The following is a 55,683-nucleotide window of genomic DNA, read 5'->3' on the forward strand; positions in this document are numbered from 1 at the left end:
CCACTCCGCGTTCGTCAGATCCCCGCGACCCATACAGTCAGCCTGACCCCAACACCCCACCCGCGTCAGGAGATCCGAGAAACAGCGCCTAGGTCTGTGGCCAGGCGGTCACCAGATCGCGGCACGGACCGGCAAGCCGACCGGGATTAGCGAGACTTGCAGGTCGATAACGCAGGTTGCTCGCCGCGCTGGCCCGCACGACGACGGACCCACGCCGGAGTGAACCACCGCCCACCGTTATTCGCCACCTCAGGCGGCCTGATCCCGGCGTTCCTGACCGGCAGTGTCGCGGGGCCCGGCTGCGTCTGGGGACCGCGGGTGGAGTGTTTCGTACTGGCACTGAGGGGCAGACGGGAGTTCGTGCTTCGGACTGGAGGCACAGCCCGCGGGTTCCTGGGTTGCCGACTTCCTCCAGTTGCCGGACGCTCTGACCGCTGTGGCTTCCTTGACCAACGTCTCGCCTCGGCTGGACACCACGCACCGGCTGGGCCTGAAGAATCAGCTCAGGAGCGATTCCCCATGCTGACCAGCACGTCGACAAGCCACCACACGCCTGACACTCCCAGTGCCCCGCAGGCGCAGCACAGGCACGACGACAGCCCCGACACCACCCACCTGTTCGCGCGACTGTCTCAGCTGGAAGATGGCCCCGAGCGCAATGCCGTCCGCGAAGAGTTGGTCGCGGCCTGGCTGCCGATGGCGCACAGGATCGCCAGCCGCTTCCGGGATCGCGGAGAGTCCATCGAAGACCTGCGCCAAGTGGCCGCAGTGGGCCTGGTCAAGGCCGTCGACCGGTTCGACCCCGCCGTCGGAGCCTTCGAGAGCTACGCGGTACCGACCATCACGGGCGAAGTGAAGCGGCATTTCCGCGACCTGACGTGGGCCGTCCGCGTGCCACGCCGGGTACAGGAACTGCGCAACCAGGTCCGGCAGGCCCGCCGCGAACTCATGCAGCACCCCGGCAGCCCCGAACCCACTCTCGCCGCTCTAGCCTCCCACACCGGCTTCACGGAGAGGGAGGTCAAAGCAGGCATGGAGGCGCTGGAGAGCTTCAGTGCCATTTCCCTGGACGCCGAACTCACCGCGGACGGCGGCGGAGCCAGCCTCGGGAACTTACTCAGTGTCACGGACACTTCCTACGACACGGTGGTGGACCGCGAGGCGGTGAAAAGGGGACTGCGCCGGCTGCCGGAACGGGAGAGGGCCATCCTCTACATGCGCTTCTTCCAGGACATGACACAGAGCAGCATCGCCGACCGGCTCGGCCTCTCCCAGATGCACGTCTCCCGGCTCATCAGCACCAGCTGCGCCAGTGTCCGCAATGACGCCCTGGCCGACTCCGGTCCTCTCGCATGATCCCTGCTGCCGCCCGGCCTGAGGAGACCGTCCGATGCTGATGCCCCTTCCCGCGACACTGCGCCGCCTCGTCAAGGACTATGAAGCCCTCGCGGCCGACGAGAGCGTCGCCGCGGCCCACCAATCGAGTGCCCGACTGCGCGACCTCGCGTACACCCTGTGTGTCTCCACCGGGACCCGCGAAATCTCCGAGGCATTGCAGTTCGCCCACACCTGTCTCGACAGCACTGCGGTCTGGCCATCCAGCTCCGAGCCGCAACCCCTTTCCCGGGGACGCCGATCAGTAGTAGCCCGTGACACAGCCGCCGCGCACCGAACCGCACCAGCGGATCTCGAGCCCTCCACGAAGCGGACTATGGCCAGCCACTAGGGATCCCCGCGCCCGCCACGAACCCAGCGCGGCCAGGCATAGGCACCAGGCGCCTGCACACATGGACGAGAGGCCTGCGATGAGTGAGCACCCCACCGACAAGCACCCCCAGCCCGACTTTCCGCAGCAGGACCAGGAGCATCCCGGCTGGACCGGCCCGATGGACCCTCCTCCCGATCACGGCGAAGAGACATACAAAGGCAGCGGTCTGCTCGACGGGCGCACCGCCATCGTCACGGGCGGCGACTCGGGCATCGGCCGCGCTGTATGCCTGGCTTTCGCCCGCGAAGGCGCCGACGTCCTGTTCACCCACCTGCCACAGGAAAACGAGGACGCACACGAGACCACGCGGCTCGTCGAAGAGGCAGGCAGCAAGGCGATCGCGGTGCCGTGCGACATCCGTGAGGAAGCGCAGTGCGACCAGCTGATCGAGCATGCCGTCGCAGAGTTCGGACGTATTGACGTCCTCGTGAACAACGCCGCCTACCAGATGTCACAGCCTGATGGCATCCAGGCGATCACCACGGAACAGTTCGACCGGGTCATCCGCACCAACCTCTACGGCATGTTCTGGCTGTGCAAGAAGGCCCTGCCCCACATCCCAGCAGGTGGATCGATCATCAACACCACCTCCGTGCAGGCGTACAAGCCCAGTCCTCATCTCCTCGACTACGCCACCACCAAGGGTGCGATTGTCACCTTCACCCAGGGGCTGGCCCAGATGGTGGCGTCCGACGGCATCCGGGTCAACGCCGTGGCTCCCGGCCCTGTGTGGACCCCGTTGATCCCTGCAACGATGCCGGACACCAAGGAGTTCGGTAAGCAAGCACCTTTGGGACGGCCGGCGCAGCCCGCGGAGATGGCACCTGCCTACGTGTTCCTCGCGTCCGACCGCGCGAGCTTCATCACGGCGGAGATCTTGAACGCTACCGGCGGAACGCCGCTGCCCTAACCGCTCCCGTTCGCCGCCACCGGCTGCGAAACCCCGAGCAGCCGGGCGGGATGACCGGTGATCTTGCCACCCTGTCTCGAGCGAGATACTGCCGGAATGTCGAGGTGGCTGCCTTTCGGACCGGGAATTGTTAGGTCGTGAGAGTGCTGTCGGATCTTCGTGAGGGTGATCACCGGTTGACGCGGTGGGCAGCGTCATGGCGGTCGGGCTGCGTACGGCGCGTCCGGCCGGCCGTGGAGGAGACAGCCGAGCACACCAAGTTGTGGTGGGGCGCCGCCGTGGCGCTGTCCGCTACCGGGTGGCTGGGGCGCAGGGCCGCGGCCTCCGGTCTGGCGAGCATGGCCCTCCTCCAGCTTGGCTTCGATGATCTTTTCCATGGCCTCGGTGTAGGTGTCCTTGAGGTCGTCGCCTTCGAGGTCGTCGCGGGACATGGACTCCATCAGGGCGAGCGCGCCCTTGATCTCCTCCTCGGACACGTCCACGGGCTCCGGGAGGAGCTCGGTGGGGTCGCGGATTTCGTCGGGCCAGTGCATGGCGTGCAGGACGATGGCGTCGCCGCGGGCCCGGAGCATGCCGAGCCGGTCCCGCCCGGACCATGCGTATTTGGCGATGGCCACCTTCGACGAGCGGGCCAGCGCCTCGCGGAGCAGCTTGTAGGGCTTGGCCGCGACCTGGCCGTCGGGGGAGAGGTAGTAGCCCTCGCCGATCCGGATCGGGTCGATGTCGTCGGCCGCGACGAATGCGTCGATCTCGATCGCCTTCGCGGTCGGCAGCGGCAGGTCGCGCAGTTCCTCGTCGCTGACGGCGACGACCTGGTCCTTGGCGTACTCGTAGCCCTTGCCGATCTCGGTGTTCGACACCTCGCGGTCCTCGAGCTCGCAGACCCTGCGGGTGCGGATCCGGCCCATGTCCTGAAGGTGGTACTGGTGGAACTGGATCGAGTGGTTCTCGGTGGCGGACTGGACGTGGATGGGGACGGTGACCAGGCCGAAGCTGACGACCTCGCGGCCGACCGCACGCGAGCCATCAACCGACTGCGGGCCCACCTGCTGGAGTACTTCCCCGCTCTGGAGCGGGCGTTCGACTACGCCGCATCCAAGGGCGCTCTCGTGCTGCTGACTGGCTATCAGACACCGGCTGCCCTGCGCCGGATCGGTGCGAGCCGACTGGCGAGCTGGTTGAAGAACCGTAAAGTGCGAGGCACCCAGGCCCTGGCCGACACCGCCGTCGCCGCGGCGCAGGCCCAGCACACCGCTGTCGCCGGGGAGAGCACGGCCGCAGCTGTGGTCCAACCCTGGCCAAAGCCGTACTGGTGCTGGACGAGGAGATCGCCGACATCGACCTGAAGATCGCTGCCCGCTTCCGTGAGCATCGCGACGCGGAAGTGATCGTCAGCATGCCGGGAATGGGCCCGTTGCTGGGGGCGGAGTTCATCGCCTGCACCGGAGGGGACATGGGCGCCTTCGGCAGTACGGGGTGCCTCGCCGGGGTCGCCGGTCTCGCACCAGTCCCACGGGACTCAGGCCGGATCAGCGGCAACATGCGCCGACCACACCGCTACCACCGCCGGCTCCTGCGCGTCTTCTATCTCTCCGCTCAAATCGCCGCTCGCTTCTGTCCCACCTCGAAGACCTTCTACGACCGCAAAACGGTCCGAGAGCAAGAGCCACAGGCAGGCGATCCTCGCCCTCGCCCGTCGACGCCTCGACGTCCTGTGGGCCCTCATCCGCGACCAGCGAACCTTCGACGTCCTACCACCTCAGCGCGGTCTCGCGGTGGGCTGATCCCTGTTGCCTGGGACGGCGCGTGCTTGCTGCCGCGGTGTGTCTCAGTTCCTGATGAGAGGCTCGTAGGGGTGGCCCTCCGGCGTGAAGATGAGGACGAAGTTTTCTCCCATCCGAACAGCTACCTCCCGCAAGCGGGCCAAGACGTCTGCCTGTGCCGGCAGGTCGAGGCCCAGGGCCGCCGCAGCACGGTCTCTCCGAGCCACGAGATCCGGCATGTCCTCCAGGTACTCGGCCGAGAGCTCTCGACTCTCCTCGTCCGTGAACGCTTGGCAGTCGCGCCACCAAGGGGCGACCAGCAGCAGCCGCAGAAGCTCGGGCAGGCCGATCGCAACCAGAGCCGCACCTCCTTCGGAGTCGGCATAGAGGATGGGACGTTCCTCGCCACCATCACCGCAGAAGAAGTACGTGCCCCCAGCGCCGTCGCCGGCGAAACCCTCGAGCGCAGCCCTCGATGCTAGGTGGACCTCCTCGACATGGTCGCCTCGGTCCAGGTCGAAGTCGCCCGGCCAGGCGAGAAACCGGGCAGCCTCGCCCTGTTCACGGACGGCAGTGATCAACGAATCCATGAGCCGCAGCCTACGGCTCACTGGTTGACAAGCATTATTGTGAATCAGTCATAGGACTGCATGTCTTCACCGGCGCCGCCGACTCCCGGGCCGCGGCCCTGCGCCGCGCGCACGAGGTGTACGACGCCGCGCTCGCCGCGCAGAGTGAGCTTGCCGTCGTAGAGGGCGGCATCGGCCGCGCGCTGCAACGCGGACAGGTCGCAGGTGCCGACGATGTCTCAGGGCGCGGCGCCGACCGAGGCGGCGACGTCCACCAGCTGGCCGTCGTCCAGAGTGACCGGCGTACGCAGCATCCGCACCAGCTGCACGAGGCGGACCTCGCGGCGGGCGGCGGGCGGCTCCAACACGATCGCGAACTCATCACCACCAAGGCGGCCTATGGCAGCGCGCGGGCCTGCCCAGGCGGTGAGCCGGTCGGCGGTCGCCCGCAGCACCATGTCCCCGGCCGCATGGCTCAGGGTGTCGTTGACGTCCTTGAAGTGGTCCTGGTCTACGAGGACCACGGCCGTGTCGTCGCGGTGGCGGCGCAGGACCTGCCGGGCCCGGGCGGTGTAGGCGTCGCGCCGCAGGAGGCCGGGGAGCGGGTCCTTCTTGGCGGCGGCGAGCCGCCGGTGCAGCGCGAGGGCGTGAACAGTCCAGCCGGTCAACGGCACGGCGGCGGTGGTCAGTAAGAGTGCGCGCTGCCCTAACTGGGCTTGTACGCGCAGGACGGAACCCATAATGAGGATCTCCCTCTCGTCTCGTACGGGTTGGGTGGGCCCGGGACAGCCGACGAAGCCGCCAAGCAAGTGCGGCTGTCCCGGGGCGGAGCTACAGCGCGAAGTCGCTGCGGGTGGTCCAGCTGATGGGGTTGTGCCAGAGGCCGGCCTTCGCGGCGGGCCACTCCATCTGCCAGCCGGGCCGAAGCCCGCGCGCTCCCCAGCTGTCCGGCTGCTTGCCGGGGATCTCGAGTCCGGCCGTGTGTCAACGCTTACATAGCCGAGTTGACTGATGAGCGCGACGACTACGGGCACCGCCTGGTGGTCCGCAATGGCTATCACCAGCCCCGGCAGGTCACCACCGCGGCCGGCGTGGTCGAGGTGAAGGCGCCGCGGGTGAATGACAAGCGCGTCGACGAGGGCCCGGCCGAGCACTGGATCCATCTGCGAACCACGAATCCGATCGAGTCGACCTTCGCCACCGTCCGACTGCGGACCAAGGTCACCCGCGGCGCCGGCTCCCGCACCGCCGCCCTGGCCATGGTCTTCAAACTTGTCGAGTCCGCCCAGCAACGGTGGCGAGCAGTGAATGCTCCCCACCTCGTCGGCCTCGTCCGAGCAGGCGCCCGCTTCGAGCGCGGTCAACTCGTCGAACCCCCTGAGACAGTTGCGGCATGATCAAGACCAGCCGATTGCCTGGGAGCCGACGTGGCATGGTCTGAACACGTTGTGGTGCGAGACCGCGTGCGACTTGCCTGCCGGGGCTGGGGCGAGCCGGGACAGCAGCCCATCGTGTTGCTGCACGGCCTGGCCGGTCACGCGGGTGAATGGGACGTGCTGGCACGGAGGTTGAGCTGCAGATATCGGGTCGTCGCGGTCGACCAGCGCGGGCACGGCGCCAGCGAGCGCCACCCGCGTGACGTCTCCCGCGCCGCCTACGGCGCAGACGTCATCGCCGTTGTCGATCAGCTGGCGCTGCAGCGGCCCGTCCTGGTCGGCCAGTCGCTGGGCGGACACACAGCCATGCTCACCGCCGCCGCGCATCCCGGACTCGTCCGTGCGCTCGTGCTCGTCGAGGCCGGTTCCGGCGGTCCATATCCGAACGGCCCCGTGGACATCGGCGGATGGCTCGACTCGTGGCCGACACCGTTGCCCTCACGCTGGAACGGCAGCCGCATTCCTCGGCGGCGGACCGGTCGGTGCAGGCTGGGCGGCCGGGCTGGAAGAACGCGACGGCAGATGGTGGCCTCGCTTCGACCGGGACGTGATGGTCCGCTCGCTGGCGGAGAACGCCCAGCGTTCCTTCTGGCACGAATGGATACAGGTCGCATGCCCCACCTGGTCGTCCTGGCCCAATCCAGCTTCATCCCTGCCCAGGAAGCCGACGAAATGCTTCGGCAGCGACCCGCCACCATAGCCATGAGTATCCCCGGCACCGGCCACGACCTGCACCTGGAACAGCCTGGGATCCTGCACACCGCGCTCTCGGGCTTCCTCGAAGGCCTCGCCTGAAAGCCCTACGCGGTCACAACGACACCCAGGGCACACCCCGCACATGGCCATCGATCCACAGATCTGGACCTACTCCGCCTTTTCCATGCCATGGCATTTCTCTGATGCTCGCTGAACGGCCGGAAACAGCCGAGCACCACGACGCCGTCCCTGCACGGCGGAAGTTATCCTGCCCGGGTTGAATGCGCCGCTCCGCGGTCACGGCAGGTGCCAGAGGGCGCATACTGCGCATGCTGTGCGCACTAGGGGGCGGGGATGAACGGTCTGGAAGTCGGCGCTGTCGGACTCGGTCACGAATCGGCGGCGCTTCGGCTGGAGGCGCACCGGACCGAGTTGATCGGCTACTGCTACCGAATGCTGGGTTCGGTCTTCGACGCGGAAGATGCCGTGCAGGAGACTATGGTCAGGGCGTGGCGCGGCCTCGACCGGTTCGAGGAACGGTCGTCACTACGGTCGTGGATCTACCGCATCGCCACCAACGTCTGCCTCGACACACTCGCCGCTGGAAATCGCCGGGCTCGCCCGATGGACCTCTCGGCCCCGAACAGCGGTGCCACCTCACCAGGCCCTCCACTGGACGTCAGCCTGTGGATCGAACCGTGCCCGGCCGCTCTGACCCACACGCCGGCCAATCCCGCAGAGGCAGCCGAAGCAGGCGAATCCGTGCGCCTGGCATTCATCGCCGCACTGCAGCACCTGCCGTCCAAGCAGCGCGCGACCCTCCTCCTACGGGAAGTCCTGGGGTTCTCGGCACGCGAAGTCGCAGACCTGCACGGCTGCACCGTCGCCTCGGTCAACAGCGCGCTCCAGCGCGCCCGCGCCACACTGACCGCCCGCCGCGAAGCGACCGGAGATATGGCGGCAAAGTCGCCCGACGCCGTTCAGCGGGCACTGGCGAAGCGGTATGCCGCGGCCTTCTCCAGCTTCGACATGGAGGAGCTGAGCATGCTGCTGCACGTGGACGCCACCATGTCCCTGCCGCCATACGCCCTGTGGATGCGAGGCGTCACCGACATTCAGGCATGGCTGACCGGACCCGCCGTCGGCTGTCGGGGATCGCGGCTGGTCCCCACCCTGGCGAACGGCTCGCCAGCCTTTGGCCAGTACCGGCCCAGCGTCACCGGAGCGGGATTTGAGCCCTGGGCCCTTCAGGTCATCGACATCTCCGGGGACCGGATCACCGACATCCATGTCTTCCGGGACACCGAGCGGCTGTTCCCGCTTTTCCACCTGCCCCCGCACATCGGCGAGCAAGAGGTGTGACGCAGCGCACCTTAATCGCACGATGAATCCGTCCGTGACCCTCGGTCATACCAGCGACAACACCGAAGCAACACAACGGACAGACAGGGTGACTGCCATGACCGCCACCGTGAAGGGCCCTGCCAGCTACTTCCCTTCCATCGAGAAGAAGTACGGTCGGCCGATTGCGGAGTGGAAGGAACTGATCCGCTCCTCCCCTCTGACCAAGCACATGGAACTCGTGAACTGGCTCAAGGCCGAGCACGGGCTGGGTCACGGTCACGCCAATGCCCTCGTCGCGCACACCCTCGCCGAGCAGTCCGGCAACTGAGCAGCCACGCATGGGAGCACATTGCATGGGGTGCTCCAATGCGCACGTCGTCAACGACGGGGTGCGCTCTCGTGCCGTGACCGGAGTGGGTCGGGGCCGCCCTCGTCCAGCGAGTGCCTCCTCGGCCCGTTCCAACGGGAAGCGGTGGGTGATCAGCGGGGTCACGTCCAGTCCGTCCCGGAGCGCGCAGGGCGTCGTCGATCTCCTCGACGAAGCGGTACCAGCCGATCCAGGTGATCTCACGGGTCACCAGGTCGCCGAGGGCCGCGGGTACGTCCGTACCGGGCAGGCTGCCGACCTGGACGAGGGTGCCGCCCCGGGCCGTGGCCCGCAGCACCGGTCCCAGCGCGGCCGGCACACGTGCGGACAAGGCCGCCGCGCAGAGTCCGAATGCGGCCATGCAGCGTGAAACGCTCCAGGCCGCAAGCGGTGGAACGAGGCCAGTGAGGCCCGCCTCGCGGTCTTTCGCCGGGCAACCCGCTACAACACCCGCCAATGGCACTCCCGTCTCGGCCAGGTCAGCCCGATCGCCTCCGAACAGCTGTCAACTACGCTGGCCACCGCCGCATGACAACTGGCGCCCACAGTTATGAGGAAGGCCCCCATACCACGGGGCCCCCGCTGGGATTGGCGTCGGCGGAAAGCGCGGCGCCCTGTCAGCGGTGCCACACTTCCTGCGGGGCGATGGCCCGGAAGGGGCCCACAACGTCGCAGGGCGCAGGTCTGCGCGGTCACTGGCGCGCTGGGCGCTCAGCTTGATCGTGGGTCGCGCTCAACAGGGCTCGCCAGCGCGGTAGCTCGGTGAACGGCACGACCAGGCACAGGACAGTCACCGTTGCGGCGATCCACGTCCCCCACAGCGCCCACGCAGACGCTGCCGCCGCCACCAGGTGGAGCACGACCAGCGAGATGGTGACGATGCCCGGCACCGCGATGGGCGCATCTGCGCCGGGCCGGTCGCCCGGGGTGCTGAAGACGGCGGGCAGCCCGATCAGCAGCACGACGGCGCCGATCGCCAGCGCGATGGAGTACGACCACAGGGCCCAGGGGGTGCCCACCCAAGCGGTCACTTCGGCGGCGACGCGCACGCCGCCTCGGAGGTAGTCGTGCCCCGGCGGCCGTTGCGCCTTGATCCTCACGGTGCTTAATGCCTGAGGAGTGGACGGGGAGGGATCGGTGGCGGCCATGTCATCCTTCAAAGGCGCGGTCAGGAAGGTCGGCCTGGAAGCCGGCGATCAGGGTGTCGATGAGGAAGTGGAAACTCCGCGTGACGTCACGGGGCATCTGGAAACCGTCGGTGCCCTCAAGGGTGACGAACCCGTGAAGCGCTGATCGCATGGCCCGCGCGGAGTCGACCACACGCGCCTCGGGCAGGCCGAAACCGGCCAGGACGTCGAGCAGAACCTGCAACGCCTCTTCGCTGACGCGGCGGTCCTCCTCGTCACCGTCCACCGGAGCGGGAACGGTGGCGGCGTAGCGGCCGGGATGCTCCAGGGCCCAGCGGCGATAGCTGTCGGCGAACGCCCGGACCGCGTCCGGACCGGAACGGCCGACGGACTCCCGGGCCAGCTGATGGGCGAACTCGCGCTTGGCCTGGACGGAGATGCCGTGCCGTAGTTCGTGCAGGGAGGCGACGTGCTTGTACAGGGACGGCGGCCGTACACCGAGCCTGTCGGCCAGCACGCCCATGGTCAGGCCCGCCAGACCGACCTCGTCGGCGAGCGCCGCTCCCGCCGCCACGACGGCTTTTGTATCAAGACCTGCCCTAGGCACGGGCATGTGCTTCCAGGAAAGCCAGCACCAGGGACACCGTCTCCTCGGGGTACTGGTCGTGCGGGTAGTGGCCGGCACCCTCGATTACCGCGAGCTCTCCGACGCCGGCCGGCATCGCGGCCACGATCGCCTCGCCCTCGGCGCGCGGATCGACCCAGTCGGGATCCAGCGAACCCATCACAATCAAGGCAGGGCACCCTACGTTGCCCAACTGGGCGCCGGCATCGGTCGGCGCCGACTGCCCCATCTTCTTCAACGCCCCCATCCGGCCCGGCTCGCCCAGCATCGCCCGGATGCCGGCCAGCCGGTCGGCCCAGTCGGCCGGCTTGCGGCCCGGGTAGGCATGGTCGAGATAGCGGGACCACAGTCCCACGCTGCCGAACAGGGCGGCGCCGAGCAGCCGGAAGGCACCCTTGCGGTAGCTCTTCGAGCGGAAGTCGCCGAGCTTGATCGACTGCGCACGCGTGAAAGGGCCCAGCTCGATGATGCCCCTGACCAGGGCGGAATCCTGGGCCGCCGCGATGGTGGCGGCGCCGCCGGAGATCGAGTGGCCGACCAGGACGGCCGGGCCGCTGTCGATGTGGCGGATCACCGCGAGCAGATCGCCCGCGATGTCGGTGCGCGAGTAGGAAGGCCATTGCGCGCTCGACTCGCCACAGCCCCGCAGGTCGACCGCCACCACTTGATACCCCGCCGCCACCAGACGCGGCAGGACGAACCTGTATGCCGCACGGCTGTCCCCTATGCCGTGGGCCAAGACGACCAGCGGGCCCTCTCCAGCGGCCTCGTAGGCGATGGTGCCACCCGGGACGGAGACGAACTCAGCCATGACATCTCCCTGCTTGTTAAGTGCAATAGCTATAAGTTAATACGACTAGCCAGAAGCTAACCTTGATAGCCATGATTGTCAACCACGGCCGGATGCCAGGTGAGGGAGAGAGGGAAGGTCCAGCTCAATCCGGGGTGGAGCAGTCGGGGACGAGCCGCCGCGCAACCCGGCCGAGTCCGCGCCGTCGTCATTGCGGTCATGCCGTGCGGGGACGCAGCTCACCCATCCCCAGAAGGTCTCAGCGTGCCCGGGACAGGCATGCCCGCTCAGCGGCCAGCGCTGAAGCCGGCCAGTACCTGCCCAGTCCTCTCGCCCCGGAGGCGACCCGGAAACGGACGCGATCAGGCCGAACTGGCGAAGACAGTCAGGCCGTCACCCCTGAGCAGCCCGCCGTTTCGGCCGGGACATCACGCCAGGCGACTCCGGTCCGCAATACGTACATACCCTCGGCGAGTGCCGTCCGGCCGGGAATACACAGCCGCGCCGGGGCAGCGACGGCGCCGCTCAGGAGCACGTGACAGCAGCGGAGCCGCCTCTCTGTAGTTCTCCGGCGGGGTATCGGAAGTCTGTCGGCGCTAACCGTGATCTGTCAGCGCTATGTCGGTGAAGGTTGCGGCATTGGTCGGGCTGGTGCTCTTCATGAGCACCAGCCCAGAAACGCAAGGAGCCTGTCATCGTGTCTTCCGCATCCCAGAGCCGAGCGTGGGATGTTCAACCGGCTGCCCTCTGCCGAGGGCAGGATCTTCCTCTCGATCAGGGCCCACTGCTCGTCGGTGAGATCGCCTCGCGCCATGACTGACGATCTATCAAGACCAAGCCTCGGTGCGCAGACGATCCACCGAATCTTGATCCGAACTCCAGACAGGAGCTAGGTGCTGGACCCACGGTGTGTGCGGCTGGCGCGGCTCGTGTTGGGTCCGTCCGATCAGGCTGTGCTCGTGCGCCGTGGCTGTGTAAGCGTCAGCGGGAGGCATTTATTGCTGACTTCGGATGGCGGTTGGTGGACTACGGACCAGTGAATGTCAGTGAGACTTGAAGTCGCTCATCCGTTCGGGGGTGTGGTACGTGATCGTCGCGTGGCTTCGTGATGGAAGCGATGGAGTGGTCGATCTGCGTCGAGGCGCAGTGATGGTGGAGCTCGAAATCGGCTGGTCGGATCCGTCTTGCGGGCCTCGGATCCGTCCGGGTTTGTAGCGGTCACACCGGTGGGTGGAGAATTCCGTCGCCTTTGATCAAGGGGTCTGGAACACTGACCGTTATGGACGTGAACCACGTTGACCAGGCGCGACGTGTTGCCCATGGCCGTTTCCCCGATGCGCTGAGCGTGATTCTTGCCGGGTCGACGGCCGCCGGGCGAGCCACTGCCAGTAGCGACCTGGACCTTGCGATACTCGTCGGAGACGGCGGCGATACTCGCCGGGAGACGATCCGGTTCGAGGGCCGCGTGGTGGAGTTCTTCGTCCATACCCGTGCCGGTCTCGTGGACCTCTTCGCTGCGGACGTTGCTGGGCGTCGTGCGGTCCTGCAGAGCATGTATGCCACCGGTCTCGTCCTCGTCGATACAAATGGTGAGGCCGGGCGTGCCCGGGCCCTGGCCGAAGCAGACCTCCGCGAAGGTCCGCCGGCGCTGGAACCGCAGACAGTCGAAACGAAGAGGTATGGGCTGACGAACGCGCTGGACGATCTCGCCGACACGAGTGACCGATTCGAGCGTCTTGCGGTGGCCGGGTTCGTTCTCAATGCTGCGGCCGATCTGCTCTGCGACTACCACCACGCCTGGATCGGCGGCGGGAAGTGGCTGCCACGGCGTCTTCTGGAGGCGGACGATCAGCGTGGGACCGCCCTGCTTGAAGGGCACCTGCACCTGTGCGAGTCGGGAGACCCGACGCCGATGATGGACGCAGTATCGGAGATCCTCGACCTTGTCGGCGGGCCGCTTCGTGAGGGCTATCACCGGACCTGGCGTGGCGTCATTGAATCGGGTCCTGCTACTACCGGGCGTTGACGGAAGCTGAGGTCAGGACGGGGAGGGTGCCCACTGATCAGCTCGCGTCGGCACGTTCGGCCTGGGCTTTGGTCTGTGCGAGGCCCTGCCCGAGGCCACCCGCCACGCCCGGAAGTTCTTGAGCAGGGGCAAGGCGCGGAGCGAGGGGCGCGCAACCGGCCAGCCGCCCACACCGGTTGCCGACGCCGCCGCCGGCCCGCACGCCGGACAGCTCATTCTCGACCCCGGACAGGACCAGTCGCCGTCCGGCTGAAGCCGTCCGACTCTCGGTATCTGCGGACCGACTTCACAGACTTCGTCGAACGCTTCCGTCCCAGTTGGCCTGTCGACGTCGGCCAGCCCGTTCGTGACCCAGGGCCCGTCACTCCCGACGAATTGCGGGCCCTGCTTCGCTCCGATGGAGCGTCGGCCAGCTCCCCCTGAGACTGTAGAAGTGGCCGACGCTCCCAGTAGCTGACGGCGTAGCAGAAGGCCCCGACCGGATCCCGGTCGGGGCCTTCGTCGCTCAGATCCAGGGCTTCCAGCAGGAGGGGCAGCGGGTGAGTAGGCCGTCGTCCAGCTTCTTGGCCTGCGACTCGCGCATTCTGGCGAAGCCTTGCTGTCTGCCTCCGTTGAATTTGGTGCGCCCGCAGGGGTCGTCGGCGTCGTGGTAGACGCGCCGACGGACTCCGTTGCTGCTGCGGACGAGGGTAGATCCTTGCCCACGGGCCGAATCCGCGCTGCGTGAGCGACTTCGGGGTCGCGTCGGTTCTCGTTCTCAATAGCCTCGGCTTCTTGAATGCGCTGGTCGATGGCGGCAAGTCGAGCGTCGAACTCGTCGCGTTGTCGCTTCTGCTCGGCGAGGAAGTCCTCGATCGTCTGCTTGCGCCCCTCCGGGTTCCGAGCGGCAGGTTGCTCTGTACACGAGAACGGGGCTAAGTGATCATCAGGTCGCTGGCCTGCACCGGCACTGGGCATTCCTTGCCGGATGTCCCCCCGTTGCACGCTTCCTCCGCGGCCTGATCCGGTGGTTCCGCACCGATGGTGTGGCCACCCTGGTGGGTGTTGCCGGGCCAGCGAGCGGCGCTACAGCGCGTTTAATCAAACCATGCGTCGCGTTTGTTTTGGACCCCGGATCTAGATCGGCGGTTACCTGGCGGCCACCATTACCGGCACGTACCGGTCGCATCATGTGCCCCGCGACCGTCTGCGCGATTTCCCGAGCAGTCCCTCTTGAGGAGCCCTGTGACCGCCGCCCCCGATCCTTCGTCTCCCGTCGCTACTGATCCGGTCACCTAAGCAAGCGAACGCTTCTTCTGGCTGTGCGGCCGGCGGTGGGTGCCCGCTGCGTTCGCACGGATCAGTGCCGGGCCGCAGCCACGTCGCGATCTGCTGCGGCAGCACGGAGCGACCTCGGAGGTCCAGCTGCCGGGTGGTCTGATCGCTCGGGTCGGAGTGCGGGCCTGGCGCTGTGTCTGTCGGGGCACCTGCGCGGCGGCCCGGCCGTTTCCCACTCAGCTGATCGGCTACGCCTGCGAGGCCCAGCGGGAGTGCGTGAAGAGCTGGCGCCCGCGCTCGACGGAGAGATCCAGTTGCATCATCGTTTCCGGCGTGGCGATCGCCCGGACCATCAGCATGTTCAGCTGGGCGACCGCCTCCGGCAGGTCGTCGTACCGGTGTCGGTACCGAGCGTCGCGGCCGGTGTACCCGTCGACCCAACCGGTGGCCACCTGGTGCGGGGTCACCCCCGGCATGAGCTCGCCCCGGTCGCGGGCCTCCGTCAGCCACCCCTCCACCAGCGGAATGTATGTGTCCCACAGAAAACCGTAGAGCGGATGGCCCTGCTCCAGGGCGATCCGCATGGCCGCCCGGACCACGGTCACCCGCGGTGAGGCCACCGCGAGCATGATCGAGGCATCGACCACGTTTTGCAGACGAGGCCCGTCGGCCGACGGGAGGTCGTCCATGACGAACGACTCGGTGGCCACCGCGTGGGCCACGTCCTCCTTGCCGCCCTTGAAGTAGTGGTAAACGGCGCCCCGGCTCACCTCCCCAGCCTTCACGATGTCCATGACATCGGTGAGTCCGTAGCCGTTCTCTGCAAAGAGGCGCGCTGCGACGTCGAGGATTTTGTCCCTTGTGTCCTTGCCGCGCTGCTGGACCGGTTGTCGCAGCACCACCCTTATGCCTCCTGTTCTCCGCCGGGCATGCTGCCCGGTCTGCGCTCCTGAGGGTGCGGTCCATGCCGGCCCAGGCGATGCCGACGCCGACGCCGAAGCCACCGCCGACGCAGAACGCTTCAGACGTTACCCACACTGCTGGTGTGGCCTTCCCCGCTGCTCGTTATTGAGTCGCGGCCAAGAAACATGCACCGTGTCAAGTTTAGTGACGCCGCCATGTAGATTCCAGCAGGGAAGCGTACGCAAGATCACCCCAAAAGCTTTTCCAAACACAGTGTCTGTTACTGATACGATCAGGCTGCGACGTCGCCCGCAGCGGCCAGTGCAGACGATCGAAGAGGACCACCGCAGCATCCGCGCCCTGGAGGACGCGATCCCGTACCGAACCGCTTGGCCGTCGACCGCTCGACCAAGAGACTGTCATGCCCACCTCATATCCGAGCCTGGGTCGCCGCCCGGCTCGACTGCGCGCGCCGGCCATCAGCAGTGCCCGGCGGCGCATCGCGCTCGCGGTGTACCTGCCTGTCGGCTCATCCTCCTGGCCGGAGTGAGGCCTCCCTCGCCTGATGCACCCGCCCGTGCCCCGCAGGCCGTCCGCGACCGCGCACGTGGCGCGCGCCCCGCCCCCCGGTTGACCTTCACAGACCACCTTTCACCAGCACGAACGTACAGATCGGAATCAACGTGAGTATGAGCAAGACTCTGGCAGCCTCCGCCGTGGCGGTGACCGTCCTCGGCGCGACCGTCGCGATGGCCACGCCCGCCTCTGCGCTGTCCTGGAGCTGCAAGACGAGCAGCAAGTCGATCGACGACGCCGGCTACAGCGGACCCTGGGCCGACAACTGGGACTTCAAGATCAAGGTCTGCGCCGCGCGCTCCGGCGGCTACGGCTACGGCAAGGCGACCATCAGCTGGGACGCCCCGCCCTACTACTCCGGAGTCACCACCACGTTCGACGCCGCGCAGCTCCGCCTCGTCCTCGTCCGGCCCGACAGCGGCGCCACGGTGAAGACCGCGACGTCCGACATCGAGTACAAGCTGGAGCACTCCAACTCCTCCGGGAACGGCTCCTGGACGACGCCGACGATCAAGTTCAAGACCAGCAAGCGCGTCTACGCCGACACCACGCTCCGGCTCGACTGGGACAACGACGGCAAGGACTACCGGAACTACGGGTTCACCGGCTCTCCCAGCGTCTGACCCACCTGTTCTTCCTCATCCGCCCAGGCGGTGCCCCGGACTGGCCGGCGAAACGACCGGCTGGATAAGGACAGACCTGGCGAGCCGGGCCTGAGCACGCGGTCGCCGGCTTCTTCCGCCCCTCTCGGGCCACCCACGGTCGCCGTGTGATCGCTCCGGGGACCTGACCCCCGCGCGATCACCCAAGGGGCCGCCCGATCGCGGGCGGCCCCGCACCCGTCTGCCGGCCCGCCGGCTTCCGCTCGCGGCGTGGTTCGGGCCGTGCCGACCCGGTCGTCGGCGACGCCAGGGCTTCGGCGTAACCGGGCTGACCGCGTCGGCGGAGGGCAGAACTGGCGCGTTCCGGCTCGCTTTCTGGGGGACCGGCCCGGCGTCTCCGCCTCGGACGCGGCCAGGGCGGCAAACGCCGCCGGTACCGTCGCGGCAGCAGGGGCTGCACCGGGAGCCGGATACTTCGCGCAGCCCACCCGTTCAGCAGCCGCTGGTAGTCAGTGCGGTGGCGAGGCGGGCCTGGGTGATGCCGGCGGCCTCACGCAGCCGGGCACGCTCCGCCGGAGGCGGCAGGTGCGGCTCCTCGTTCAGCAGAGCGTCGACGGACGCGAACAGCTCTTCCTCAGATGCCATGACTGCATCCTCCCTCAGGAAAAGAAATTCAACTTAACCACAAACTTAGCCTTTCCTTTAGCCCTTACATACCCATTCCAACCCATGCCAGTTGCCCATGTGGCCCCGTAGGCCTGCGCGGGTGAAGCCGTAGAGGCACCGAGCCGGGCGCTGCCACACGTGGCTGAGCGCGCTACTGGGCCACTCAGGAAGGGCTGCCCTGGCGAACCGCCACAAGCGGGGACGGGCGATGCTCGAACAGCAGCGAGAAGTGGCGCATCCCCAGAATGCGCCGCCCCTCGCCGCCTGCCCGGCGCTCCCCAGACAGGAGAAACCGGCGTGCGCAGACTATGCGGGCCGCGTAGCGCCTGTCTCTGAACCCCTGTACGCGGGTGCCCGGTAGGTTCGGTAGCGGCGGACGTCCGCGCGTCCCTGCCCGACGACGGCGCCCGCTTCGTGCTCGCGGGGGAGAGCACCCTGATCAAGTGGGTGCCCGACAACGCCCCGGTGACGCAGAAGATGGCGGTGGGCTCGCTGCAACCCCAGGTGAAGATGGAGGCGGGCGCCCGCTATCAGAACACCGCGTCCGACGACGAGCTCGCACAGGCACTCGCCCACGCGTCATAGCCCAAAACACCCGTCCTCCCCGTCGGGGAGGGCCGGCGTGTACCTGGTCGGAATGGTTCTTCGCGGCCTGGAAGCACTCCTCGATCGCCCACCGCATCCCGGCCACCCTCGCCAGATCGGCAACGGTGCAGGTCACGGGGGCGTAGGCGAAGTAGTAGGCGATCTCCTCGGGGCGGGTCAGGCTCCGGCGGGCCAGCACCCAGCGGTGATGGGTGGAAGTGTCGCCGTCGAAGAAACCGATCGCCGACAGCCGGGCGCTGGCCCAGTCGTAGACGCGCGGGCCTTTCGCGCCGTTGCCGCAGGACAGCTGCTGCCAGGCGTCCTGGGGTGCCTGGGCGATCAGTTCGTCGATCCTCCAGAATCCAGCCAGGCTCTTGACCTGCTGCGACTTTGGCACTGCGACCACATAGCCGACATCGAGCTCCTCGAGGAGCCGGCGGAACTTCCACTCCTGGCCGTAGGCCTCGTCTGCCGTCACCCACTGGGCGGGCAGGCCCGCGGCCAGGCAGCGGGTGACGATCGCCTTGGCGAGGTCGCCCTTCGTCGCGAACTCGCGCTCGTCGGGGATCTTCGCTGCCCGGCACCGTTCCCGATCGCCGGTCCAGGCCTTCGGCAGATACAACTCCCGGTCCACCAAGGCCCGTCCACGGCTCGTGGCCTAAGCGGCGAACACGCCGATCTGGCAGTTGTCGATCTTTCCTGAGGTGCCCGTGTACTGCCGGCCCACCCCCGCGGACGTGGTGCCCTTCTTGACGAACCCGGTGTCGTCGATGATCACGACCCCGCCTGCACCGAGCTTCGCAGCGACGTAGTCCCGCATGTCGTCACGGACAGCATCCGCTTCCCAGACACTGTGGTTCAGCAGTCTCTGGAACCCATCCGGAGTCTTGTGGCCTGCGTACTCGGCCAGCTGCCAGCCATTCTTCCGGGCCACCGGCGCCAGCAGACCCCGCAGATAGTCCCGCATCCGCCACCGCAGATCCGCCCGGGCAAACCGGCCCGCCACCCGCGCGAACACCGACTCCAACTCCGCAGCCCACCCCTGAGCGTCAACCATCCCCACCATGCCCGGTCAACGACGCGAACCAGCTCAGGACACGAACCGCTGCTGGAGTATTAAACCCGGCGAACCACAGCGATCGGAGCACCTAGCTGCTCGCCGGTCGACCGTTCGCCGGCGTCTCGGTTCGCCAGCCGAGGAGGATCGTGCGAAGCGCCTGTTCGGCGAGGTAGCGGGCGCGATCGTTGCCTACGCTGCCGAGGTAACTGAGCGACGCGATGCCGTACAGCGTGCCCCAGAGGATCTCGCAGGCCTGGTCGAGTTCGGCCAGGACCACGTCGTGTGCAGCCGACCAGGTGGTGAGCAGCTCCTTGAGGACGTCGATGACCGGTTCCGCGACGCGCCGGCGTTCGTCCGCGTCGACCACCGGGTCGTTCATGACCTGGAAGAGGTGGGGGTGCTCGCCGGCAAACCGGACGTACTGCGACGCAATGCACGTCATGCGCCGGTCCGTATCGGGCTCCTGCGCGGCTTGGCGGAACTCGTTCAGCATCAGGCGGTGACCGTGCGCGACCAGCTCCAGTACGAGCGCGTCCTTGTTGGCGAAGTGCTGGTAGACGACGGGCGCGGAATATTCGACGTCGGTGGCGATGCGCCGGATCGTCAGGGCCGCGATGCCCTCGGTCTCGAGGACGTGCAGCGCGGCCTCGATGATCCGCTCCCGGGTGTTCGCCCGTTCGCGGGCCCGTCTCGTGCTGGTCGGCATGGTCCGTCACTTCGCTTCGATGGTGTCCTCGAACACTAGTCACCGCCTTGACCGCGCCGGCGACGCGCGTCATAGTTAACGCCGTTAGGAAATCTAACAACGTTAGGAACGGGTAGTAAGTCATGATTTACCACATCAACAGAGTCACGATGAAGGCCACTGCGACGCCTGAACAGATCGAAGGGGTGCTGGAGAGCTGGCGCAATCAGGGCCGGTCGAACCCCGCCATCAAGTCCTTCGTCGTCGGCCGCGACCACGGCGGCGACTACACGTACGGCGCGGTGTTCGTCGTCGAACATCTCGACGGGCTCTTCGCCTATTTGACGCACCCGACCACCTACCAGACCGACCACCTCGGGCTGCACCTGGTCGAACGGCTGGAGATCTTCGACGTCAGTGACGACGACGACCCTGACCTGAACGCCAAGATCCAGGAACTGCACCGGCGCCGCAACGAGCTCAACCCGCAGATCGCCGGCATGCTCGCAGACGTGCCCAGCTATACCGGCTCCGGCGTGGACGACTGACCGATACCCCGGAGAAGGAGAAACCGTCATGGCCAAGCACGTCATCATCGGTGCCGGTTCCATCGGTACCAACGTCGCTCGTCTGCTCGCCGAGCGCGGCGAGAGCGTCCGGATCGTCACCCGCAGCGGCTCCGGCCCCGAGCACCCGCTGGTCGACCGGGTTGCCGCAGACGCGTCCGACCCGTTCCGCCTGACCGAACTGTCCCGCGGCGCGGAAGTGATCTACCACTGCGCCAATCCACCCTCATACACGGTGTGGGAGCGCCTGTTGCCGCCCCTGCAGACGGCGGCCATCACCGCCGCCAAGGCGAACGATGCCGTCCTCGCGCTGACCGGCAGCCTTTACGCCTACGGTCCGCAGCCCGGCGGCCGGATGAACGAACACACCCCCATGGCCGCCACCGGGCACAAGGGCCGCCTGCGCAGACGCATGTGGGAACAGGCCCTCGCCGGGGGGATCCGCACCGTCGAGGTCCGCGGCTCCGACTACATCGGCAAGGACGCCAACGGCATCTACTCCCTGCTCATCAAGTCGGCCCTGCAGAAGGGGAAAGCGGCCTGGATCACCGGCCACCTGGACATGCCGCACACCTTCACCTTCAACGGCGACATGGCACAGGCCCTCATCACGCTGGCCTCGGAAGAACGCGCGTGGGGCCGACCCTGGCACGTGCCGTCCGCGCCGGCCGTCACCATTCGCGAGCTGGCGCGGCGCTACGCCGTCGCGGCAGGCCGGCCACCGATCAAACTAATCCAGATACCGCGCTCCGTGACGCGTACGGCCGGGCTGATCGTACCGATCGCCCGCGAGATGGCCGAGATGGACTACCAGTGGTACGCGCCGTTCCACATGGATGCGACGGAGACCACCGAGACCTTCGGCCTGACCGCCACCGACCTCGACACCGCCGTCCGCAACGAGGTCGGCTGAACTCCCGCCGCCAGACCGGCGGGCCGACGGTATGGCCGCCGACACCGTGAACATTCGTGGTCACGGCACTAGTCTTCTGAGTCAGGAGTTCCTTCTATATATGTAGGCTTGCGGTATGGCTCTTACGGGGCGGCCGAAGGCCGAGTTGGTGCTGTCGGTGGATGAGCGGGCGGCGCTTGAGGGGTGGGTCAGGCGTCGCTCCACTCCTCAGTCATGGGCGGTGCGGTGCCGGATTATCCTGGCCTGCGCGGACGGCATGTCGAACAAGGATGTCGGTGCCCTGGTGGGCATGACGGGGCAGTCGGTGGGCCGCTGGCGGGCGCGTTTCAACGAGCATCGCATCGCCGGTCTGAGTGACCTGCCCAGATCCGGCGGCCCCCGCTCGGTGAGCGACGAGCAAGTTGCCGCAGTGGTGAAGCGGACGCTGGAGTTGACACCGAGGAACGCCACGCACTGGTCGACGAGAGCGATGGCGAGAGAGCTGGGCCTCTCCCAGTCGACCGTGTCGCGGATCTGGCGAGCCTTCGGCCTGCAGCCCCACCGCTCGGAAACCTTCAAGCTGTCGACGGACCCGTACTTTGTGGCCAAGGTGCACGACGTCGTGGGCCCGTATATGGACCCGCCCGAGAGGGCGCTGGTGTTCTGTATGGACGAGAAGACGCAGATCCAGGCCCTGGACCGCTGAGGAGGACATCCGCACCTGGATCGCCGCATGGAACACCGATCCCAAGCCCTACACCTGGACCAAGACAGCAGACGAGATCCTCGAACGCCTCGCCGGTTATTTACACAGGATTCCTGACTCAGAAGACTAGCCCCACCGCCCGGTGTGCCAGCGCCTCCACCTGGACAGTGGTCGGAGCCGGCCCGGCTCCCGCCTCGGATACCGTGTTCCTCTACGGGGTGCCATAACGGATGTGACGCCCCCACCGGAGGTAGTCAGCGTATGAGTTCAAAGCGCAGCAAGAATCCAGCCCTGCCCGTACTTGACGACGCATTCCGACTCGCGTCGGTCAAGGACGCCGAAGAGTCCACCCGTGACTTGGCCGCGCGGCTGGCCACCACCGAGCTGCGCCGCGTTTCCCACCCGGGCCGGGTCACCTGGGAGCCCACCGATCAGGCCGAGCCCGTACCGGTCCCGCCGACTGTGGTCGACGGTGACGGGGACCTGTGGCTGCGGGACCGGGGCACTGGCACCTGGACCATGCCCGAGTTCAACCCGAAGGAGTTCCCGGCCCGCTGTGGCGAGGTTCTGACGTGGACCCAGCTTGCCCGCGAGTTCGGCCCGCTTACCGCACTGGCCGACGACCGCCGCATCGGCGGCGGCCGGCGCTGACCGCGCAGCCTTCTGGGATGACCGCGCCCCTGAAGCGCCCGTTACGGGTGGCTGGGAGCTCCAGCTCACCGCCGAGCTCGACGATGGCGGCGAGCAGCTGAGCGTGGTGGTCGGTCACGATGCCTCCATGTTGCAGCCGGATACGTCGTTGCTGTCCGTGGGGTCGGGGTGGAAGAAGCGGGTGTAGCGGAGTCCGGTCTCCGGAGTGATGTTGAACACCGCGCATAGGTGCTGCGGGTCAGCGCCGGTGACGGCGGCCTCTTCGAGGATTCGGTCCTCGCGAAGTTGCTGGGCGGTGACCGGGAGGCCGCGCAGCAGAGGCTGCATCCAGCCGGTTGTGACCGGGGCCCGGGCGTGCGCGGTCTGCGAGCTGATGAACACGCGAGGGTTGTGGGTATGGCCAGCGCTGGTGCCGGAGGTGGATGTAGTCGACGGCGGCCTGCTGGGTGAAGGCGTCGAGGGGGTGATCGATGTTGCCGAGCGTGAGCCGGCCGCGGGTGAAGTCGGAGGCGGTCAGGGGCAGCGCTCGGGCCTGGTGCGGGTAGAGCGCATGGATGCCGACGAGGGCGATCAGCAGCTTCAGGGCGGGGTTGGTCTCGGCGGCTGCGGTCAGACGCTGGATCGTTTCGGGGCTCAGCGGCATGAGCACCGAGCTGGGCCGGGATCCCAGGCTCACGCCTCGTGCGGGGTTGGCGAACAACAGCCGTTCGCTCGTGAGGGTTTTGAACATGTCGCGCGGCGCGACGGCTTCGGTGTGCGGTGCCGCGCATTGGCCGAGCCACTCGGTGACGTCGGCACGGCTGACCTGGCGAAGGGTGCGGTAGCGCTGCGAGCAGGCAAGAAGGAACGGGATCGCGGAGTTGGCCTGGTTTCGGACCGTGGTAGTCGAGCGGAGACGGCGGCGAGGTCCGTCGTGACGGACGATGCGGATCCACACGAGGGCTTCTTCGCGGATCTCCGGGTGCACGCTGGCCAGTCGGCGGTGGATCCACGCGCGTCGAGGGGGTCGATGCGGTCGTCGTCGAGGAGAGCGAGGTGGGCAAGGACTTCGGTGACCCGGATGACGGCACGTCGGTTTTGCTGGCGCGGTAGCGTGGCAACGGTGCTGGCCTTGATTGTCTCGTGCGGACCGTGGACGGCGGTCAGTAGGTACAGGCTGTTCTGCACGCGCTCGCGCAAGGCTGGTGACCAGCCTTGGGTCTCGGCGCTGGCATCGGCCTGTGCGGCGACGTAGGCGGTGAAGGCGGAATCGATCGGCGTGACGTCGGGCACGGTGACGCGCGACATGTCCCGAGCTGCGATGAACAGCGGCTCCTGGCGCCACCGGGGTGTCGCCCAGAAGGCGATGTCGGGCTGCAGGACCTTCGGTCTGCAAGCCGATGTCCTTCGGTTCTGATGCCGCCCACCGCTGGAAGCGGGCGAAGATGTCCGGCGGATCCAGTCCGCTCCGCTCCAGCAGGGACTCCGCGACCAGGACGGCCATCTGCGTGTCGTCAGTGGCCTCGCCGGGGTCCCAGCCACCGCCTCCGCACATCTCGCCACCGGCACCGGGCGCGGGGAACCGCGCGGAGAACGCTCCCGGGGGCCAACTCGAAGGGGGGCCCAGGGCGTCGCCCACCGCTGAGCCGACGACCGCGCCGGCCGCTCGCTGAATCCGCTTCATTCGTGCAGGTTATCCGCGCCGTGCCGACGGCCACACGGCCCTATTGCCTTCCTAGGCTCCCCGAACCATCGGCGGCGAACGCGTCTCGTCTACGGAGGTGTACCGCCTGAGACACCTTGGATCTGAGACACCCGTACAGGTCACATAACGCCGTCCAGGCCGGTGTCGCCTGGCAGCTGTGCGGCCGCTGCCCGGATCTCAGGGAACGACGGCGTCATGTCGGCGCCACGGCGGGTGCGCAGGAGCACGCGGCCGTCGGCGTAGCGGGCGAGCTGTGCGCGGTAGCCGTCCCACTTCGGCTCCGCGGCCCAGCCGGGAGGCAGAGCCGGGTCGGCGGTCGGGGCGGTCAGTATCGGCTGGGGCAGGTGCCACGTCACCGGAGATCTCTTCCACCGGACGGCCGTGGCGTTCGGGTGTACTCCGGGACGGGCCGGTACGCGGCGCCAGCATGGGTTGGACGACGACGAGTTCACCGCGCTGTGCACCCCGGACCGCGACCCGGCACGCGACGATGGCGGGAACACCCCGGACGGCCGCACCAACAGCCAGGTCGCGGTACGCCGAGGCTGGGGATCAGGTTCTGCTAGTCCATGGAGAAGGCTGCCGAGGCCGAAGGGAATCGTGCAGATGAGCCAGGGGTGACGGGCCCCCGTTTGGCCGGTCAGGACCCTTCCATTCACGCCAGACTCCTGGAGAGAGACGCTCCGGTGGGGCGCGCGTATGGGCGATACGGGGTGGGCGTGACCGAGCGCGGCAGGGCCGACCGTGCCGCTGCGGGTGAGACGGGGCTGGGTGTGAAGGAGCAGGGCATCCAGCGCGCAGGCGCAGCGACGGGGAACCGGCCAAGCGGGCGACAGGACAGCGACGAGCAGTGGCGAGTCGACGGGCCGGTGCGTGCGGTGCCGCGGCACGTGGCCTGCGTGATGGACGGCAACGGCCGTTGGGCTCAGCGGCGCTCGCTTCCCCGGACGGCGGGCCATCGCGCAGCGGAGACCACCGTCATCGACATCATCGAGGCCGCCCGGGCGGCCGGCGTCGAGTGGCTCAGCTTGTACGCCTTCTCCACCGAGAACTGGAACCGTCCTGGTTCTGAGGTCGACTACCTGATGCGCCTGGTCCGCCGGGTTGTGCGCAAGCACGCGCCGCTGCTGCTCGCCCGCGGCATCCGCTGCCGCTTCCTCGGGGCCGCGGACCCGCGCATCCCCCGTGAGCTGGCTCAGGACTTCGAGGATCTGGCGACGCTGACCGCCGACAGCCGGGGGATGACGCTGACCGTCGCCTTCGACCACGGCGGGCGCCGGGACATCGTGGACGCCGCCAGGTCGCTGATCCGAAGCGGGACGCCCGCCGAGGAGGTGACCGAGCGGCTCTTCGCAGACCACCTGCCGTTCCCCGACACCCCCGACGTGGACCTCGTCATCCGCACCTCCGGCGAACAGCGCATCTCGAACTTCATGCTCTGGCAGGTCGCCTACGCCGAGTGGGTCTTCCCCGAGGCGCTCTGGCCGGACTTCCGGGCCCCGGATTTCCTCGCCTGCCTGCACACCTACCGGCGCCGTGACCGCCGCTTCGGCGGCGTGCCGCCCCAGACGAACGGAGACCCTTCATGACGACTGGAACCACCACAACGGCCGACGAAGAACCTCTGTTCGGGCCGGAGTCGCAGTTCCGCGCCTTCTTCGACGACCCGCGCTGGGCGCTGGCCATCATCCGCGCCACCGTGCTGGAGGCCGCCCACCCGCAGATCGGTGCCGCCCTCGCCGACAACTCCACCTTCGTCGCCCACCCCTGGCGCCGGCTGCGCAACACCTTCCTCAGCATGCGGCGCATGTTCGACGCCGATCCGGCGGTACGTGAACGGGAGGCCGGCCGCCTCAACAGGCTGCACGCCCGCATGAGCGGCTCCGACGCCCGCGGCCGCACCTACGACGCCATGGACCGCGCGACCCGCGCCTGGGTGGTCGCCGCCCTCTTCGAGAGCGCCGTCACCATGTGCCGACTGAGCGGCCAGCCGCTCGACCAGGACACCATGGAGCGCATGTACGCCGAGTACCGCGCGTTCCTCGCCGCGCTCGACGGTGACGCCGGAGAACTCCCCGACCAACTGAACGATTTCTGGCGGTACTTCGACAGGGTCGTCGAGGAGGAGCTGGAGAACACCGAGGCGGCCCGCGTCATCCTCTACCGGCTCTTCGACCACCTGCCCGCCCCCGCGCTGCTCGCCGGCGCACCGACACTGTGGGCGGCGGGCCGGGCCGTCGTCGGTCCGCTTCTCGGCGCAATTACCGTCGCCTCGCTCCCCGAGCCCTACCGGCGCAGGGCCGGCCTGCCCGAGATGCCTGGCGCCCCGACCCTCATGCAGGGCGCCTACCTGGCCGCCGGGCTCACCCGATTCCTGCCCGAGGGCTGGATCGACGCCGAAACCATCATCGAGACCCTCTCCCTCTCACCCGACAGCGACGACCCCCGCGCCCGGACCGTAACCGCGCTGCGCGCCCGCATGAAGCGGGCCTCGGCCCTGCTCCGCCTCCTCACACCACTGAGCGATGAGACCGGCCCCGACGCGGTCCCGGCCGCCTCGCGGGTCACGGGAGAAGGCCGGCGCTCGGCGGAGGAGTTCTTCCGTCAGGTGCTGGACCAGACCGGCGACGGCCACCTCGACTGGCCCGACCTCGCCGCCATGGCACGCGAAATGGCCACCCGCCTCGACCTGGACGAACCCGAGGAGACCCGCCTCTACGACGCCTTCGCCGCCTGGTGGCGCGAACTCCAGGCCACCCTCGACACGGACGGCGACGGCCGCGTCAGCGCCGACGAGTACGCTGCCGCCGTACCCTCCCTTGCCGGGCCCGCGCTCATCCGCGTTGCCGAGGTGCTCTTCGACGCCACCGACAAAGACGGCAGCGGGACCATCGACGCGGACGAGCACCGGGCGCTCTTCCGCACCGCCTTCCACCGCGACCTCACCACCACCGACGGCACCTACGGCCGCAGCGCCTTCGTGGGCGACTTCCTTTCCTTCATGGCAGGCCGCCGCACGAACACCCCGTATGACCCCCTCCTTACAGACGCCTAACAAACCCGTGGGACGAGCCGCCCTTCGGGTACCGGCACTCCGCCCGCGGAACACGGCGGCCGAACGCGCGCCGGCACTCGGGGTCCGGAGCGGGCCACTCCCTCTACCTGAAGGCCCTGAGGTGTTCGCTGCCAGGTGGGTTGTGGGACCGGCCGGCCGGTCCCGGGGCAGGTGCGGCTCCTCGTTCAACAGAGCATCATCCACGGACGCGAACAGCTCTTCCTCAGATGGCATGCCCGCACCTCGGACTCGAGATCCGACTGAAGGTGGGAGCGTCAGCGGTGAGCGCCTGCGCCATGCTGAAAGTGGAAACGGATCACTGTCCTACCGGCCTGTCCAGGGCCACTGCAGACCTCGGGGCACAGAGGGTCTACAGCTGGGTCCTGCCCAGGGCTTGCCCGCCGTGAGAGCTACGAGCCTTCCACTGCCTGCCAGTCGGGCAGGAGATCACCCCATGGGTGTCCCGGCGGCAAGCCGACGCGCGGATCGTCCACCCACGCTCTCCAGGCTTGCGGCAGCCGAACCGGGCACTGCGACGTCGGCTGCTCCAGCAGGTCCCACGCGTCGCGGTAGCCCTCCCATGTTGACGCGTACACGCGGGCCTGATCGAAGCCGGTGTTCCTCCTGCCGGGCGGGACACCCGGCTCGGCCAGCCATGCCTGGTGCTCCATCCCCGCCGCAGCCCACACATGGTCGCGCGGGACGACGTACGACGCCGGCGCCTGCCCAGGCATCGGGTCCAGAGCGACGAAAACGAACCACTCGCGGTCGCTCAGGGACGGCAGCTGAGTCTTGGTCCCGCAGCGCCAGTTCGGCCGCGGCATAGGGCTTGCCGTCTTGACCTGTACCTCGATCATGCGCCGGGTACCATCAGCGCGGACGGCGAGAATATCGGTGCGCTCCAGCCCGTCGCGAGTGAGCGCGGCACCCCATCCGGCGCTTGCGAGCACCGAGCAGACCCAGTGTTCGCCGGCGCTCTTGGTCATCTTCGTGTCCACGACAGAGTATGCGCGATGGCCACGATGCGGAGCCGAGGCGGGCGACCAGCGCCGCGAGCCGGCCGACCGCAGTGGCCGCGGCCCAGGCCACTTCGTGCGCGGGGGAGCGCGCCGCGAATGAGGAGATCTCCGCGGTGCCCCGGGCGTCCCCGAGGTCCACCAGCGCCCGGGCGGCCCGCAGCCGGTCGAACGGGTCGCGCCGCTCGTTGCGGACCACCGCGAACAATTCCCGAGTGGCCGCCCGCAGTACCCGCCGTGGTGGAGGCCGTCACCGTGCTGTCGGCAGTCGCGGAGGATCTTGCAGTTCTACATCCTGCCGATCACATGCTCCACCCGGGCACGCACCTTGCGGTGGGCGGCGTTGTCGGCTTCCTCGCCTGGCAGTAGGGGCCGGCCTGGGCGTTTGCCGTGCGGCACGACCATCCCGCAGTTGAGGTAGGCGCCGTCGCCCAGGACGGTCACGCCCTGGCAGTGTTCGCTCAGCCCGGAGGCCCGCCAGGCGTGCGCGTCCGCGGTGGTGCCCGGTGCCGGTCGAGCCGCCGCGATCACGAGGCGGGTGTCGGCGTCCACGATGACCTGCACATTCGCGGAGAACCGGTAGTTGCGGCTGGATGCGCCGACCTTGCGGTCATGGACCGGGATCAGCGTGCCGTCCACGATCCACAACCGGTCCGCGACATCGGCCGGGCGGGAGACGGGCTCGAGGGCCAGCAGCGGCCCGAGACGTTGGATCCCCCGGCAGGCGGTTGACGAGGACACTCCGAACAGCGGTCCCAGTTGCCGCATGGTCAGGTTCGTCCGGTAATACACCGCGACCACACCCGCTCGGCCAGCGGCAGGCTCCACGGCCGGCCCTGCATCGTGCCGTTGCCACCCCGCTCACGCACTGCCCTGAGCAAGCGCGAAAACTGCGTCAAGCCCAGCCCCGTGAACTTCTCCACCCAACACCTGTTCAGCACTCAACACCCCAGCCATACAAGGGAAATGCCCAGCTCGCAGCCTTGTGCAACACTCTTTAGGCAACCCTGAATTCACCCTCACCTGGGCCGAATCCGCCTACGGCGGCGGGCTCATCACCGGGCACGCCTTGCAAAAAAATATGTGATTCCTGCTATTTAATAATTTCCCGGAAAACGGCCAGGAGCATACGGGATGAAAACCGCGACGTCAGTTTCGGCTCCAACAGGTTCGATGCAGAGTCGAGCGCTCTTGCTTCTTCCTGGATCCCGGAGTTTACGGCTAAGTGGAATTCTCATTTTCAGTGTTCTGTGAGACTCCCCTGGATGCATTACAAGAGAGGGTTCGTCACTCTCGTAATTCGGAGGATGCTCGTGGAAGGATATCAAGAGCGTACGTTCTGCGGGGAGGTTAAGTCTGATCTCGGCGCTGGAAATCCAAGTGTCCCCCATTTCTCTTTTTGGCTTGAACTGTGTTGCAGAACTCTTGGTTGACTGTTTCCGTCCTGGAATGAAATGAACTGAGAGCGGCCCTACATTAATCGTGTCTCCCAAGGCTGCATCGAAGGCCCACGCAGTGTAAGTTATCTCAGTCGCTCCAGCGGGCTTTGAGGACAGAAAATTGTCCAAACGATTAAAGAGGGAACGCGGACGCGGGGAGCGTGGGATCGTACGTTTCAGCGTGAGGTACTTCTCGCTGGGCTTCCGGCGGGCGGGCAGCCCAAAGGCTTCGGCCAAGAGCGTAGACTCGCTCATCAGGTTCGCTGCGAAGGAATAGACGTCATCTGCGGCGGCTCGGGCATCCTTTCCTCCGTCGGCACGGCCAAGCCTAGAATCAAGCGCAGCATTCAACGAGAGCGTATCCATCTGATTTAGAATTCGTGCCGCTGATTCATTCCATCCGAGCGATATTGCCGTCAATAGAAGAGAACGCTCGGCGGCGGCCCCCTGAACTGGGGTCCGGGCTGCCGCTGATGCCTCAGTGAATGCAGCGCGAGCATGGTGAAGATCTTCAATACGCCTCTGCGTTGAATTTGCATACCCTGAATCGGTAAGGTATCGAGTGCCTGTTCGCATTGCGACCGTATAGCGCTGCTCAATTATTTCCGAAAGTCTCGACTCTATGGATATCAGACGCTGTTCGATCAGATTCTCGGTCTCAGCGAGATTGTCGAATAGCTCGATAGCCAGTGCGCCAGTCCCTGGTGCGACGAGCTGATCTATGATCGCCTTCGATCCGTGCCGGAGCGCAAATTTTCCCAGGACCTTAGCGAAGTCCTGGGATGGACTCGGGCGTGACTGTGCCATATCACCAGCGTCAGAGCGCTCGAAAAAAAGCGCAACTTGAAACTCCGGTGATGAGGCACGCGGGGCGTCAGAGCGGGACGGCTTCGTCGGACTTCTTGCGTCCGTGTCCCGCCCGATGGCGGCGATCTCGTTCTCTCCCGGTAGCGTTCCGCCATGGACGCAGGAGACTGGACCGCCCTCGCCGCAGTAGTCGTATCAGTGGGCGCCGCTGGCGTCAGCATGCACCAGGCCAAGACGGCCAAAGCCTCTGTTATCTCCGCTCGGGTCCAGGCGGACGCTACCAAGGAGGCAAACCGGCTGACTCGGCAGCAAATGTCTCGAGACGACGCACGTGAACAGCGGGCTGCTGCCGAGGCGGATGCCGCTGCGCTGCGTCAAGCGGGTGACTGTTACGAACAACGGTGCCGCCCCAATCACCGAGGTCGAACTGATCGAGGTCTATGCCGGCCAGGACGGTCCCTGGGTCTCCTGGGCAGCGAAGCGGAATGTATCTGGTCCACTGGCACAGACGAAGCGCAGCATCCTGGGCACCACGAGGATATGGAGGTGGCTACCTGGCTGCTGGATACCGACGATCGGCATGTACGTGAGAACCCTCGACAGTGCAAGGCTTTGGTCCGTTTCCGCGACCAGGCCGGGCAGTGGTGGCACCTCACGGCAGGTGTCCAGCAGCCCGTCCAAGTGCCGCCGCTTACTGCCTAACTTGATCTTTAACCTGTGCTGCGTGGTCGTGGGGTGGTCGACTTCTTCGTTCGCTGTTTCGCCGCCGGTGTTTTGCGGGGTGTGTGCACGTCGTGGCGTGGGGTGGGTCGGGTGTTCTTTCGGCCTGGGGGTCGTCCTGGGCCAGGGCGGGTGGGTTTCGGTGCTTGGGCCGGGCAGCTGATCTTGGGGCGGATGTGCCGGAAGTCGCGGCGGACTCGGGCGGGGGTGAGCCTGTCCGGCGGGGTTGGTCTTTCCCAGGGACGACGTTGGTCGGCCGCCAGCGGCCGGGCGAGCCGCAGTTGGGTGTAGGCGGCGAGGATCAGCCAGGTCCATCGGTCGGCTGCCTCGGGGGTGCGGATTTTCGGGGAGGTCCAGCCGAGGGTCTCTTTGAAGAGGCGGAAGGTGTGCTCGATGTCGAAGCGTCGCAGGTATGCCTGCCAGGGCCGGTCGGTGTCTGCCGAAGTGGCGTCGGTGACTGACCGCCACAGCCAGACCGGCTTCGGTGTTGCTCCGCTGGGCAGGTAGTCGATGTCCAGGCGGATCACTGTCCCTTCGACAATGGGGAGGGTGCCGTCGGCGGTTGCCCAGGAGGAGCGGTGGGTCAGTTTGGGGTGCAGGCGGTCCCAGGAGCGGGCTCTGGCAGTGCCGTAGAGGCGGGTGTTGGTGACGGTCTTGGTGTTCGGGGTGCCCCAGGTGTCGGGCTGTCCGAAGACGAACTCGCTCCGTGCCGGGGCGGCCGGCCCTGGGTGTCTGGCAGCCGGGGCGGGACAGCCCTGCGTAGGACGTGGTCGGATCGCATCCTGGCCAGCACCTGGACTGGCAGGTCTTTGAGGAGGAAGCCGAGGCGGGGCGCGTTATATCCGGCGTCTGCGACGATGAGGATGTGGGGATCACCGGTCTGCCACTGTCCCGCTGCGATCAGTCGCTGAAGCAGATCGCGCAGTTGGCGAGAGGTGACGGTGGCGGTGTCGTCGCCGGACGTCAGACGCAGAGCGTCCAGCGGTGCGGTCCATGAGCTGCGGCCCGGTTCCAGTGCGCTGATGGTCGAGTAGGGCCAGCCGGGGACCGGGATGTGCTGGCCCTTGCCCCGGCCGTAGGTGTGGCACAGGATCCGCTGTGGTGAGGTGTGGGCATCGGGCCGCAGCCAGCAGGTGACGTCGATGGCCAGGACCAGCTGACTGTTGGCAGCCCGTGGCAGTGGCACTTCGGCCAGTGCCCGCCGCAGCTGGTCGGCATCGATGCGTCCACGGGCCACCGCGGCGTAGAGCGCTCCATGGCCGCGGCGGTGTTCACCTACCAGCGACAGCTCGGCCAGAGACCTCACCGGCCCGTCGCCGCAGAGAACGGCATCAGCCAGCTTGAACAACGCGTCCGAACGGGTGGTCAGGCAGGAGTAGAACTCACCCCGGAAGCATGACAGTTTTGCCAGTGCGCTAGACCGGGCGTCGTGATGCAGCAGACTCATCCTCACGGCCTTCGTTCTGAATGTGTGTGTTCCTTGGTGGGAGCACATGTTCATACGAAGGCCGCCTCCGCGTACGGCCGTTACCGGCAAGCCGGTTCACCTCATCCACCACGGGTGCGTCGCCCTCACCTCCTTTGCCTCTCGGTCGACCACGCGATCGGCGCTTCGGCGCCCCGCTCCGTGTGCAGGGCCGAAGCTCCTGTGAAACCATGCTGCTGTTGGCGAAAACGCTTGGCGACGTCGCGTGCCACACGGAAAGCCGACCCAATCGGTCCCTTCCCCCAGGTGCCATTTCTTACAGCACTCACTCTCGCCAGGTATGCGCGCACCGGCCGCTCCCATGCGCCGAGCAGCTGCACCGAGTGAGGAGTTCGCAATGGGGTACATCTTCGACACGGCACTCAACGATGAACGTTCCCGCTCGGGCCGTGCCTGGTTCTTCCGAAACGACCGGTACCTGCGCTATGACTGGGCGCAGAACCAGGTGGATGCCGGTCCTTCGCCCCTTACGGAATGGGGCCTGCCAGCCTCTTTCAATTCCGGAGTGGATGCCGCGCTTAACAGCCGAGGATGGGGGATGAGGACCCACTTCTTCCGCGGCAGTCAGTACGCCTTCCACTCCGGACCTGACGACAAGGTCTACGGCCCGTATCCGCTGAGCGACTGGCTGCCATCGAATTTCGCATCTGGAATTGACACGGCACTCAACGGGCAGGGTGACTCCGTGGGCAAGGCCTACTTCTTCAAGGGCGACCAGTACATCACGTACGACTGGTTCAACGTCCAGATCGTCGGCGGCCCATCCCCGATATCGGACTGGAACCTGACCGGGGTGTTCGCGAAAGGCGTGCACGCTGCCTTACAAGGGGACGGCCCGGCTGTGGGCTGGGCCTACTTCTTCCGTGGTCCTCAGTACGTCAAGTACTCGTGGTCCAACGCCCAGGTCGTAGGCCCGCTCCATCTCTCCGACTTCAACCTGACCGGGGGGATCGGCTCCTCAGCCGTTTGATTGGGGAGGCCAAGCGAGAGATCGGACCTGCGCAGCGACGGAATCCTCGAGAGGCGGTGGTGGTCCTGTGACATACGACGGCGGGATCTCCGAAACGTATCCGGACGAGCTGCGCCGCGACGCGGACACGGTCGTCAGACTCGATCCCACCCGCCTGCTTCTCAGCTTCCGTGCGCCGACGGACCGCAGTGCGCTGGTCGGCCGGCTGCGGGAGCTGGACCTGGTCTTCGAACCGGGCGACGCCGACACCGAAGCCGGACATCAGACGGAGGCGGTCAACCACACCGATCGCCACATCTGGGTCCGGACCTCCTTGGGACAGCCCCTGACAGCCGAGGACCTTGCCGCCTTCGAAGCGCACCTCGGCGACCAACTCGAGTGGATCGGCCCGGTCTACCACCACCTCGGCGTTCCGGGGCGCGCCGGCCTGCACTGTCCCCTGCCGGACGTTCTGGTGGTCAAGGAGGAACTCGACGAGAGCTGTCTGCCAGAAGGAGTCGAACTGCGGGAGAACGGCGACAAGTCCCGTTACTTGCCCGGTTACCGCTACTACACGATCGTCGAGCCCCGCAGGCACCCCGCCTACCGGGCGCGAACCCGGCTGACGGAGCGCGCGGACTGCGACGACGACGGCATCTTGTTCGAGAACATGCCGCTGCTCCTCCCGTACTGCTTCGAGCCTGCGGATACCTTCTACGCGCCGCAACCCGGGTACGCGGGGCAGTGGAACATGGTCAAGATTCACGCGGGTGGACATGGCCAATCGGCCTGGGATCTGACGTTCGGCTCGCGTGCCACCACGCTCGCCGTGATCGATACGGGATGCGACCTTGCCCATTCCGACCTGCGCTTCGTCACCGGTGCGGGCGGCCCCAACTTCGACGGGTCCACCAATCCCGACACAGTCAACTTCGTCTCTGGCCACGGAACGATGGTCGCCGGAGTTGCGGCGGCCACCACCCACAACCTCAAGGGAGTCGCCGGCGTGGCGGGCGACTGCCCGGTCATGCCGATTGCCTTGGGAATGGCCACCGACGTGGAGGCCGCAGGTGCTGTCAACTATGCGGTGGCACATGGTGCACGCGTGATCAACATGAGCTTCGTGCTCGGCGGGGTCAGCACGGTGCTCACCGACCAAGCGCTCACGCACGCCCACGACGGCAACGTCATACTGTGTGCCGCAGCTGGGAACAATGCCGGAAGCATCGGCTATCCCGCCCGTCACACCCACGTCATCGCCTGCGGAGCGAGCGACCAGACAGACAACCAGGTGCTCACCGCCACCTGGGCCTCGAACTCCGGGCCCGAACTCTCGGTCATGGCACCCGGCATCGGCATACCGACCACGACAGTGCGGGGGGACGGAGACCTCTCGGACCTCGGCCGGCGCGACTGGGCCTCCGCATTCCAGGGGACGTCCGCGGCCACCCCGCACGTAGCCGGCCTCGCCGCTCTGCTCCTGAGCATGGATCCCACACTGACCAGCGACCAGGTACGGGACATCATCGAGGGCACAGCCGACCGGGTGGGCGCCGTTGCCTACTCCACGAAGCGCGCGAACGGTCCCTGGGTCGCCTTCGACGGACATGGACGCATCAACGCCCTGGACGCCGTGCTGGCAACACTGCCGCCGCGGCTGCGCCGTAAAGGTACGTGAGTCGGGGACGGGGACTGGGAGGACGCTATGCCGATTTCCGCACTGCAGCGCGACCACCTTGAGAACGCCCTTCAAGGCCATGAGGCCGCGCTTCGGCACAATGACGAGCCGTCAAGCCCTCTGCGGGCGAGAGTTCACGCCACCATGATCCAACTGGGCCGCGACGAAAACGTACTCACCCTCTTGAGCGATTTCATGGATTCGCCTGCTCTCGTCGACGAACTACGCACCAACGGCGCTGCGGTGCTGCGCGACCGAGGTATCAGTTTGCCTGAGGACGTGACCATGCAGGTCGTGGACCGGTACGGGGGCGACCCGCCAGCAATCCTGCGGTTCGTGCTCACGATGCGGAGTCTCACCCTCTTCGCCGACTGGGATCCCAGGACAGGAGTCTCTGTCCGGGCCCGCGCCCCGTTTGAGTAGTCGCCACGTCGAGATAGTCCGCCGCGGCTGCTCAGGGCGAGCTTCACCGGCGACGGCGTGAGCGTTCCGCCGTCGAAGACGTAGCGGATCTCTCCGGGGCAGGGCATGCTGGGCTGGATGTCGGGGTGGTGCGGCGAGAGGGAGTGGACGGCGAGCACGCCTGTCAGGGGCAGGTCTGCCAGGCCCAGTTCCTCGGTGATCTCGCGTCGGCAGGTGACGCGGGTGTTCGCCGGGTTCGACGACGCCTCCGGGCAGCAACCACGAGTCGTCCTTGCGGTAGGTGGGGTGCACCAGCAGGACGCGGCCCACCTGGTCGGTGATGATCGCGGCAGCGCCGAGCCACACCGCGTGCCGGGACGCTGCGTACTGCGCTGAGGGCGGGGCGGCGCGCGGTGCGGTGTGACCTGAAGCGGAGACGGGAGAGGTCATGTGGCTTCTGCCTTTCCGGACGGCGTGTGTACGGTGTGAACCGGGCTGTGGTGATCAGGCGGCGTCGCCGCTCATCCGGCGCTGCGGGTCCCACAAGGTCCGGAAGAGCCCCGGTTCCTGTGTGAGCTGGGCGTAGGTGCCCTCCTGGACGATCCGCCCTTCGTCCAGGACCACGATCCGGTCGGCGACGGCCACATTGGTGAGTCGGTGCGTGATCAGCAAAATGGCGCGGTCCTTGGCCAGTTCGCGCAGGCCGGCGAAGATCCGGTGCTCCGCGCGTGCGTCGAGGGCTGCCGTGGGTTCATCCATCACCAGGAGCGCCGCCTGCCGGTGGAAGGCGCGGGTGAGGACGAGGCGCTGCAACTGGCCGCCGGAGAGCTGCTGTCCGCCGAACCACTCGCTGGTGAGCAGGGTGTTCAGGCCGGAGCGGAGGCCCGGCAGCATCTGTGCGGCGCCGGACGCCTCGCATGCGGCGAGCAGGGCCGCGTCGCTGGTGTCGCCCTGCCCGAACGTGATGTTGTCGCGCATCGTCAGCGGCAGGTACGTGAACTTCTGCGGGACCAAAGCGACGTGCTTCCACGCCTCCCACGGGTTCAGGTCCGCCGTGCGGGCGTGGTCCCAGGCCACCTCGCCTTCGGTGGGCAGCAGCAGCCCGCACAAAAGGCGCGAGAGGGTCGTCTTGCCGGAGCCGTTCTCCCCGACCAGCGCCACGATCTCGCCGCGCCGCACGTGGAGGGAGACGCCGATTAGGCTGTCCTTCGGGGCGCCGTCGTAGCGGTACGTCACGTCACGGACCTCGAAGCGTTCCGGGGCGGCGGGCAGGGACGCGGTGCCGCGGGAGTCGGTCATCGCCTGGCCGTGGGCGTTGTCGAGGAAGTTCTGCCAGTCCTGTACGTACCAGCCGGTGCGTACCAGGCGGGCTCCGCCGTTGATGATGCCGCGCACGGAGCCGGTGGCCGTCTGGAGGGCGAAGACGGCACCGCCTCCGGCTGCCAGGCTCATGCGGCCGGAGGCCAGGAGCCACAGCAGCGCTGCCCACACTGCGATTGAGGCGACCCCGCCGGCAACAGCGCCGGCCAGCCCCATCCACGCGCCCGTGTTGGCGGCCTTGCGCTCAGTGGCGCTGACTGATGCGGCCAGTTTTCGGTACCGGCCGATCAGGAAGGGGCCGGCCAGGCAGGCTCGCATCTCCTCGCTGGATTCCATGTATGCCATGTGCCAGCGCAGTTTGCCCAGCATCCTGCGCCGTCCGGAGGTCTCCAGCCCGGCGAGCGCTCAGCATCACTGGCACGGTTGCTACGGGGGCCGAGGTCGCCGTGGACAACGGTCTCGGTGATCGGGGGACGATCCCGAGAGCGAGGATCTCGTTCGCCAGGGCGACGGTCACGCGCGGATCGCGGTCGCCATACGCCGTGACAGCGGCGGCGGACAGGCTGCGCGGGACAGCACCGGCGTCGAGCAGGACGCGCCAGTCCTCCGGTGTGAGTTCGAGGAACTCCAGCCCTGTCAGCCCGGCGATCTCCAACGGGTCGGCGAGCGTCCCGGGGTAGCAGGAGAGGGTACGCAGGCGTGGCAGCCCGATGGCGGGTGCCAGGCTGAACGGTTCGCCGTCCCAGACGCCTAGGCTCAGCGCCTCCAGTTCGGGGTGGGCTGCGGCCTCTATGCTCCTGAGGCTCCCGTGGTTGACCCATGCCACGTAGGGGAGTTCGTTACGGCGGTGGCCGGAGTACCAGTCCCGTACCGGATCCTGAACCAGGCTGGTGAGGGATTCGGCGAACAGGTCGGCCCCGACGCTCTGCTCTTGGTCGAGCACGATGATCTGCCCGGTGTGGCCGCTCGGGCCCGGCGTCAGGTCGACGGCGACCAGATTCCCGCCGCCGGTGTCACCTATGACGATCCATCCGGGGGAGCCGACCAGGTCCTGCACTGCTGCGTCCAGCCTGGTGGCAGCCGCCTTCATCGCCGCGTGTTCCCAACGGAACGGACGGCACGATCTGTCGGCGGTGGAGATGTCGTCCAGGGAGCCCAGCTCGAAGCCCACCGCGTCGAAGACGCGCTGCGCCGCCTCGTGGTCGTCACCCCAGTCCGCCCACCGCGCGCGGGTCACCCGATAGAGCACCTTGATCTCCTCGGGCAGTGCCACTCCCGGCGGGCATCCGTCGCGGCGATCTCCTCCTCGGTGGCGCCGATCCTCGGGTATCCGCTCGCGCAGCGTCCGTTCCAGCAGCGTCAGATCCACGGAGGGAGCCGACCGCGCCGCGGGCATGGCCTCGGGCAGGCGGCGCCACGGCTCGGGCAGCGCCCCCTCGACCAGGAGCAGCGCCCCCGGGTGGGCGTTACCGAGGCCAGGATCCGCAGCGGGGCTGGGATCGAACACATGAAGCGCGGCCTTCCCGCTAGGCGTGATCTCCACGGTGAACGCGACGTGGGCAGCTTCTGCGGCGGCGAGCGTGTTCCGCACTCGCTCGATCGCGTCGAACTCCTCCTGCATGTCCGACACCAGTAGGGCGTGTCCGGCCTGCGGGCGCCGCTGCGGCACAGGCACGCTCCACGAGCGCCGACCGATACTCCCCGCCACGTTGCCGCCCGGCGCTGCGAGGGTCTCCGCGTGGGCTGTCCGCAGGAGCCGCAGCAGGGGCTCCCAGGTGGCGAAATCATGCAGCGAGGACAACAGAGACCCGGGCGGCTCGGTGATCGTGACGGTGGCGATTATGTCTTCCGCCACCGACAGTCTCGTCAGCCGTTCCGGTGTCCTTGTGATTCCTCGCGTTCTCGCCGCCCGCAGTTCGGTATATTTCACGCCTGGGCGGTCGGGCGAACCGACGGGGCCGAGGAACTGCTCCACCACAGCGCGCAAAGCACCGGGAAGCACCCCAGGGTGGCAGCGAAGCGCAGGACCAACTGCCAACGGGGCCGGGTCGGTTCACGTGTCCAGGTCGCGGGGGCCTCGTAAGCGTGCATGACAGGAATTCTGTCGTACGCACGCGGCACGCCGCCCGCCTCTTCGAAGCCCAGGAGCGAGCCCACTGAGCAGCAACGGTGCGACATCCCTGCCGTGGCCCCGGGCGAGGTCTGCTTCCGCGACAACGGCCGCCGCGCCCACGGCCTGGAAGCCGAGTTCACCGACCCGGAAAAGTGACCCGGTCCCCATCGGCGAGACAGCACGGCGGCGCGTCAGGATTCGGACTCCACGGTCCAGGTGCCCAGGGCGATCTCGGCGGTGATGCCGGGCCCGAAGCCGGCCATCAGGCCGCGGTGGCCATCAAGGGCTGATGCTTCGTCGAACATACGGGCCAAGGCGTCGAGTACCACCGCGCTGGCTATGTTTCCGTACTCGGTGAGCGTGGCGCGGCTGAAGCGGAACGCCTCGGGTGGCACGTCGAGGAAGAGACTCAGGTCGTCCAGGATGCGCGGACCGCCCGCGTGGATGATGTAGAAGTCCATCTTGCTGGCGTTCCATTGGTGCTGCTCCGCGACAGCCTGCAGAGCCGGGGCGAGTGGCTCCATGGTCCCGGGCACGCGCTTGTCGAGCTGGAAGTGGAAACCTGTGGACCGGACCGCGTAGGAGATCCAGTCCTCGGTGCTCGGGATGATGTACGAGCCGTTGCGTTCCAGGCGGACTCCAGTGCCACCGTTGCCCCGGACCACGGCCGCGGCGATTCCGTCGCCGAACAGGCCGTTGGACAGCAGTGATCCCACGCCCAGATCGGTGGGCTGATAACACAGCGAGCAGAACTCGCAGGCGACGACGAGCACGTTGGCGTCGGGGTACGCCGTGCAGAAGTCGTGTGCCCGGTTGATGGCCGCGCCGCCTGCTGCACAGCCGAGTTGCGCGATCGGCATCTGCCGTGTCTGCGGCCGGAAGCCCATCTCGCCGATGAGCCATGCGGTCGGCGGGGGCATCATGAAGCCGGTGCAGGAGACATAGATGATCATGTCGATCTGCTGCGGCTCCAGTTCCGCCTGGTCGAGCGCCCGGCGCACCACGTCCGGAACGCGGGCCTTGGTGTGCGCCTCGTAGATGGTGCTGCGGGCGTCGAAGCCCGGGTGCTGCAGCACCTTCTCGATAGGCTGGATCAGATGCCGCTTCTGCACGCCGGTGTGCTCGATCAGGCTGAGGATCAGATCGAGCTGCGGATGGTCGCCGTGCAACCGTTGCGCCAGCTCGAGGGTTTCTTCGTTGGTGATGACGTACTCGGGTACCTGGATCGCAGGCTTGCAGAGAACCGCCATGGAATGCCTCCCGCGGACGTGGTCCACATAGTCGGGCCCTGGCCGGATGCGGGCTATTCGTCTTCCGGCGGCAGCCACCCGGATCCGTCCGCGCGGAAACGGTGCGAACAGACCTGTTGGGTTCCGGCGCCGGTTTCGATACCCCGGGCACGGGCGCGGTTGGGGCAGATGTCGAAGAATTGACTTCTCCCCGTGCGGGCGGAAAGTGACCCGCCACGGCTTGATCAGCCGTCCGACTCACGCTACGACGGGAGGGTGAGCGTCGCACGTCGAGCGAGAAGCACAACGGGACGCTCCGGATCATTGCAGGCCGCCTCCCGACCGGCGCCTCCGTGACATCCTTGTTCTCGGCTGCGGCGAGGCGGTGAGGACGCTCGCGTCATTTCGGGCCGGCGCCACGTTGCCGTTTTGCCCGTGTTTCCCAGGGGTGACTTCACGTAATTCCCCAAGGCTCTGGTTCGGTGGAGGGGCGGCTCGGTCTTCGTCCGGCGGGGGCTGGTGGCCGAGGACCAAACAGACGCGGTCGCGCCGTGACGACGAGCGGCCGCCTGGGGCCGACCTGGGCCGAGGGCCGGCAGCCGCGAGCTCCGCGATGACCAGGTTCCCCGATCCCGGAATGCGCCGTACCCATCCCGAATCGGGAGCCCCGGCGATGTGGTGCTGGGGCTGCGGTAAGGCGGCAGGCATGGGGATCTATGTGACCGTTAAACCACCCTTGATCGTCGGTAGGCGGGCGATTCACACCTGGAGCCGAGCACTGCGCCCCCTCGCGGGGCCCGGCAGTGCGGGGCGCAGTGCCGCGGGCGGCAGCCGGGCGCCGCGGTCACCAGATGACAGGCAACGCGAGCGGATAGCGCCAGATCGACGTTCTGTTCCAGCGCACTTCCTCGGCCGGCTTCGCGAGCTGCAGGTTGGGGAAGCGCTCCAGAAGGGTTCCGAGTGCGACTTGCAGTTCTGTGGTGGCGAGCGGAGCGCCGAGACAGTGGTGCCCACCCCAGCCGAAGGTCATGTGAGACGGACCAGTGCGTTCCAGATCCAGCTCATCAGGACGGTCGAACTTCCGTCCGTCACGGTTGGCCGTCAAATAGGAGACGTGCACGATGTCCCCTGCGTGGATCGTCACCCCACTCAGTTCCACGTCTTCGGTGGCTACGCGGGGGATACCGACGCCTTTGCGGAAGGGGATGAAGCGCAACAGTTCCTCGATGGCCTGCGGGAGCATCCCAGGGTCGGAGCGCAGCATGGCGAGCTCCTTGGGACGGGTGAGCAGGGCGTAGGCGATGTTCCCGATCTGGTAGGTGGTGGTGTCCTGGCCGGTGATGAGCAGGACCATGGCCATGACTGCCAGTTCCTGGTCGTTGAGAATCTCATCTCCGTCACGAGCCGCGGCCAGAGCACTGATCAGGTCCTCGCCGGGGTTCTCACGCCGGTGTGCCGTCAACCTCTCGAAGTAGGCACGCAGGTCGGCTTTGGCCTGTACGGCGTTGTCCCGGTTGTCGACGGCCGTGTCCATCATGGTCCGGGCGTGGGACCGCAGTTGGGCGCGATCGGCCTCGGGGATGTCGAGGACCTCGCAGATGGTGGCCAGGGGAAGGGGGTCCGCCAGGTGCTCGGTGAGGTCTGCGGGAGAACCGTGTTCCTCCATCCGGTCCAGCAGTTCGTCCACGACATGCTGGGTGCGGACCCGCATGCGTTCCATGTGGCGGGGCGCGAAGCCTTTGGAGACCAGGCTGCGCAGGCGGCTGCTGCCCGGTGGGTCCATCACGTTGATCGCCTCGTCCTGAACGATGGGTTCAGGGGTCATGCGCGGAAAATTCCGGCCGATGACGGCGCTTCGGCTGAAACGCCGATCGGTCGTCACCGTGCGCACGTCGTCGTAGCCTGTGACGAGCCAGGCTTCGCCGTCGCCGTGGGGCAGCCGGATGCGGGAGACGGGCTCTTCGGTCATCAAGTGCTTGAGCACGGGGTCGAACTCGAGCGCCTCGGCATAGTCGAACGGACAGTTTCTGGGGACGGCGACTGGTTCCATGCGAGGCTCCGATGGGGGTCTGAGGAGTAGCTCAAAGATGCCCGGGGGCCGGACGGGACATGGGTGCCCGATCACCTCTAGAGCCACTCCCTCCTTCGGCCAATCGGCCTAAAGGTGTGAGAAGCCGTATCTCAACCGAACGTGATCCCTTGAATTCTGCTGGTCAGGCATGGTCCTGCTCCGGGCGAGGGAGGCATGCGGCGTCTTGGGTCCGCTTCATGACCAAGGGGTGCGCGGTGGCGTGACCTGGGGGCGGGGCTCGGAGACGAGGGCCGCCCGAAACTGGGTCTGACCCCCACCCGAGCGGACCTCCGAATCGGCCACCGGAAGGTGCGGGGATCGCGAATTCGACCCACCAGGGCCTCGACGAGCTCCTCCCACGCGATCACCAGCCGCGCGGCTTCCTCCCGCAGACACTCCACCCGCACGCGGGCAGCCGTCTCCCGCTCCTCCAGCATTCCGGAGCTGATGAACGGGCGGTTGGTGAGCCGAACAGGCGGAAGGCGGCCCGGCAGCCGAGACGCCGTCTTCCCGTATCCCTCGCGCAGGCGGCCCGTGCCGGTCGTTGTCTGGGACAGGAGGAAGTCGTCGAGTTCGGACTCTTCCGGGTCCAGTTCGTCGATGTCGGTGTAGTGGTTTTCCTGCTTGTGCAGGTCCCGGATGGCGACCGCGCTGACGGAGGGTAAAAAGAGCACACGGACCGGTGGGTGATGTCGACGCTCTCGCTGGACTTGGCGAGCGTGTCGGCGAGGTGGCCGAAGGGTTCGAGGGTGCCGCCGGGTGTTCCGTCCAGTTCGGGGAAGCCGCGTGTGGTGATCGTGTGCGGGCCGCCGAGGACGCCGTCGAGTACGGCGACCTCGGCCGGGTCGCCCTGCTGCTGGGGGAGGAAGTGCGCGCCGTCGAACAGCGGCCCGGCGCAGCTCAGCGTCTTCGCCCCGGCCCGCACGCCGTTGCCCCGCCTGTCGGGCCACGCGGCGGAAGCCCGCACCGGGATGCCGAACCCGGTGACTGGCAAGCCGACCATCGGTAACAAGATCGCTCAGCTGCGTTCTCCTTGAATGGACCGCCAAGTCACACGGCGCCTCCAACCTGGGAGATCGTCCTGGCCCTTCTTGCGGCAGTGCGGGATGACCAGGGAGGTGCCTCAATAGCGGCATCCGTGGGGGACGTCTGGTGGTCCTGCACTTGCGAGTCCGGCGGTTCTTCTGTCCGGGGCCTTCGTGTGCTCGGCGGACGTTTGTTGAGCAGAAAGAATCGGCCGTGATCAAGCTCGCCGAGCGGGAAGAAACGTCTCCCCAAGAAGTCGCTCCACTCGGAGAACCGGTCACCCTCTGCCCAAGCCAGCCCCGGGTCCAGCTCGAATGGTTCCCGGGCGCGGTTGATTCCCGGGCCGCCGTGGTTCACGGACAGCCCCCCGAACTCCTGGAGAAACTTCTCCGCAGCGTCGTGCATGACGAGGCCGACCGTTTCGAACCGGGACCGCCAGCCGGCCGTATCGACCCGCCTGCCCGCCGTCCATCCAGAAGCCTCCAGGACCTCCAGCACATCCGGTGACCACTCACTCATGACAGGCCCCCCGCTCGAAGCATGAGGCGATCATCCCAGCAGACGACCCGATAGAGAACAGCGTGTAACCGCACCACAAGAAGTGGACCAGAGCCTGAGTTCCAGCAGCGGTTGGTCAGCATCTGGGGTTCTGGCTCAGCTTCTGTGACGCGGCCACGCTGAGTAATCGGTTGGGGGTGACAGTCCCGGCTGGCTAGGCTCCAAGCCATGAGCGGACCGGTGTTGGTGATCGAGTTGGCGGAGGCCGTCCCCCGCGTGGCGATCCAGCGGCTCCGCGAGTTCCTGCTTAGCGTCTCGGCACGGTTTGAGGAGAAGCGGGTAGGCGAGTACGACCTGAACATTCACGCGGAGAGCTTCGAGATCACGGATGCCGGGGACGTCGACGGACGTCGGCCCGTCCTGGTCTCTCTCATGGGGCCTGGAATCGGTGACGAGGCCATCTTCGAGGCCGAGCACGCCGACGAAGTCGACCAGGCACCCCTCATCGGTTTCACCCCCACCCACGCGGTCGACGTCATTGCGTTCTGCAACCGTCCTGTCGACCACCTCGTCACGGCCCTGCTGACCGCCGCTGTCATGGATGTCATCGGTGGTGTCGCCAACGCCGAACTGCGAGAAGATCAGGTTTCAATCGTGGCCGGCCTTCCCGGCATCGTCGCAACGATGACCGATCCGTGGCCCGCGGCGTATGGCTCGGCGGAATTCCTCCGAGCGTGGGCCCAACAGTCCGGTTTCCGGCTCCTGAAGTAGCCGGAACTCAGCCAGCTGGCTCACGCGAGTAGTACCCGCTTGCGTAACAACTTGAAGCCGGCTCGGCCGAACATCTGGCGCTTGAGCATCTTGATCCGGTTGACGTGCCCTTCGACGGCACCCGAGTTCCAGGCCGGGGTCAGTCCGGCGATGACGGCGTCGAGGTCGCGGGCGATGCCGGCGCGAGGGTGTGGAGGCTGGGCAGGTCGTCCTGCCGGACGGCGTTGAGCCAGTCAGGCAGGCGCTCGCCCTGGCGCTCGGTGAGCATGGTCGCGAAGGAGCGGACGTGCCGGGTGAGGGCGTCGATTTCGGGGCAGGCGCGGACAGTCTTGAGCTGGAGCTGTTCGGGCTCGGTGAGGGTTCTGTCGAGGAGCAGTACCTGGACCCCTCTGCTCCTGAGGTAGGCCGCCGCATCTCGGTAGAGGTCGACTTCCCGGCTTGGACCGGTGGGATCGAGGTGCCACCGGTGGGTGATCCCGCGTTCGGCGATGCGCGTGGCGATCCGGCCCGGCTCGGCAGTGAGGATCACGGCCAGGTCTGGCATGGGAACGTGTTGGTTGACGTCGATTAGGAAGTTGATGGGGACGCCGTCGAGTTGTTGCAGGACCAGTGTGGTGGGCAGGTAGCGGGGCGAGCGTCGACCGGATCTGCGGCAGCGGGACTTCGCCGAACTGGATGCCGACGGAGAAGTTGAACTCGTCGCGCTGCCGCATGGACTCGGGGGCACCGTCGCCGGTCAGGTCTACATCGCCGTAGGCGGGAAGAGTGTCCACCTCGTAGCCGACCTTGATCAGGGTGTTCCACACGGGCGTGCCGGGATAGGGCCGGAACTCGAAGACACTGGCGCGGACGTCGCCGGCATGCTGGTCGGAGATGTCCCACAGGGCGCGGATGTGCCGGACGGTGGCGTTCAGGTCCTCTTGGGTCTCGCCGGGGAAGCCGAGAATGAAGTAGCCCTTCACTCCGATGCCGTGGGAGACGAGGCGGCGACGAACCAGAACCGAGCGCACCCGCTCCCGGGCATCACCAACATCCCGAGTAATTACGGCACTTGAGCACCCTCTGGACCGGCCGGCGCCGTGCTTTGCAGCGGGACGGCGGGATCGACAGCCCGCACTGTGTGGCCGTCCGAAGACTCTCCCGCGCAGTGCCATACTGCGGTGTCGTGAAGAAAGTCCACGTGCAGGCCGAAGCCGTGACGATCGCAGACGGGCCAGACGACGCCATAGTGACCCATGACGAATTCCTGCACCCCCTCCGCCATGGCGCTCAGAACCTCCTGACGGTCCGGAGTCGAGACCTCCGCAGATTTAATGCGGACCCTGCCGACCGGACCGAAATCCTGGTCGCGTAGGTAGTCGATGTAGCAGAAATCCTCGCCGGTGATCGCTTTCTCCATCTCACTCTCCACCGACCTGCGGATCACCTCGAAGGCTGCTCTCGCCATGGAAAAAGTGCGCGCGGTCCACAGGTCACAGAACGCTTCCTGGGTGACTTCTCCGGACTCGTTGTACAGCTCGGCCATCCACTCCAGTACCTCGTCGGGGAGATTGTCCCCATGGCGCCAGACCGATCGCAGCATCCTGTCCTGCCAGTCCGAAAAGCTCGACATCCCCGCCACCCGCCAACAGATTTACTTATCCAACATTCCTGTCGCAAAAATATCACATCGCCGGAGGAGGTATGGAGTCGCCCACTTTTCCTCCGGCGACGCACATTTCAGGCGATAGCCCACGTCGACCTTATGTGTACGTCTTCGATGCGCTCTTCAGCTTGAGGCGCCGGATGAAACTGCAATTGGGTTACCCGTACAGTCCCGCCGAATATTGAGCGTGTAGTTCTTTGTCGCCTTCTACTGGAGGCGGACAGGTTCAGTGAACTACCGCCGGCATGTGATCCAGGTCTGTCCTCGAGCCCACCCGTCTACATGGCGGCCACGCTGGTCCACGAGCGCTCGAGCCGGCAACTCGCCCAGCCTGGCCGCAACCGCAACCGCGACCGCGACCTTCGACGACGCACGCCCCGGCATCGTGCAGGCGAAGACGCTTCCTGGAACGGCGCGCACACTACGTGCGCGGCGGGGAAGAAGGGCGGGGATGCGCGCTCTCCGACGAAGTGTCCCCCCGCGTGGGGCGAAGGCGCCGGGAGGCCGCATACTCGGTGATCGTCGCGGGGCCGTGGGGCCCGGCAGGCGGGTGGATCGAAGGGTGCTGGGGGATATGGCCGAAGTGAACGAGCTGGCCGCTGTGGACGTGGTGGAGGAACCTGCCGCACCGCAGCGCCAAGGCGGCGCGCTGGCGCGGTGGTTGCTGCGACACCGGGTGCAGGCGGTCAATCCTGCGGCGGAGACCGGCGCCGGCGAGTCTCATGCCTGGTGGAAGGTAATGTGCCTGACCGGCGTCGACTACTTCTCCAGCCTGGCCTACGTACCGGCCATCGCCGCCCTCGCGGCCGGGGCGGTCTCGCCGCTGGCCACGCTTCTGCTCGTCGTCCTCACCCTGCTGGGAATGCTGCCGATGTACCGGCGGGTGGCCGGGGAAAGTCCGCACGGGGCCGGATCGGTGGCGATGCTGGAGGACCTGCTGCCGTTCTGGCGGGGCAAACTGTTCGTCCTGGTCCTGCTCGGGTTCGTGGTGACCTCGTGGATCATCACGATCACCCTGTCCGCGGCCGACGCCTCCGTGCACATGGTGGAGAGCTCCTACGCCCCGCAGGCCCTGCAAGGCCATGAGGTCGTCATCACCGTGACGCTCCTGCTGCTCCTCGGCGGGGTGTTCCTGCTCGGGTTCAGCGAAGCGGTGAGCGTGGCCATCCCCTTGGTCGCCGTCTTCCTCGTGCTCAACGCGGTGACCATCGGCGTCGGCCTGGTGGACGTGTTCACCAGCCCGGACGCCTTCTCGGCATGGACCGGCGCACTCACCGAAGGCCGGGGCTTCGGTGACCTGGCCGGGCCTGCGCTGCTCGCCTTCCCGCTGCTGGTGCTGGGGCTGTCCGGATTCGAGACCGGGGTGAGCATGATGCCGCTCATCTCCGCCGAGGGCGAGACCCCCGAGCAGCGGCTGAAGTCCCGCATCCGCAACGCCCGCAGACTGCTCACGACGGCCGCGCTCGTCATGAGCGTCTACTTGCTGGCCGCGAGCCTCGTGACCACCGTCCTCATTCCGCACAAGGAGTTCGAGGCGGGCGGCGCGGCCAACGGCCGGGCCCTGGCCTGGCTGGCCCACGAACACGTGGGGGAGGCATTCGGCACCGCCTATGACGTCAGCACCATCCTGATCCTCTGGTTCGCCGGCGCCTCCGCGATGGCCGGACTGGTCAACATCGTCCCGCGCTATCTCCCCGCCTACGGAATGGCCCCCGAATGGGGCCGCGCTGTACGCCCCGTCGTGCTGGTCTACACAGCCCTGTGCGTCATCATCACCATCGCCTTCGACGCCGACATCGACGCCCAGGCCGGCGCCTACGCCACGGGCATCCTCGCCATGATGGTCTCCGGCGCCTTCGCCGTCACCGTCTCCGCGCTGCGTCGCCGCCAGCGCACCCTGGCAGTGGGATTCGCCGCGCTCACTGCGGTACTGCTCTACGCGCTGGTGGCCAACATCATCGACAAGCCGGACGGCATCACCATCTCGGCGATGTTCATCGTCGGCATCATCACCATCTCGCTGATCTCCCGGATCTCACGCACCACCGAACTGCGCGCGGACAAAATCGTGTTCGACGAGACAGCCCGCCGGTTCATCTCCGACACCCTCGCCCACGACAACGCCATCAACATCATCACCAACCGCCGCCAGGCCGGAGACGCCGCCGAGTACGCGGACAAGGAACGCGAGCAGCGTGCCACCAACCCGGTGCCCGGCCTCGCCGACATCCTGTTCCTGGAGATCGACGTCGTCGACCCCTCCGACTTCAGCGAGATCCTCACCGTCCACGGCGTCGAGATCGACGGACATCGGATCCTCCGAGCAGCGGCCCCCGCCGCACCGAACGCCATCGCCGCGATCCTTCTCACCCTGCACGAGACCACAGGCGTCCAGCCGCACTGCTACTTCGCCTGGGCCGAAGGCAGCCCCCTGACACACATGTTCCGCTACTTCCTCCTCGGCCGCGGCGACACCGCCCCCGTCACCCGCGAGATCATCCGCCAGCACCAACCCGACCCTGCCCGCCGCCCGGGCATCCACGTCGCAGGCTGACAGTCCTGGGGGCGGCACCTCGCGGCGCCGCCCCCCACCCGCTTCAGCTCTCGGGATCTCTCACCCGACGTCCACTCCCGTCCGGCGACCCAGGCGGAACAGGACCCGGGCGTATACGAGGGTCGCCGCCGCGATGATCGTCGGGATGACCGCCAGCGCGAGTATGCCCACCAGCACGCGGACGTCCTCGGCACGTGCGAAGAGTCCCCGCTCCTCGTCCAGCAGGAATCGGTAGCCGAACCACGCCCACATTGCCAGCGACAGCAGCATCCATCCCACCGACCACATCTCGATCCGGTGTCCGTCCTGGCGGAACTGCTCTGCCTCTACCGTCATCTCTCCCCCTGCTGCGCTCGTGATCAGTGGCCAGTTCAGCACGGTGTGTTCGCACCGGCGGCGCCTGCCCCACGGCCCTGAGCGTCGAGGATTCCTTCCCGCCGGGGAGCGGGCCCCGCTACCGTGGGGGCATGGCCCGCGAAATCCGCATCATGATCGATGACGAGACCTACGAGGAGTTGCAGCGTCTCGCCGCCGACGACCACGAGGACCCCGACCAGTACGCCAGTCGGCGACTGACCGATGACCTCAACCGCGCCCGGTTCCTCGAAGGAGCACGGGCCTTCGCAGAGGAACACGGGCAGGCCTTCGCCGACCGATTCGGGGCCGGCTCCAGCAGCCACGCAGCCTGATGGCACCCGTCTTGCTCATCGACGAACGATGGCTGCTCGACATCGCCCAGAACCTCGTGCCCGGCGATCCAGATGTCACGGACTTCGGCGCCCTGGCCGCCGCCGTCGCCCGCCACCGGCACGAGGTCATGGGGACCCTGGTCTACCCGGCCGCACACCACCGAGCCGCCGCACTCCTGCATGCCCTCGCCCGCTCCCAGCTCTCGAGCACTCGAACGAACTGTTCGCCGCACAGGTCGCCTACGCCTACCTCCACGCCAGCGGCATCCAGGTCAAGACCGACAGCCAAGAAGCGATCGCGTTGGTCACCGACGTCGTCGAGGGACGCCGCGACGTGCGCCAGGTCGCCGAGGCGCTGAAGACCTGGGGCTGATCAGCCGGTCGCCGCACAGGAGCGCCCGTCCCGCGATGGGGCCTCCTCCAGCAGGTGAAGACAGCCTGGGAGCCGGCTCCTTCATGCTGTTCCTCCTCGGCAAGGGCTTCGCGTTCGGGTAGATCAGCGCAGAGGAGTTCGCGATGCCCGCACCCGTCAAGTACCGGTCGACCGCCGCGGTGTACGACGCCGGAGGGGCTGACAGCGGCACCACTCGGGCGCCCGGCAGCCGAAGCGCGCCCCCGCTTCCAAGTGCGGTCACCGGTTTCGATCGTCCTGCCTGCCCCGCCCTTCCGGCACTGCCGCAGTAAATCCGGCATTCACTGCGGCAAGCCGTGCAGTGCTGCGGAGGCCAGTCGCGCCGCTGGTGGTAGTGGTGCGTGCTGAGGACAGGCTTCGAACGCCTGGATCACCAACCCTGCGAAGCGTCGGGAGGCCATGACCTGGGTGGCGGCCGATGTGGCGTGGATCCCCTTGTTGGCCATGAGTATGAGAATCAGGTCGTCCAGGACGAAGTCGGACCGCAGGTGCCCTGCTTCCTTGGCTCGCTGGGCCAGTTCGGCGACTGCTCGCACCGTGTACTCACGGCCCGCTGCGACATCCGATACTCCCGGGAAGGTCGACAGGAAGGCTTCGGTGAAGCCCCGGTCGCGGGCGTGCAGCTCACAGATCTTCTCGATCACCAGGCGCAGGCCACGCCACGGATCAGGATCTGCGCACCCCTCGTCGACAATGGTGCGGCATGCGCGCAGCTGGTCCGCGAAGGCATGGGCGACCAGCATCTGCTTTGTCGGGAAGTGACGGTACAAGGTGGCAGGTCCCACCCCGGCACGCCGCGCGATCTCCCGCATCGGCACGTCCAGTCCGTCGGCGGAGAACAGCGCTCGGGCCGCGTCGAGGATGCGTTCGCGATTGTCCAGCGCGTCGGAACGCAGGGTATGAGGCAAATGGTCGGTCACCACTCTCACTTTACCTAAACGGACGGGGGCGTCCGTTACCGTCCGGAGCGTAGAAGCTCGCCGAGATCATCGGGGCGCGCAGCACTGGGACCGATCCTCAGCCGCGGTGTGAAGCCCCTTCCCGCCAGGCGGCGATCGGTTGCGGCTATGGAGCAGGATCGTGCTTGAGCGGTCCGAGAACGTGGAGACGACATTGAAGGCAATCGTGATCCAGACGTACGGAGGTCCTGAAGGTCTGGCTGTTGTCGACCTGCCGGTACCCGCACCTGCTGCCGGGCAGGTGCTGATCGCCACCGAGGCGGTGGGCGTCGGTGGCGTCGACACCGTGATCCGAAGCGGGGCTCTGGCCGCCTACGGCTACAAGGAGGGCCACATCCCGGGTGGCGAGGTGGCGGGCACCGTGACCGCGGTCGGTGACGGAGTCGACGAGTCGTGGATCGGCCGGCGGGTGTGGGGCTTCACCGGCACCGGCGGAGGCTACGTCGAACAGGCCGTCGCGCCGGTCGAGGAGATCCTTCCCCTGCCCAGCAGCCTGTCCGCCGTCGACGCGGTGACGCTCGGCAGCTCCGGTGTGGTGGCCCACTTCGGGCTTCGCCACGCCCATTTCGCTCCCGGGGAGACGGTCCTGGTGCGTGGCGCGGCCGGCAGCATCGGGGTCATGACAGTGCAGCTCGCCGCTCGCAGTGGTGCCGCCGCGGTGGCGGTCACGACATCGTCGGCCGAGCGCGGCGAGCGACTGCGCCGTCTCGGCGCGACCCACGTGCTGGAGCGTTCCGGCGTCGGAGGGGAAGGGGCTCCCGCGGGCTATGACGTCATCATCGACGTTGTGGCCGGTGAGGACATGCCGTCGTTCTTCGACAGGCTCAACCCGAACGGCCGCATGGTGGCCGTGGGCGCTGTCGCAGGGCAGCCGCCCGCAGACTTCGGCACGAAGATCATGGCGGCGTTCCAGAAGTCGATGTCCTTCGCCACTTTCAGCGCAGCCACCGTCACCCAAGCCGACCGGCGTGCCGTGCGCAGCGAGCAGTTCGCCGCAGCCAGTCGCGGTGAGATCGAAACGGTGGTGCACGAGCGGCTGCCACTGGACGGAGCCGTGCTGGCGCACCAGAAGATGGACGCAGGTGAGGTCTTCGGCAGGATCGTGCTGACACCGTAGCCTCCGCGCTCCCCATCTGTGTGGGTGTCTTTCTCATGCACCGTGGCCGGCCGGGCCGGTACTGACTTCGGGCACTGCCTCGACGGTACGGCCTGTGCACACAAGGAAGAACGGCTCCGGGCCGGGCGGTCAAGCGGCCTGGCCGAGGCCGGCGGCCATCCGACCCTGCTCGTTGTCGAGGACGGTGTGGTCGGCGCCGGTGATCTCCAGCAAACGTCGCAGCTGGAGGGTGGGGCCCGCCACGCGGATCAAGGTCATCTGATGGGTACGCAGCAACAGGTTCAGGAACGTGGAGTCCACGAAGGAGACACCCGAGACGTCGACCACCACGCGGGAGTGCTTGCGGGCGGAGGTATCGAGTGCTTCCTCGAGCGGGGCCGGCGTGTTGGGGTCTCCTCCTCCGCGCGGCCCGGTCGCCCTGCCGCTCCCGGCCCTCGTCGCGGAAGCCGCCCTGTGCGGCGAGCGCCTGGCAGAAGCGATCGGTCGTGGTGTGGTCGATCTTCACCTCGGCGTTCTCGTCCGCAGACGTCGAGCATCGCGGCAGCCGGTGCCGGCGGCGTCAGCCAGATGTCGTGGCTGGTCGGCGAATCGGCCGGTCGAATGTTGTCGAACGCGGTCCGGACGCAGGCGTGGTGGGCAGAGATGGTCTTCTCCTCGCAGTCCGCTCGTCCAACTCCACCACGACACCAGCCAGATGAGGTAACAACGTCTCGAAACTCCGCGAAGAACACGCGAGCCATGATCACAGCCGTCACTGACACCGACAGCGTGAGCGCAGCCTGGGACCTGCGCGCCGCGCAGGTCCCAACAGGGGGGCCAGCAGCGCGGGTTCGGCCCCATTCGTGCGGCATCATGGCCGGTCAGCGATGGCGTACCGGCTTAGCGGGAAGATCGCTGGGTATAGTGCAGGCTTTCGGGGAACCGGCGACCTGGAGTCGGTCGACCTCACGCGCCACCTCGTGTTCATCGGCATCCGGGGCCCTGGCGGAGCCCCGATGATCACATCGCTAGGGAGGCCGTCCCATGGAACCCGTCACGCTGATCACCGGTGGCTCGACCGGAATCGGCGCCGCCACCGCCCGCGCCCTGCTCAAGCAGGGCCACCGCGTGGCCGTCACCGGACGTGACGCGGACAAGCTGGCCGCTTTCGCTGCTTCGGCCGCAGCGGGCGAGCGGCTGCTGACGATCACCGGCGACACCAGCGACGCGCACGACGTCGCCTCCGCCGTGCGCCGCGTGGTGGAGGCGTGGGGCCGACTGGACAACGTCATCGCCAATGCCGGCTTCTCACTGCCCGGCAACCTGGAGAGCCACGCCCCCGAGGACATGCGCGCCATGGTCCTCACCAACGTCCTGGGCCCGGCCCTGCTGGTGCGGGAGACCCTGCCACACCTGCGGGAGTCCAAGGGCCGGATCGTGATCATCGGTTCGGTCGCCGGGGTGCGCAACACGCCTGGCAACCTGTACTCGGTCACCAAGTGGGCCGCGCACGCACTGGCCGAGAACACCCGGCTGCTGGTCGGCAAGGACGGGGTCGGCGTGACGGTCGTCGCACCCGGGGTGGTGGACACCCCGTTCTGGGACGAGCGCGGCGGCACCCCCGAGGCGCCGGTGATGACCGCCGAGCAGGTCGCGGACACGATCGTCTTCGCCGTCAATCAGCCCGCGGGCGTGGACATCAACCACATCACCATGCGGCCGACCGGACAGGTCGGCTGACGCCGCGCTCCCAACGACCGTACGACAAGGCGCCTTCGGCCCCGCTGCGTACCACGCGGTGCAGGCCGAAGGCGGGTGACCACGCCCTTGAGTACCAGGGGCAGGGAGGTCACTTCGCGCAGCCAGGCGAGATCCTCCCGGGTGATCGAGGCGTCGAACTGCTCCTTGGATTGCCGGGCGATGGCCGGCTCCTCGTCCCGGCTGCCGTGCGAGGCGGCCATCACGTCGTGCGCCACGTTGACAGCCCGGATGCCCGGATGCCCGGATGCCCGGGGCACCGCGAACCCGTTGGTGGCGTCCCGCGGACGGAACGCCACCCTGGCGCGTCGACGGTGAGGACCAGCGCGCGAAAACCGGCGGCCTCGGCCCGGCGGATCAGGTCACGGCGCGTGAGCCAATACAACTGCATCCACAGCGGGCCGGTGGCCGCGGCGGCGAGTCCACCGGCACCTACCGCGTCACGAGATCAGCGTCAGAGCCGTATTCGTTGACCGGCCTCAGAAGCAACCGACCGAAGTCAGTGCGGCCCGAGGATCCCCTCAGGCCGCCGTCAGCGCCGCCAGGGCACGGTCCATTGCGGCGTTGAACTCTTCCGGCGTCAGCGGCAGCCGGGACTTGACGTCTCGACTCCACTGGTCGGCGAGGACCTCGGCGGAGCCCGCCTCTACACCGTCGAGCGCCGCGTCGGCCAGGTCCGACGGCGCGATCTTGTCCACGGGCCAGCCCGCGGCCATGTCGGTGTCGGCCAGGCCGAGGTGCACCGCTGTCACGAGCGTGCCCTGCTCGGCGAGCTCAAGGCGGACGCCGTTGGTCATGGCCCAGGCGGCGGCCTTGGTCAGGTGGTAGGCATTGGCGCCGTTGACCCCGAACCACGACATGGCGGAGAGGACGTTCACGATCGCGCCCCCGCCGTTCCTGGCGAGCGCCGGCGCGAACTCCCGGATCATTCCGAGGTGGCCGAACACGTTGGTCTCCAGCTCGTGCCGTACCGCGTCCAGTGAACCGGTCACCAGGTCGGTCCCCGTCTGGATGCCCGCGTTGTTGATGAGCAGTGAGACGTCCGGGGCGGCCTCGGCTGCGGCCCTCACGGATGCGGGATCGGCGATGTCGAGGGGCAGCACCTCTACCCCGGGCAGGTCCACGGTCTCCGGTCGGCGGGCCGTCGCGTAGATCTTGCGGGCTCCCCGTTCGAGCAGGCGCTGGGCGAAGGCGCGGCCCAGGCCACGGTTGGCTCCGGTGACAAGGGCAACTGAGTTGTTGATATCCATGCCCGGTACGCTAAGACCTGACGCTGACGTCAGAGGCAAGCGCCGGTCATGAGGGCCGGGGTGAGAGGAATCACCATGACCGTCACAGAGGCCGCGGCTGAGCGGCTGATCCGCATCGGCGAGGTGGCACGGGGTGCCGGCGTCTCGGTACGCGCCGTGCGCTACTACGAGCAGCAGGAGTTGCTCATCGCGGAGCGCAGCCCATCCGGCCAGCGCCTCTACCGGCAGGACGCCATCACCCTGGTCCGCTTCTTCCAGCAGATGTATGCCGCCGGCCTGACCAGCCGAAGGATCACGGAACTCCTTCCGTGCTGGGACTCCGGGCACACCGACGCCGAGCAACGCGCCATGCTGCGCGCCGAGCGTGACCGCATCCAGGCCAAGGTCGACGACCTGCAGGCTGCCCTGGACCGCCTCGACGAGGTCATCGCGATCACGGACACGCACCCGTAGGCGCGGTCGGTCGGACGTCGCACCAGCGATCTA

Annotated in this window: 46 protein-coding genes and 14 pseudogenes; 27 read left to right on the top strand and 33 right to left on the bottom strand. The window is 67.5% G+C overall.

Features of this window, described 5'->3' with window-relative positions:
* Positions 1-519: 519 nt before the first annotated feature.
* The 3 genes from ACFVYS_RS33290 (at position 520) to ACFVYS_RS33300 (ending at position 2,678) form a co-directional block, all read left to right on the top strand.
* Positions 520-1,356 (top strand): SigB/SigF/SigG family RNA polymerase sigma factor, encoded by an 837-nt coding sequence (locus tag ACFVYS_RS33290; protein ID WP_389508170.1) that lies wholly within the window; start codon positions 520-522, stop codon positions 1,354-1,356.
* A 40-nt stretch (positions 1,357-1,396) separates the two neighbouring features.
* Complete coding sequence (locus ACFVYS_RS33295; RefSeq protein WP_389508281.1) at positions 1,397-1,726, top strand: DUF5133 domain-containing protein; 330 nt, start codon at positions 1,397-1,399, stop codon at positions 1,724-1,726.
* Between the two features lie 79 nt (positions 1,727-1,805).
* Positions 1,806-2,678, top strand: coding sequence for an SDR family oxidoreductase (locus ACFVYS_RS33300; protein WP_389508172.1), 873 nt, complete (start codon positions 1,806-1,808; stop codon positions 2,676-2,678).
* Positions 2,679-2,962: 284 nt separating this feature from the next.
* Here the strand turns inward: ACFVYS_RS33300 and ACFVYS_RS33305 are convergent.
* A pseudogene (locus ACFVYS_RS33305) lies at positions 2,963-3,724 on the bottom strand (Ku protein); the annotation flags it as partial.
* Between ACFVYS_RS33305 and ACFVYS_RS33310 the strand changes: the two are divergent.
* Positions 3,677-4,462 (top strand): annotated as a pseudogene (locus ACFVYS_RS33310) (transposase); the annotation flags it as partial. The pseudogenes ACFVYS_RS33305 and ACFVYS_RS33310 sit on opposite strands and share 48 nt — an antisense overlap.
* Before the next feature lie 44 nt (positions 4,463-4,506).
* Here the strand turns inward: ACFVYS_RS33310 and ACFVYS_RS33315 are convergent.
* The 3 genes from ACFVYS_RS33315 to ACFVYS_RS33325 are packed head-to-tail and all read right to left on the bottom strand — an operon-like array spanning position 4,507 to position 5,684.
* Positions 4,507-5,031: a hypothetical protein gene (locus tag ACFVYS_RS33315; protein ID WP_389508174.1), complete on the bottom strand. Its 525-nt coding sequence runs from the start codon at positions 5,029-5,031 to the stop codon at positions 4,507-4,509.
* 44 nt (positions 5,032-5,075) lie between these two features.
* On the bottom strand, positions 5,076-5,219 hold the full coding sequence (locus ACFVYS_RS33320) for a hypothetical protein (protein ID WP_389508175.1): 144 nt from the start codon (positions 5,217-5,219) through the stop codon (positions 5,076-5,078).
* A gap of 30 nt (positions 5,220-5,249) precedes the next feature.
* Positions 5,250-5,684 carry a GGDEF domain-containing protein gene (locus ACFVYS_RS33325; RefSeq protein WP_389508177.1) on the bottom strand — a complete coding sequence of 145 codons (435 nt, stop codon included), beginning with the start codon at positions 5,682-5,684 and terminating at the stop codon, positions 5,250-5,252.
* A 468-nt stretch (positions 5,685-6,152) separates the two neighbouring features.
* Here ACFVYS_RS33325 and ACFVYS_RS33330 point away from each other — a divergent pair.
* The 5 genes and pseudogenes from ACFVYS_RS33330 to ACFVYS_RS33350 all read left to right on the top strand — a co-directional run.
* Positions 6,153-6,407: pseudogene (locus ACFVYS_RS33330) on the top strand (IS256 family transposase); the annotation flags it as partial.
* A 30-nt stretch (positions 6,408-6,437) separates the two neighbouring features.
* A complete protein-coding gene (locus ACFVYS_RS33335) occupies positions 6,438-7,241 on the top strand; it encodes an alpha/beta fold hydrolase (RefSeq protein ID WP_389508178.1) in 804 nt (267 codons plus the stop codon).
* A 255-nt stretch (positions 7,242-7,496) separates the two neighbouring features.
* On the top strand, positions 7,497-8,504 hold the full coding sequence (locus ACFVYS_RS33340) for a sigma-70 family RNA polymerase sigma factor (protein WP_389508180.1): 1,008 nt from the start codon (positions 7,497-7,499) through the stop codon (positions 8,502-8,504).
* A 97-nt stretch (positions 8,505-8,601) separates the two neighbouring features.
* Positions 8,602-8,814 carry a DUF4287 domain-containing protein gene (locus tag ACFVYS_RS33345; RefSeq protein WP_389508182.1) on the top strand — a complete coding sequence of 71 codons (213 nt, stop codon included), beginning with the start codon at positions 8,602-8,604 and terminating at the stop codon, positions 8,812-8,814.
* A gap of 323 nt (positions 8,815-9,137) precedes the next feature.
* Positions 9,138-9,385 (top strand): annotated as a pseudogene (locus tag ACFVYS_RS33350) (IS3 family transposase); the annotation flags it as partial.
* Positions 9,386-9,545: 160 nt separating this feature from the next.
* On the opposite strand, the gene ACFVYS_RS33355 reads toward ACFVYS_RS33350, so the two are convergent.
* From ACFVYS_RS33355 to ACFVYS_RS33370, 4 genes and pseudogenes are all read right to left on the bottom strand, one after another.
* On the bottom strand, positions 9,546-10,001 hold the full coding sequence (locus tag ACFVYS_RS33355; RefSeq protein WP_389508184.1) for a hypothetical protein: 456 nt from the start codon (positions 9,999-10,001) through the stop codon (positions 9,546-9,548).
* 1 nt (position 10,002) lies between these two features.
* Positions 10,003-10,554 (bottom strand): WHG domain-containing protein, encoded by a 552-nt coding sequence (locus tag ACFVYS_RS33360; RefSeq protein WP_389508186.1) that lies wholly within the window; start codon positions 10,552-10,554, stop codon positions 10,003-10,005.
* 25 nt (positions 10,555-10,579) lie between these two features.
* Positions 10,580-11,416: an alpha/beta fold hydrolase gene (locus ACFVYS_RS33365; RefSeq protein ID WP_389508188.1), complete on the bottom strand. Its 837-nt coding sequence runs from the start codon at positions 11,414-11,416 to the stop codon at positions 10,580-10,582.
* Positions 11,417-11,783: 367 nt separating this feature from the next.
* Positions 11,784-11,958: pseudogene (locus ACFVYS_RS33370) on the bottom strand (IS5/IS1182 family transposase); the annotation flags it as partial.
* 716 nt (positions 11,959-12,674) lie between these two features.
* Between ACFVYS_RS33370 and ACFVYS_RS33375 the strand changes: the two are divergent.
* Entirely contained in the window at positions 12,675-13,421 is a 747-nt protein-coding gene (locus ACFVYS_RS33375; protein ID WP_389508190.1) for a nucleotidyltransferase domain-containing protein, read from the top strand.
* Positions 13,422-14,926: 1,505 nt separating this feature from the next.
* Here ACFVYS_RS33375 and ACFVYS_RS33380 read toward each other — a convergent pair.
* The gene (locus tag ACFVYS_RS33380) at positions 14,927-15,577 is read right to left on the bottom strand and encodes a TetR family transcriptional regulator (protein WP_389508192.1); all 651 of its coding nucleotides are present in this window, start codon (positions 15,575-15,577) and stop codon (positions 14,927-14,929) included.
* Positions 15,578-16,270: 693 nt separating this feature from the next.
* Between ACFVYS_RS33380 and ACFVYS_RS33385 the strand changes: the two genes are divergently transcribed.
* Complete coding sequence (locus ACFVYS_RS33385) at positions 16,271-16,780, top strand: hypothetical protein (protein ID WP_389508194.1); 510 nt, start codon at positions 16,271-16,273, stop codon at positions 16,778-16,780.
* 471 nt (positions 16,781-17,251) lie between these two features.
* Here ACFVYS_RS33385 and ACFVYS_RS33390 read toward each other — a convergent pair whose 3' ends face one another.
* The 3 genes and pseudogenes from ACFVYS_RS33390 to ACFVYS_RS33400 all read right to left on the bottom strand — a co-directional run bounded on the left by ACFVYS_RS33390 (position 17,252) and on the right by ACFVYS_RS33400 (position 19,776).
* Positions 17,252-17,404 (bottom strand): hypothetical protein, encoded by a 153-nt coding sequence (locus ACFVYS_RS33390; RefSeq protein ID WP_389508196.1) that lies wholly within the window; start codon positions 17,402-17,404, stop codon positions 17,252-17,254.
* 460 nt (positions 17,405-17,864) lie between these two features.
* A pseudogene (locus ACFVYS_RS33395) lies at positions 17,865-19,076 on the bottom strand (IS701 family transposase).
* Positions 19,077-19,158: 82 nt separating this feature from the next.
* Positions 19,159-19,776 carry a TetR/AcrR family transcriptional regulator gene (locus tag ACFVYS_RS33400; RefSeq protein WP_389508198.1) on the bottom strand — a complete coding sequence of 206 codons (618 nt, stop codon included), beginning with the start codon at positions 19,774-19,776 and terminating at the stop codon, positions 19,159-19,161.
* A gap of 122 nt (positions 19,777-19,898) precedes the next feature.
* Between ACFVYS_RS33400 and ACFVYS_RS33405 the strand changes: the two genes are divergently transcribed.
* The 4 genes and pseudogenes from ACFVYS_RS33405 to ACFVYS_RS33420 all read left to right on the top strand — a co-directional run bounded on the left by ACFVYS_RS33405 (position 19,899) and on the right by ACFVYS_RS33420 (position 22,570).
* On the top strand, positions 19,899-20,303 hold the full coding sequence (locus ACFVYS_RS33405) for a Dabb family protein (RefSeq protein WP_389508200.1): 405 nt from the start codon (positions 19,899-19,901) through the stop codon (positions 20,301-20,303).
* A gap of 28 nt (positions 20,304-20,331) precedes the next feature.
* A complete protein-coding gene (locus tag ACFVYS_RS33410) occupies positions 20,332-21,234 on the top strand; it encodes an SDR family oxidoreductase (protein ID WP_389508202.1) in 903 nt (300 codons plus the stop codon).
* Between the two features lie 115 nt (positions 21,235-21,349).
* Positions 21,350-21,916: pseudogene (locus tag ACFVYS_RS33415) on the top strand (IS630 family transposase); the annotation flags it as partial.
* Between the two features lie 264 nt (positions 21,917-22,180).
* Positions 22,181-22,570: a hypothetical protein gene (locus ACFVYS_RS33420; protein ID WP_389508204.1), complete on the top strand. Its 390-nt coding sequence runs from the start codon at positions 22,181-22,183 to the stop codon at positions 22,568-22,570.
* 238 nt (positions 22,571-22,808) lie between these two features.
* Here the strand turns inward: ACFVYS_RS33420 and ACFVYS_RS33425 are convergent, their stop codons facing one another.
* From ACFVYS_RS33425 to ACFVYS_RS33435, 3 genes and pseudogenes are all read right to left on the bottom strand, one after another.
* A complete protein-coding gene (locus ACFVYS_RS33425) occupies positions 22,809-23,537 on the bottom strand; it encodes a hypothetical protein (RefSeq protein ID WP_389508289.1) in 729 nt (242 codons plus the stop codon).
* 392 nt (positions 23,538-23,929) lie between these two features.
* A pseudogene (locus ACFVYS_RS33430) lies at positions 23,930-24,233 on the bottom strand (ADP-ribosylglycohydrolase family protein); the annotation flags it as partial.
* Between the two features lie 140 nt (positions 24,234-24,373).
* On the bottom strand, positions 24,374-24,610 hold the full coding sequence (locus ACFVYS_RS33435) for a hypothetical protein (protein ID WP_389508206.1): 237 nt from the start codon (positions 24,608-24,610) through the stop codon (positions 24,374-24,376).
* A gap of 513 nt (positions 24,611-25,123) precedes the next feature.
* On the opposite strand from ACFVYS_RS33435, the gene uppS reads away from it, so the two are divergent.
* Both uppS and ACFVYS_RS33445 read left to right on the top strand, forming a co-directional pair.
* Positions 25,124-25,843 (top strand): polyprenyl diphosphate synthase, encoded by a 720-nt coding sequence (gene uppS, locus ACFVYS_RS33440; RefSeq protein ID WP_142270741.1) that lies wholly within the window; start codon positions 25,124-25,126, stop codon positions 25,841-25,843.
* Positions 25,840-27,309: an oxygenase MpaB family protein gene (locus ACFVYS_RS33445; RefSeq protein WP_389508208.1), complete on the top strand. Its 1,470-nt coding sequence runs from the start codon at positions 25,840-25,842 to the stop codon at positions 27,307-27,309. The genes uppS and ACFVYS_RS33445 overlap by 4 nt, the downstream gene beginning before the upstream one ends.
* A 410-nt stretch (positions 27,310-27,719) precedes the next feature.
* Here the strand turns inward: ACFVYS_RS33445 and ACFVYS_RS33450 are convergent, their stop codons facing one another.
* The 4 genes and pseudogenes from ACFVYS_RS33450 to ACFVYS_RS33465 all read right to left on the bottom strand — a co-directional run bounded on the left by ACFVYS_RS33450 (position 27,720) and on the right by ACFVYS_RS33465 (position 32,738).
* Complete coding sequence (locus tag ACFVYS_RS33450) at positions 27,720-28,295, bottom strand: hypothetical protein (RefSeq protein WP_389508210.1); 576 nt, start codon at positions 28,293-28,295, stop codon at positions 27,720-27,722.
* A 321-nt stretch (positions 28,296-28,616) separates the two neighbouring features.
* Positions 28,617-29,282 (bottom strand): annotated as a pseudogene (locus tag ACFVYS_RS33455) (transposase family protein); the annotation flags it as partial.
* Positions 29,283-29,422: 140 nt separating this feature from the next.
* A complete protein-coding gene (locus ACFVYS_RS33460) occupies positions 29,423-30,571 on the bottom strand; it encodes a hypothetical protein (RefSeq protein ID WP_389508212.1) in 1,149 nt (382 codons plus the stop codon).
* 710 nt (positions 30,572-31,281) lie between these two features.
* A pseudogene (locus ACFVYS_RS33465) lies at positions 31,282-32,738 on the bottom strand (NF041680 family putative transposase).
* A gap of 376 nt (positions 32,739-33,114) precedes the next feature.
* Here ACFVYS_RS33465 and ACFVYS_RS33470 point away from each other — a divergent pair.
* The 3 genes from ACFVYS_RS33470 to ACFVYS_RS33480 all read left to right on the top strand — a co-directional run bounded on the left by ACFVYS_RS33470 (position 33,115) and on the right by ACFVYS_RS33480 (position 35,827).
* Positions 33,115-33,747, top strand: coding sequence for a hemopexin repeat-containing protein (locus tag ACFVYS_RS33470; protein WP_389508214.1), 633 nt, complete (start codon positions 33,115-33,117; stop codon positions 33,745-33,747).
* A gap of 67 nt (positions 33,748-33,814) precedes the next feature.
* Positions 33,815-35,404 carry a S8 family serine peptidase gene (locus ACFVYS_RS33475; RefSeq protein ID WP_389508216.1) on the top strand — a complete coding sequence of 530 codons (1,590 nt, stop codon included), beginning with the start codon at positions 33,815-33,817 and terminating at the stop codon, positions 35,402-35,404.
* Positions 35,405-35,431: 27 nt separating this feature from the next.
* Positions 35,432-35,827 (top strand): hypothetical protein, encoded by a 396-nt coding sequence (locus ACFVYS_RS33480; RefSeq protein WP_389508291.1) that lies wholly within the window; start codon positions 35,432-35,434, stop codon positions 35,825-35,827.
* A 273-nt stretch (positions 35,828-36,100) separates the two neighbouring features.
* Here the strand turns inward: ACFVYS_RS33480 and ACFVYS_RS33485 are convergent.
* The 3 pseudogenes from ACFVYS_RS33485 to ACFVYS_RS33495 form a co-directional block, all read right to left on the bottom strand.
* Positions 36,101-36,256: pseudogene (locus ACFVYS_RS33485) on the bottom strand (NUDIX hydrolase); the annotation flags it as partial.
* Positions 36,257-36,310: 54 nt separating this feature from the next.
* A pseudogene (locus tag ACFVYS_RS33490) lies at positions 36,311-37,528 on the bottom strand (ATP-binding cassette domain-containing protein); the annotation flags it as partial.
* 29 nt (positions 37,529-37,557) lie between these two features.
* A pseudogene (locus tag ACFVYS_RS33495) lies at positions 37,558-38,927 on the bottom strand (SMI1/KNR4 family protein); the annotation flags it as partial.
* Positions 38,928-39,215: 288 nt separating this feature from the next.
* Between ACFVYS_RS33495 and ACFVYS_RS33500 the strand changes: the two are divergent.
* Positions 39,216-39,395 carry a hypothetical protein gene (locus ACFVYS_RS33500; RefSeq protein WP_389508218.1) on the top strand — a complete coding sequence of 60 codons (180 nt, stop codon included), beginning with the start codon at positions 39,216-39,218 and terminating at the stop codon, positions 39,393-39,395.
* Between the two features lie 35 nt (positions 39,396-39,430).
* Here ACFVYS_RS33500 and ACFVYS_RS33505 read toward each other — a convergent pair whose 3' ends face one another.
* From ACFVYS_RS33505 to ACFVYS_RS33515, 3 genes are all read right to left on the bottom strand, one after another.
* A complete protein-coding gene (locus tag ACFVYS_RS33505; RefSeq protein WP_389508220.1) occupies positions 39,431-40,489 on the bottom strand; it encodes a type III polyketide synthase in 1,059 nt (352 codons plus the stop codon).
* Between the two features lie 823 nt (positions 40,490-41,312).
* Positions 41,313-42,518, bottom strand: a complete 1,206-nt coding sequence (locus ACFVYS_RS33510; protein ID WP_389508222.1) for a cytochrome P450 — start codon at positions 42,516-42,518, stop codon at positions 41,313-41,315.
* A 1,071-nt stretch (positions 42,519-43,589) separates the two neighbouring features.
* On the bottom strand, positions 43,590-44,084 hold the full coding sequence (locus ACFVYS_RS33515) for an SUKH-3 domain-containing protein (protein WP_389508224.1): 495 nt from the start codon (positions 44,082-44,084) through the stop codon (positions 43,590-43,592).
* 207 nt (positions 44,085-44,291) lie between these two features.
* Here ACFVYS_RS33515 and ACFVYS_RS33520 point away from each other — a divergent pair, with 207 nt between their 5' ends.
* Positions 44,292-44,834: a DUF6368 family protein gene (locus ACFVYS_RS33520; protein WP_389508226.1), complete on the top strand. Its 543-nt coding sequence runs from the start codon at positions 44,292-44,294 to the stop codon at positions 44,832-44,834.
* Between the two features lie 139 nt (positions 44,835-44,973).
* Here the strand turns inward: ACFVYS_RS33520 and ACFVYS_RS33525 are convergent, their stop codons facing one another.
* Positions 44,974-45,378 carry a hypothetical protein gene (locus ACFVYS_RS33525; RefSeq protein ID WP_389508228.1) on the bottom strand — a complete coding sequence of 135 codons (405 nt, stop codon included), beginning with the start codon at positions 45,376-45,378 and terminating at the stop codon, positions 44,974-44,976.
* Positions 45,379-45,876: 498 nt separating this feature from the next.
* Positions 45,877-46,446 carry a hypothetical protein gene (locus tag ACFVYS_RS33530; protein WP_389508230.1) on the bottom strand — a complete coding sequence of 190 codons (570 nt, stop codon included), beginning with the start codon at positions 46,444-46,446 and terminating at the stop codon, positions 45,877-45,879.
* A 607-nt stretch (positions 46,447-47,053) separates the two neighbouring features.
* Here ACFVYS_RS33530 and ACFVYS_RS33535 point away from each other — a divergent pair.
* On the top strand, positions 47,054-49,033 hold the full coding sequence (locus tag ACFVYS_RS33535; RefSeq protein ID WP_389508231.1) for an amino acid transporter: 1,980 nt from the start codon (positions 47,054-47,056) through the stop codon (positions 49,031-49,033).
* 60 nt (positions 49,034-49,093) lie between these two features.
* Here the strand turns inward: ACFVYS_RS33535 and ACFVYS_RS33540 are convergent, their stop codons facing one another.
* On the bottom strand, positions 49,094-49,369 hold the full coding sequence (locus ACFVYS_RS33540; RefSeq protein ID WP_389508233.1) for a hypothetical protein: 276 nt from the start codon (positions 49,367-49,369) through the stop codon (positions 49,094-49,096).
* Between the two features lie 131 nt (positions 49,370-49,500).
* Here ACFVYS_RS33540 and ACFVYS_RS33545 point away from each other — a divergent pair, with 131 nt between their 5' ends.
* Positions 49,501-49,722 carry a hypothetical protein gene (locus ACFVYS_RS33545; protein ID WP_389508235.1) on the top strand — a complete coding sequence of 74 codons (222 nt, stop codon included), beginning with the start codon at positions 49,501-49,503 and terminating at the stop codon, positions 49,720-49,722.
* Positions 49,723-50,415: 693 nt separating this feature from the next.
* On the opposite strand, the gene ACFVYS_RS33550 is transcribed toward ACFVYS_RS33545, so the two are convergent.
* Complete coding sequence (locus ACFVYS_RS33550; protein WP_389508237.1) at positions 50,416-51,054, bottom strand: TetR/AcrR family transcriptional regulator; 639 nt, start codon at positions 51,052-51,054, stop codon at positions 50,416-50,418.
* Positions 51,055-51,247: 193 nt separating this feature from the next.
* Here ACFVYS_RS33550 and ACFVYS_RS33555 point away from each other — a divergent pair, with 193 nt between their 5' ends.
* On the top strand, positions 51,248-52,210 hold the full coding sequence (locus ACFVYS_RS33555) for a zinc-binding dehydrogenase (RefSeq protein WP_389508283.1): 963 nt from the start codon (positions 51,248-51,250) through the stop codon (positions 52,208-52,210).
* A 129-nt stretch (positions 52,211-52,339) separates the two neighbouring features.
* Here the strand turns inward: ACFVYS_RS33555 and ACFVYS_RS33560 are convergent, their stop codons facing one another.
* Positions 52,340-52,690, bottom strand: a complete 351-nt coding sequence (locus ACFVYS_RS33560) for an STAS domain-containing protein (protein ID WP_389508285.1) — start codon at positions 52,688-52,690, stop codon at positions 52,340-52,342.
* Positions 52,691-53,233: 543 nt separating this feature from the next.
* Between ACFVYS_RS33560 and ACFVYS_RS33565 the strand changes: the two genes are divergently transcribed.
* Entirely contained in the window at positions 53,234-53,929 is a 696-nt protein-coding gene (locus ACFVYS_RS33565; RefSeq protein ID WP_389508239.1) for an SDR family oxidoreductase, read from the top strand.
* Here ACFVYS_RS33565 and ACFVYS_RS33570 read toward each other — a convergent pair.
* From ACFVYS_RS33570 to ACFVYS_RS33580, 3 genes and pseudogenes are all read right to left on the bottom strand, one after another.
* The gene (locus ACFVYS_RS33570) at positions 53,869-54,246 is read right to left on the bottom strand and encodes an alpha-hydroxy-acid oxidizing protein (RefSeq protein ID WP_389508241.1); all 378 of its coding nucleotides are present in this window, start codon (positions 54,244-54,246) and stop codon (positions 53,869-53,871) included. The genes ACFVYS_RS33565 and ACFVYS_RS33570 overlap by 61 nt on opposite strands.
* A pseudogene (locus ACFVYS_RS33575) lies at positions 54,150-54,353 on the bottom strand (alpha-hydroxy-acid oxidizing protein); the annotation flags it as partial. The gene ACFVYS_RS33570 and the pseudogene ACFVYS_RS33575, both read right to left, overlap by 97 nt.
* A gap of 115 nt (positions 54,354-54,468) precedes the next feature.
* Positions 54,469-55,197: an SDR family oxidoreductase gene (locus ACFVYS_RS33580; protein ID WP_389508243.1), complete on the bottom strand. Its 729-nt coding sequence runs from the start codon at positions 55,195-55,197 to the stop codon at positions 54,469-54,471.
* A 75-nt stretch (positions 55,198-55,272) separates the two neighbouring features.
* Between ACFVYS_RS33580 and ACFVYS_RS33585 the strand changes: the two genes are divergently transcribed.
* Positions 55,273-55,650, top strand: coding sequence for a MerR family transcriptional regulator (locus ACFVYS_RS33585; protein WP_389508245.1), 378 nt, complete (start codon positions 55,273-55,275; stop codon positions 55,648-55,650).
* The last annotated feature ends 33 nt before the right edge of the window (positions 55,651-55,683 follow it).

The organism is Streptomyces sp. NPDC058295 (assembly GCF_042880655.1).
Classification (GTDB): Bacteria; Actinomycetota; Actinomycetes; order Streptomycetales; family Streptomycetaceae; genus Streptomyces; species Streptomyces coriariae.

Excerpts from the sequence above, each read along its gene's own strand:
- ACFVYS_RS33450 (WP_389508210.1), bottom strand. The coding sequence starts at position 28,295 with ATGACCAAGAGCGCCGGCGAACACTGGGTCTGCTCGGTGCTCGCAAGC.
- ACFVYS_RS33510 (WP_389508222.1), bottom strand. The coding sequence starts at position 42,518 with ATGGAACCAGTCGCCGTCCCCAGAAACTGTCCGTTCGACTATGCCGAG.
- ACFVYS_RS33500 (WP_389508218.1), top strand. The coding sequence starts at position 39,216 with ATGACAGGAATTCTGTCGTACGCACGCGGCACGCCGCCCGCCTCTTCG.
- ACFVYS_RS33565 (WP_389508239.1), top strand. The coding sequence starts at position 53,234 with ATGGAACCCGTCACGCTGATCACCGGTGGCTCGACCGGAATCGGCGCC.
- ACFVYS_RS33420 (WP_389508204.1), top strand. The coding sequence starts at position 22,181 with ATGAGTTCAAAGCGCAGCAAGAATCCAGCCCTGCCCGTACTTGACGAC.
- ACFVYS_RS33520 (WP_389508226.1), top strand. The coding sequence starts at position 44,292 with ATGAGCGGACCGGTGTTGGTGATCGAGTTGGCGGAGGCCGTCCCCCGC.
- ACFVYS_RS33345 (WP_389508182.1), top strand. The coding sequence starts at position 8,602 with ATGACCGCCACCGTGAAGGGCCCTGCCAGCTACTTCCCTTCCATCGAG.
- ACFVYS_RS33470 (WP_389508214.1), top strand. The coding sequence starts at position 33,115 with ATGGGGTACATCTTCGACACGGCACTCAACGATGAACGTTCCCGCTCG.
- ACFVYS_RS33530 (WP_389508230.1), bottom strand. The coding sequence starts at position 46,446 with ATGTCGAGCTTTTCGGACTGGCAGGACAGGATGCTGCGATCGGTCTGG.
- ACFVYS_RS33535 (WP_389508231.1), top strand. The coding sequence starts at position 47,054 with ATGGCCGAAGTGAACGAGCTGGCCGCTGTGGACGTGGTGGAGGAACCT.
- ACFVYS_RS33445 (WP_389508208.1), top strand. The coding sequence starts at position 25,840 with ATGACGACTGGAACCACCACAACGGCCGACGAAGAACCTCTGTTCGGG.
- ACFVYS_RS33505 (WP_389508220.1), bottom strand. The coding sequence starts at position 40,489 with ATGGCGGTTCTCTGCAAGCCTGCGATCCAGGTACCCGAGTACGTCATC.
- ACFVYS_RS33545 (WP_389508235.1), top strand. The coding sequence starts at position 49,501 with ATGGCCCGCGAAATCCGCATCATGATCGATGACGAGACCTACGAGGAG.
- ACFVYS_RS33390 (WP_389508196.1), bottom strand. The coding sequence starts at position 17,404 with ATGGCATCTGAGGAAGAGCTGTTCGCGTCCGTCGACGCTCTGCTGAAC.
- ACFVYS_RS33515 (WP_389508224.1), bottom strand. The coding sequence starts at position 44,084 with ATGAGTGAGTGGTCACCGGATGTGCTGGAGGTCCTGGAGGCTTCTGGA.
- ACFVYS_RS33525 (WP_389508228.1), bottom strand. The coding sequence starts at position 45,378 with ATGCCAGACCTGGCCGTGATCCTCACTGCCGAGCCGGGCCGGATCGCC.
- ACFVYS_RS33340 (WP_389508180.1), top strand. The coding sequence starts at position 7,497 with ATGAACGGTCTGGAAGTCGGCGCTGTCGGACTCGGTCACGAATCGGCG.
- ACFVYS_RS33400 (WP_389508198.1), bottom strand. The coding sequence starts at position 19,776 with ATGCCGACCAGCACGAGACGGGCCCGCGAACGGGCGAACACCCGGGAG.
- ACFVYS_RS33295 (WP_389508281.1), top strand. The coding sequence starts at position 1,397 with ATGCCCCTTCCCGCGACACTGCGCCGCCTCGTCAAGGACTATGAAGCC.
- ACFVYS_RS33365 (WP_389508188.1), bottom strand. The coding sequence starts at position 11,416 with ATGGCTGAGTTCGTCTCCGTCCCGGGTGGCACCATCGCCTACGAGGCC.
- ACFVYS_RS33540 (WP_389508233.1), bottom strand. The coding sequence starts at position 49,369 with ATGACGGTAGAGGCAGAGCAGTTCCGCCAGGACGGACACCGGATCGAG.
- ACFVYS_RS33585 (WP_389508245.1), top strand. The coding sequence starts at position 55,273 with ATGACCGTCACAGAGGCCGCGGCTGAGCGGCTGATCCGCATCGGCGAG.
- ACFVYS_RS33375 (WP_389508190.1), top strand. The coding sequence starts at position 12,675 with ATGGACGTGAACCACGTTGACCAGGCGCGACGTGTTGCCCATGGCCGT.
- ACFVYS_RS33480 (WP_389508291.1), top strand. The coding sequence starts at position 35,432 with ATGCCGATTTCCGCACTGCAGCGCGACCACCTTGAGAACGCCCTTCAA.
- ACFVYS_RS33580 (WP_389508243.1), bottom strand. The coding sequence starts at position 55,197 with ATGGATATCAACAACTCAGTTGCCCTTGTCACCGGAGCCAACCGTGGC.
- ACFVYS_RS33385 (WP_389508194.1), top strand. The coding sequence starts at position 16,271 with ATGAGCAAGACTCTGGCAGCCTCCGCCGTGGCGGTGACCGTCCTCGGC.
- ACFVYS_RS33300 (WP_389508172.1), top strand. The coding sequence starts at position 1,806 with ATGAGTGAGCACCCCACCGACAAGCACCCCCAGCCCGACTTTCCGCAG.
- ACFVYS_RS33460 (WP_389508212.1), bottom strand. The coding sequence starts at position 30,571 with ATGGCACAGTCACGCCCGAGTCCATCCCAGGACTTCGCTAAGGTCCTG.
- ACFVYS_RS33290 (WP_389508170.1), top strand. The coding sequence starts at position 520 with ATGCTGACCAGCACGTCGACAAGCCACCACACGCCTGACACTCCCAGT.
- ACFVYS_RS33410 (WP_389508202.1), top strand. The coding sequence starts at position 20,332 with ATGGCCAAGCACGTCATCATCGGTGCCGGTTCCATCGGTACCAACGTC.
- ACFVYS_RS33355 (WP_389508184.1), bottom strand. The coding sequence starts at position 10,001 with ATGGCCGCCACCGATCCCTCCCCGTCCACTCCTCAGGCATTAAGCACC.
- ACFVYS_RS33405 (WP_389508200.1), top strand. The coding sequence starts at position 19,899 with ATGATTTACCACATCAACAGAGTCACGATGAAGGCCACTGCGACGCCT.
- ACFVYS_RS33315 (WP_389508174.1), bottom strand. The coding sequence starts at position 5,031 with ATGGATTCGTTGATCACTGCCGTCCGTGAACAGGGCGAGGCTGCCCGG.